The 54190-nt window shown below is 69.2% G+C and carries 65 protein-coding genes and 2 pseudogenes (1 of these 67 running past the window's edge); 13 read left to right on the top strand and 54 right to left on the bottom strand.

What is annotated here, in order from left to right; translation table 11 throughout:
• A protein-coding gene (locus ACZ7L9_RS11355) for a hypothetical protein (RefSeq protein WP_471414402.1) crosses the window boundary here: on the top strand, window positions 1-52 show its 3' portion. 515 nt of this gene lie to the left of the window's left edge; 52 of the gene's 567 nt are visible here — the last part of the coding sequence; the start codon falls outside the window, past its left edge; its stop codon occupies window positions 50-52.
• A 100-nt stretch (window positions 53-152) separates the two neighbouring features.
• Here the strand turns inward: ACZ7L9_RS11355 and ACZ7L9_RS11350 are convergent, their stop codons facing one another.
• The 9 genes from ACZ7L9_RS11350 to ACZ7L9_RS11310 all read right to left on the bottom strand — a co-directional run bounded on the left by ACZ7L9_RS11350 (window position 153) and on the right by ACZ7L9_RS11310 (window position 8846).
• Entirely contained in the window at window positions 153-350 is a 198-nt protein-coding gene (locus ACZ7L9_RS11350) for a hypothetical protein (protein WP_471414400.1), read from the bottom strand.
• 163 nt (window positions 351-513) lie between these two features.
• On the bottom strand, window positions 514-1062 hold the full coding sequence (tsaE, locus tag ACZ7L9_RS11345) for a tRNA (adenosine(37)-N6)-threonylcarbamoyltransferase complex ATPase subunit type 1 TsaE (RefSeq protein WP_471414399.1): 549 nt from the start codon (window positions 1060-1062) through the stop codon (window positions 514-516).
• The gene (locus ACZ7L9_RS11340) at window positions 1031-2329 is read right to left on the bottom strand and encodes an alpha/beta fold hydrolase (RefSeq protein WP_471414398.1); all 1299 of its coding nucleotides are present in this window, start codon (window positions 2327-2329) and stop codon (window positions 1031-1033) included. The genes tsaE and ACZ7L9_RS11340 overlap by 32 nt, the downstream gene beginning before the upstream one ends.
• 93 nt (window positions 2330-2422) lie before the next feature.
• Window positions 2423-3577 (bottom strand): alanine racemase, encoded by a 1155-nt coding sequence (gene alr, locus ACZ7L9_RS11335; RefSeq protein ID WP_471414397.1) that lies wholly within the window; start codon window positions 3575-3577, stop codon window positions 2423-2425.
• Between the two features lie 97 nt (window positions 3578-3674).
• A complete protein-coding gene (locus ACZ7L9_RS11330; RefSeq protein WP_471414395.1) occupies window positions 3675-4061 on the bottom strand; it encodes a DUF488 domain-containing protein in 387 nt (128 codons plus the stop codon).
• Between the two features lie 60 nt (window positions 4062-4121).
• Complete coding sequence (locus tag ACZ7L9_RS11325) at window positions 4122-5600, bottom strand: NAD(P)H-hydrate dehydratase (protein WP_471414394.1); 1479 nt, start codon at window positions 5598-5600, stop codon at window positions 4122-4124.
• Window positions 5601-5604: 4 nt separating this feature from the next.
• On the bottom strand, window positions 5605-5973 hold the full coding sequence (locus tag ACZ7L9_RS11320) for a holo-ACP synthase (protein ID WP_471414392.1): 369 nt from the start codon (window positions 5971-5973) through the stop codon (window positions 5605-5607).
• A 20-nt stretch (window positions 5974-5993) separates the two neighbouring features.
• Window positions 5994-7841: a glutamine--fructose-6-phosphate transaminase (isomerizing) gene (gene glmS, locus ACZ7L9_RS11315; RefSeq protein WP_471414391.1), complete on the bottom strand. Its 1848-nt coding sequence runs from the start codon at window positions 7839-7841 to the stop codon at window positions 5994-5996.
• 177 nt (window positions 7842-8018) lie between these two features.
• Window positions 8019-8846: an alpha/beta fold hydrolase gene (locus ACZ7L9_RS11310; RefSeq protein ID WP_471414390.1), complete on the bottom strand. Its 828-nt coding sequence runs from the start codon at window positions 8844-8846 to the stop codon at window positions 8019-8021.
• Between the two features lie 150 nt (window positions 8847-8996).
• On the opposite strand from ACZ7L9_RS11310, the gene ACZ7L9_RS11305 reads away from it, so the two are divergent.
• Entirely contained in the window at window positions 8997-10451 is a 1455-nt protein-coding gene (locus ACZ7L9_RS11305; protein ID WP_471414388.1) for an ATP-binding protein, read from the top strand.
• Between the two features lie 95 nt (window positions 10452-10546).
• On the opposite strand, the gene ACZ7L9_RS11300 is transcribed toward ACZ7L9_RS11305, so the two are convergent.
• Window positions 10547-10756 (bottom strand): DUF397 domain-containing protein, encoded by a 210-nt coding sequence (locus ACZ7L9_RS11300; RefSeq protein ID WP_471414387.1) that lies wholly within the window; start codon window positions 10754-10756, stop codon window positions 10547-10549.
• Window positions 10753-11625, bottom strand: coding sequence for a helix-turn-helix domain-containing protein (locus tag ACZ7L9_RS11295; RefSeq protein ID WP_471414385.1), 873 nt, complete (start codon window positions 11623-11625; stop codon window positions 10753-10755). The genes ACZ7L9_RS11300 and ACZ7L9_RS11295 overlap by 4 nt, the downstream gene beginning before the upstream one ends.
• Window positions 11626-11768: 143 nt before the next feature.
• Between ACZ7L9_RS11295 and ACZ7L9_RS11290 the strand changes: the two genes are divergently transcribed.
• Both ACZ7L9_RS11290 and ACZ7L9_RS11285 read left to right on the top strand, forming a co-directional pair.
• Window positions 11769-12188 carry an ATP-binding protein gene (locus tag ACZ7L9_RS11290; RefSeq protein WP_471414383.1) on the top strand — a complete coding sequence of 140 codons (420 nt, stop codon included), beginning with the start codon at window positions 11769-11771 and terminating at the stop codon, window positions 12186-12188.
• A 307-nt stretch (window positions 12189-12495) separates the two neighbouring features.
• Window positions 12496-13358 (top strand): annotated as a pseudogene (locus tag ACZ7L9_RS11285) (helix-turn-helix domain-containing protein).
• A gap of 78 nt (window positions 13359-13436) precedes the next feature.
• On the opposite strand, the gene ACZ7L9_RS11280 reads toward ACZ7L9_RS11285, so the two are convergent.
• The 5 genes from ACZ7L9_RS11280 to ACZ7L9_RS11260 all read right to left on the bottom strand — a co-directional run bounded on the left by ACZ7L9_RS11280 (window position 13437) and on the right by ACZ7L9_RS11260 (window position 19560).
• Window positions 13437-15998, bottom strand: coding sequence for an ABC transporter permease (locus tag ACZ7L9_RS11280; RefSeq protein WP_471414381.1), 2562 nt, complete (start codon window positions 15996-15998; stop codon window positions 13437-13439).
• A gap of 70 nt (window positions 15999-16068) precedes the next feature.
• Entirely contained in the window at window positions 16069-16818 is a 750-nt protein-coding gene (locus tag ACZ7L9_RS11275) for an ABC transporter ATP-binding protein (RefSeq protein ID WP_471414675.1), read from the bottom strand.
• A gap of 159 nt (window positions 16819-16977) precedes the next feature.
• Window positions 16978-18219 (bottom strand): sensor histidine kinase, encoded by a 1242-nt coding sequence (locus ACZ7L9_RS11270; RefSeq protein ID WP_471414674.1) that lies wholly within the window; start codon window positions 18217-18219, stop codon window positions 16978-16980.
• Window positions 18220-18230: 11 nt separating this feature from the next.
• Window positions 18231-18968 carry a two-component system response regulator CseB gene (gene cseB, locus ACZ7L9_RS11265; RefSeq protein ID WP_471414379.1) on the bottom strand — a complete coding sequence of 246 codons (738 nt, stop codon included), beginning with the start codon at window positions 18966-18968 and terminating at the stop codon, window positions 18231-18233.
• A gap of 361 nt (window positions 18969-19329) precedes the next feature.
• Entirely contained in the window at window positions 19330-19560 is a 231-nt protein-coding gene (locus ACZ7L9_RS11260) for a hypothetical protein (protein ID WP_471414377.1), read from the bottom strand.
• A 387-nt stretch (window positions 19561-19947) separates the two neighbouring features.
• Between ACZ7L9_RS11260 and ACZ7L9_RS11255 the strand changes: the two genes are divergently transcribed.
• The 6 genes from ACZ7L9_RS11255 to ACZ7L9_RS11230 all read left to right on the top strand — a co-directional run bounded on the left by ACZ7L9_RS11255 (window position 19948) and on the right by ACZ7L9_RS11230 (window position 26516).
• Window positions 19948-20895, top strand: a complete 948-nt coding sequence (locus tag ACZ7L9_RS11255; protein WP_471414376.1) for a hypothetical protein — start codon at window positions 19948-19950, stop codon at window positions 20893-20895.
• 4 nt (window positions 20896-20899) lie between these two features.
• A complete protein-coding gene (locus tag ACZ7L9_RS11250) occupies window positions 20900-22648 on the top strand; it encodes a M16 family metallopeptidase (RefSeq protein WP_471414374.1) in 1749 nt (582 codons plus the stop codon).
• Window positions 22649-22761: 113 nt separating this feature from the next.
• On the top strand, window positions 22762-23361 hold the full coding sequence (locus ACZ7L9_RS11245; protein WP_471414372.1) for an RNA polymerase sigma factor: 600 nt from the start codon (window positions 22762-22764) through the stop codon (window positions 23359-23361).
• On the top strand, window positions 23349-24323 hold the full coding sequence (locus ACZ7L9_RS11240) for a CU044_5270 family protein (RefSeq protein WP_471414370.1): 975 nt from the start codon (window positions 23349-23351) through the stop codon (window positions 24321-24323). The genes ACZ7L9_RS11245 and ACZ7L9_RS11240 overlap by 13 nt, the downstream gene beginning before the upstream one ends.
• A 178-nt stretch (window positions 24324-24501) precedes the next feature.
• Window positions 24502-25500, top strand: coding sequence for a type I pantothenate kinase (gene coaA / locus ACZ7L9_RS11235; RefSeq protein ID WP_471414369.1), 999 nt, complete (start codon window positions 24502-24504; stop codon window positions 25498-25500).
• 59 nt (window positions 25501-25559) lie between these two features.
• On the top strand, window positions 25560-26516 hold the full coding sequence (locus ACZ7L9_RS11230; RefSeq protein WP_471414367.1) for a DUF389 domain-containing protein: 957 nt from the start codon (window positions 25560-25562) through the stop codon (window positions 26514-26516).
• Between the two features lie 190 nt (window positions 26517-26706).
• On the opposite strand, the gene glmM is transcribed toward ACZ7L9_RS11230, so the two are convergent.
• The 4 genes from glmM to ACZ7L9_RS11210 all read right to left on the bottom strand — a co-directional run bounded on the left by glmM (window position 26707) and on the right by ACZ7L9_RS11210 (window position 31221).
• A complete protein-coding gene (gene glmM, locus ACZ7L9_RS11225) occupies window positions 26707-28065 on the bottom strand; it encodes a phosphoglucosamine mutase (protein ID WP_471414365.1) in 1359 nt (452 codons plus the stop codon).
• A gap of 231 nt (window positions 28066-28296) precedes the next feature.
• Window positions 28297-28824, bottom strand: a complete 528-nt coding sequence (rpsI, locus tag ACZ7L9_RS11220; RefSeq protein ID WP_266747971.1) for a 30S ribosomal protein S9 — start codon at window positions 28822-28824, stop codon at window positions 28297-28299.
• 44 nt (window positions 28825-28868) lie between these two features.
• Window positions 28869-29312 carry a 50S ribosomal protein L13 gene (gene rplM / locus ACZ7L9_RS11215; RefSeq protein ID WP_096625076.1) on the bottom strand — a complete coding sequence of 148 codons (444 nt, stop codon included), beginning with the start codon at window positions 29310-29312 and terminating at the stop codon, window positions 28869-28871.
• Window positions 29313-29601: 289 nt separating this feature from the next.
• On the bottom strand, window positions 29602-31221 hold the full coding sequence (locus tag ACZ7L9_RS11210; RefSeq protein ID WP_471414363.1) for an ABC-F family ATP-binding cassette domain-containing protein: 1620 nt from the start codon (window positions 31219-31221) through the stop codon (window positions 29602-29604).
• Window positions 31222-31288: 67 nt separating this feature from the next.
• Between ACZ7L9_RS11210 and ACZ7L9_RS11205 the strand changes: the two genes are divergently transcribed.
• Window positions 31289-32140, top strand: a complete 852-nt coding sequence (locus tag ACZ7L9_RS11205; protein ID WP_471414361.1) for a hypothetical protein — start codon at window positions 31289-31291, stop codon at window positions 32138-32140.
• A gap of 17 nt (window positions 32141-32157) precedes the next feature.
• Window positions 32158-33558 carry a hypothetical protein gene (locus ACZ7L9_RS11200; protein ID WP_471414359.1) on the top strand — a complete coding sequence of 467 codons (1401 nt, stop codon included), beginning with the start codon at window positions 32158-32160 and terminating at the stop codon, window positions 33556-33558.
• Window positions 33559-33580: 22 nt separating this feature from the next.
• Here ACZ7L9_RS11200 and truA read toward each other — a convergent pair whose 3' ends face one another.
• From truA to rpsJ, 32 genes are all read right to left on the bottom strand, one after another.
• Window positions 33581-34435: a tRNA pseudouridine(38-40) synthase TruA gene (gene truA / locus ACZ7L9_RS11195; RefSeq protein ID WP_471414357.1), complete on the bottom strand. Its 855-nt coding sequence runs from the start codon at window positions 34433-34435 to the stop codon at window positions 33581-33583.
• A gap of 87 nt (window positions 34436-34522) precedes the next feature.
• On the bottom strand, window positions 34523-35026 hold the full coding sequence (gene rplQ, locus ACZ7L9_RS11190) for a 50S ribosomal protein L17 (protein WP_471414355.1): 504 nt from the start codon (window positions 35024-35026) through the stop codon (window positions 34523-34525).
• A gap of 215 nt (window positions 35027-35241) precedes the next feature.
• Window positions 35242-36264, bottom strand: coding sequence for a DNA-directed RNA polymerase subunit alpha (locus ACZ7L9_RS11185; protein WP_003966937.1), 1023 nt, complete (start codon window positions 36262-36264; stop codon window positions 35242-35244).
• Window positions 36265-36370: 106 nt separating this feature from the next.
• Complete coding sequence (rpsD, locus tag ACZ7L9_RS11180) at window positions 36371-36997, bottom strand: 30S ribosomal protein S4 (protein ID WP_093897256.1); 627 nt, start codon at window positions 36995-36997, stop codon at window positions 36371-36373.
• A 30-nt stretch (window positions 36998-37027) separates the two neighbouring features.
• Window positions 37028-37432 (bottom strand): 30S ribosomal protein S11, encoded by a 405-nt coding sequence (gene rpsK, locus ACZ7L9_RS11175; protein WP_003956432.1) that lies wholly within the window; start codon window positions 37430-37432, stop codon window positions 37028-37030.
• A 105-nt stretch (window positions 37433-37537) separates the two neighbouring features.
• Window positions 37538-37918, bottom strand: coding sequence for a 30S ribosomal protein S13 (gene rpsM / locus ACZ7L9_RS11170; RefSeq protein ID WP_018519286.1), 381 nt, complete (start codon window positions 37916-37918; stop codon window positions 37538-37540).
• A 194-nt stretch (window positions 37919-38112) separates the two neighbouring features.
• A complete protein-coding gene (gene rpmJ / locus ACZ7L9_RS11165) occupies window positions 38113-38226 on the bottom strand; it encodes a 50S ribosomal protein L36 (RefSeq protein WP_003956441.1) in 114 nt (37 codons plus the stop codon).
• A 60-nt stretch (window positions 38227-38286) separates the two neighbouring features.
• Window positions 38287-38508 (bottom strand): translation initiation factor IF-1, encoded by a 222-nt coding sequence (gene infA, locus ACZ7L9_RS11160; RefSeq protein ID WP_003956442.1) that lies wholly within the window; start codon window positions 38506-38508, stop codon window positions 38287-38289.
• Between the two features lie 172 nt (window positions 38509-38680).
• Window positions 38681-39517 (bottom strand): type I methionyl aminopeptidase, encoded by an 837-nt coding sequence (gene map / locus ACZ7L9_RS11155; protein WP_471414352.1) that lies wholly within the window; start codon window positions 39515-39517, stop codon window positions 38681-38683.
• Window positions 39518-39647: 130 nt separating this feature from the next.
• A complete protein-coding gene (locus tag ACZ7L9_RS11150; protein ID WP_471414350.1) occupies window positions 39648-40304 on the bottom strand; it encodes an adenylate kinase in 657 nt (218 codons plus the stop codon).
• Entirely contained in the window at window positions 40304-41623 is a 1320-nt protein-coding gene (gene secY / locus ACZ7L9_RS11145) for a preprotein translocase subunit SecY (RefSeq protein WP_351078026.1), read from the bottom strand. The genes ACZ7L9_RS11150 and secY overlap by 1 nt, the downstream gene beginning before the upstream one ends.
• Window positions 41624-41838: 215 nt before the next feature.
• The gene (rplO, locus tag ACZ7L9_RS11140; RefSeq protein WP_037688017.1) at window positions 41839-42294 is read right to left on the bottom strand and encodes a 50S ribosomal protein L15; all 456 of its coding nucleotides are present in this window, start codon (window positions 42292-42294) and stop codon (window positions 41839-41841) included.
• Between the two features lies 1 nt (window position 42295).
• The gene (gene rpmD / locus ACZ7L9_RS11135; protein ID WP_030914154.1) at window positions 42296-42478 is read right to left on the bottom strand and encodes a 50S ribosomal protein L30; all 183 of its coding nucleotides are present in this window, start codon (window positions 42476-42478) and stop codon (window positions 42296-42298) included.
• Window positions 42478-43083, bottom strand: a complete 606-nt coding sequence (rpsE, locus tag ACZ7L9_RS11130) for a 30S ribosomal protein S5 (protein ID WP_030914151.1) — start codon at window positions 43081-43083, stop codon at window positions 42478-42480. Before rpsE ends, rpmD begins: the two co-directional genes overlap by 1 nt.
• Window positions 43084-43130: 47 nt before the next feature.
• On the bottom strand, window positions 43131-43514 hold the full coding sequence (gene rplR, locus ACZ7L9_RS11125) for a 50S ribosomal protein L18 (RefSeq protein ID WP_072485534.1): 384 nt from the start codon (window positions 43512-43514) through the stop codon (window positions 43131-43133).
• 2 nt (window positions 43515-43516) lie between these two features.
• The gene (gene rplF / locus ACZ7L9_RS11120; RefSeq protein WP_266747962.1) at window positions 43517-44056 is read right to left on the bottom strand and encodes a 50S ribosomal protein L6; all 540 of its coding nucleotides are present in this window, start codon (window positions 44054-44056) and stop codon (window positions 43517-43519) included.
• 21 nt (window positions 44057-44077) lie between these two features.
• Window positions 44078-44476, bottom strand: coding sequence for a 30S ribosomal protein S8 (gene rpsH / locus ACZ7L9_RS11115; protein ID WP_005313538.1), 399 nt, complete (start codon window positions 44474-44476; stop codon window positions 44078-44080).
• A gap of 224 nt (window positions 44477-44700) precedes the next feature.
• Window positions 44701-44886 carry a type Z 30S ribosomal protein S14 gene (locus tag ACZ7L9_RS11110; protein WP_003948630.1) on the bottom strand — a complete coding sequence of 62 codons (186 nt, stop codon included), beginning with the start codon at window positions 44884-44886 and terminating at the stop codon, window positions 44701-44703.
• Window positions 44887-44888: 2 nt separating this feature from the next.
• Window positions 44889-45446: a 50S ribosomal protein L5 gene (gene rplE, locus ACZ7L9_RS11105; RefSeq protein WP_189544134.1), complete on the bottom strand. Its 558-nt coding sequence runs from the start codon at window positions 45444-45446 to the stop codon at window positions 44889-44891.
• On the bottom strand, window positions 45446-45769 hold the full coding sequence (rplX, locus tag ACZ7L9_RS11100) for a 50S ribosomal protein L24 (protein ID WP_003966949.1): 324 nt from the start codon (window positions 45767-45769) through the stop codon (window positions 45446-45448). Before rplX ends, rplE begins: the two co-directional genes overlap by 1 nt.
• A 2-nt stretch (window positions 45770-45771) precedes the next feature.
• Entirely contained in the window at window positions 45772-46140 is a 369-nt protein-coding gene (gene rplN / locus ACZ7L9_RS11095; protein WP_003966950.1) for a 50S ribosomal protein L14, read from the bottom strand.
• Between the two features lie 107 nt (window positions 46141-46247).
• Complete coding sequence (rpsQ, locus tag ACZ7L9_RS11090) at window positions 46248-46556, bottom strand: 30S ribosomal protein S17 (protein ID WP_471414346.1); 309 nt, start codon at window positions 46554-46556, stop codon at window positions 46248-46250.
• On the bottom strand, window positions 46556-46780 hold the full coding sequence (gene rpmC / locus ACZ7L9_RS11085; RefSeq protein ID WP_014047786.1) for a 50S ribosomal protein L29: 225 nt from the start codon (window positions 46778-46780) through the stop codon (window positions 46556-46558). Before rpmC ends, rpsQ begins: the two co-directional genes overlap by 1 nt.
• Window positions 46780-47199 (bottom strand): 50S ribosomal protein L16, encoded by a 420-nt coding sequence (rplP, locus tag ACZ7L9_RS11080; RefSeq protein WP_072485538.1) that lies wholly within the window; start codon window positions 47197-47199, stop codon window positions 46780-46782. The genes rpmC and rplP overlap by 1 nt, the downstream gene beginning before the upstream one ends.
• 5 nt (window positions 47200-47204) lie before the next feature.
• A complete protein-coding gene (gene rpsC / locus ACZ7L9_RS11075) occupies window positions 47205-48047 on the bottom strand; it encodes a 30S ribosomal protein S3 (protein WP_093540760.1) in 843 nt (280 codons plus the stop codon).
• Window positions 48047-48394, bottom strand: a complete 348-nt coding sequence (gene rplV, locus ACZ7L9_RS11070; protein ID WP_004571827.1) for a 50S ribosomal protein L22 — start codon at window positions 48392-48394, stop codon at window positions 48047-48049. Before rplV ends, rpsC begins: the two co-directional genes overlap by 1 nt.
• 43 nt (window positions 48395-48437) lie before the next feature.
• Entirely contained in the window at window positions 48438-48719 is a 282-nt protein-coding gene (rpsS, locus tag ACZ7L9_RS11065) for a 30S ribosomal protein S19 (RefSeq protein ID WP_003966956.1), read from the bottom strand.
• A 12-nt stretch (window positions 48720-48731) separates the two neighbouring features.
• Window positions 48732-49568, bottom strand: coding sequence for a 50S ribosomal protein L2 (rplB, locus tag ACZ7L9_RS11060; RefSeq protein WP_093773282.1), 837 nt, complete (start codon window positions 49566-49568; stop codon window positions 48732-48734).
• A 40-nt stretch (window positions 49569-49608) separates the two neighbouring features.
• Window positions 49609-49932, bottom strand: a complete 324-nt coding sequence (gene rplW, locus ACZ7L9_RS11055) for a 50S ribosomal protein L23 (RefSeq protein WP_093897250.1) — start codon at window positions 49930-49932, stop codon at window positions 49609-49611.
• Window positions 49932-50582, bottom strand: a complete 651-nt coding sequence (rplD, locus tag ACZ7L9_RS11050) for a 50S ribosomal protein L4 (protein ID WP_072485541.1) — start codon at window positions 50580-50582, stop codon at window positions 49932-49934. The genes rplW and rplD overlap by 1 nt, the downstream gene beginning before the upstream one ends.
• Before the next feature lie 4 nt (window positions 50583-50586).
• On the bottom strand, window positions 50587-51231 hold the full coding sequence (rplC, locus tag ACZ7L9_RS11045; protein WP_266747960.1) for a 50S ribosomal protein L3: 645 nt from the start codon (window positions 51229-51231) through the stop codon (window positions 50587-50589).
• A 13-nt stretch (window positions 51232-51244) separates the two neighbouring features.
• Window positions 51245-51553 (bottom strand): 30S ribosomal protein S10, encoded by a 309-nt coding sequence (rpsJ, locus tag ACZ7L9_RS11040; RefSeq protein WP_003948644.1) that lies wholly within the window; start codon window positions 51551-51553, stop codon window positions 51245-51247.
• Window positions 51554-52081: 528 nt separating this feature from the next.
• Here rpsJ and ACZ7L9_RS11035 point away from each other — a divergent pair.
• A pseudogene (locus ACZ7L9_RS11035) lies at window positions 52082-52312 on the top strand (RNA ligase family protein); the annotation flags it as partial.
• Between the two features lie 273 nt (window positions 52313-52585).
• Here ACZ7L9_RS11035 and ACZ7L9_RS11030 read toward each other — a convergent pair.
• Together ACZ7L9_RS11030 and ACZ7L9_RS11025 are read right to left on the bottom strand one after the other, a co-directional pair.
• A complete protein-coding gene (locus tag ACZ7L9_RS11030; protein ID WP_471414344.1) occupies window positions 52586-52795 on the bottom strand; it encodes a DUF397 domain-containing protein in 210 nt (69 codons plus the stop codon).
• The gene (locus tag ACZ7L9_RS11025) at window positions 52792-53670 is read right to left on the bottom strand and encodes a helix-turn-helix domain-containing protein (protein ID WP_471414673.1); all 879 of its coding nucleotides are present in this window, start codon (window positions 53668-53670) and stop codon (window positions 52792-52794) included. The genes ACZ7L9_RS11030 and ACZ7L9_RS11025 overlap by 4 nt, the downstream gene beginning before the upstream one ends.
• Between the last annotated feature and the right edge of the window lie 520 nt (window positions 53671-54190).

Genomic DNA, 54190 nt, shown 5'->3' with positions numbered 1-54190 from the left:
CGCGGTGTGGGACTTCGCGACGGTACGCACGACGGTGGTCGTCGTCCCCTAGGACAGGACCTAGTGCCCCTCCCGGCAAGCTTTGCCCCGTCGCGCCGCCCAGCACGCACTGGACGACGCTCCTCACGGGGCAAACATTGCCGGTCACGGCACTAACCAGGCCCCCGGCGTTCGAGCCCCGCCTCAGCCCCCTCGGCGTCGGCGTCGGATTCCACGTCGGCGTCGGCGTCCGCGGGCGCCGGATCCGGGTCGGCGGACGGCGGCGTCGAGACCGCCGTGGCCGCGGCACAAGCCGCCAGCAGGTCACTCATCGATGGCGGCGGCACTTCACGTTCGGCGGACATCGTCATGGATGCCTCCTGAGGCTCCGGTGGAAGGCATGGTTAGGCAGACCTAACCCGCTCTCGCCATCCATGTGACCACGCCCGCCCCGCCCCGCGCAACAATTTGCCGACACAGTGTCGGCACACGGTCGGAAAGGTGAGGGAGAGCTCTCGGGAAGCGCCCTCGCGATCAGCCCTCCAGCACCCCGCGCGCCCCCCACAGCCCCGCCCAGCGCGCCCCGATCCCCACCAGCGTCACCGAGCGCCGTTCGTCGTCCGTATCGCCGACCGCGCGGTGGATCACCACGTGCAGCCGGTCCTCGGACAGCTCCTCGACCTTGCCGTCGCCCCACTCCACGACCACCACCGACTCCGGCAGCGACACGTCGAGGTCCAGGTCCTCCATCTCGTCGAGCCCGCCGCCCAGCCGGTACGCGTCGACGTGGACCAGTGCGGGGCCGCCGGTCAGCGAGGGGTGGACGCGGGCGATCACGAACGTGGGGGACGTGACGGCGCCGCGCACCCCGAGGCCCTCGCCGAGCCCCCGGGTCAGCGTCGTCTTGCCGGCGCCGAGCTCCCCGGAGAGCATCACGAGGTCGCCGGGGCGCAGGACAGCGGCGATCCGGCGGCCGAGGGCCTGCATCTGTTCGGGGGACTCGACGGCCAGGTTCACGGTGACGGTGCCCGGCGCGGCGGCCGCGTCGGCCTCAGCCGCCAGGCTGTTGTGCGGTGCTTCCATGTCCGCCAACGTTACTTCCATGCCCGCCGACGTCGGCCGCGGCGGGCACCGCCCCGATACGCACCAGCAGGTCCGCCAGCCGGTCGGTCACCGTCTCCGGGTGTTCCAGCATCACCAGATGACCGGCGTCCGGGACGATGACCAGTTCCGCGTCCGGGAGCTGGTCCGCGATGGCCTCGCTGTGCGAACTGGGCGTCACCAGGTCCTTGTCGCCTGCCAGGATCAGCACCGGGACGTCACGGAACGCGGGCAGGACGTGGCTCTTGTCGTGTTCGGTGAACGCCGGGTAGAACTCGGCGACCACATCGATCGGGGTGGATTCGATGAGCCGCTCGGCGAACCGCTCGACCGCCGGGTCGACGTCCCGCGAACCGAACGAGTACCGCTTGATCAGCCCGGCGAAGAGATCGGCGGTCGCCCGCCGGCCCCGTTCCACCAGTTCGGCCTGGGAGCCGAGCGCCCTGAGCACCCCGGGCAGCACCCGCCGCACCGCGTTCACCCCCGCGACGGGCAACCCGAAACTGACCTCGCCGAGCTTCCCGCTCGATGTGCCGACGAGGGCGATGGCGGCGACCCGGTCCCGGATGAGCTGGGGGTACTGCTCGGCGAGCGCCATCATCGTCATGCCGCCCATCGAGTGCCCGACCAGCACCAGCCTGCCCTCGGGGGCGGCCGCGTCGATGACCGCCTTCAGGTCGCGGCCGAGCTGGTCGATGCCGACCGTCACCCCGTCCGCCTGGGCCCGGCCCCGCTCGGAGCGGCCGTGGCTGCGCTGGTCCCAGTGGACGGTGCGGACCAGACCGCGCAGCGCCGCCCGCTGGAAGTGCCAGGAGTCCTGGCTGAGGCAGTAGCCGTGACTGAAGACGACGGTGACGGGCGCGGGCGCCTTGCGGCCGAAGAGCCTGCGGCGGCGCGTGCCGGCGGCCCCCGTGGCGGTACCTGGAGCGGTCGCACCGCTCTCACCGCTCCCGGCGGCCCCCGTACCGCCGTCGGGGTCGACCTCGTCGACCTCGTAGTACAGCTCCGTGCCGTCGTCGGCGTTCGCCCGGCCCGGCAGCCCGCGCAGCGAGCCGTACGGTCCCGAGGCGTCCAGCGCCAGCCTGGCCCGCCTGCGCATGCCCCGGCCCACGGTCAGCCGCTCGACGGCGACACCGGCGGCCGCGCCTGCCGCGATCACGCCTATGGCGGCTCCGGCGATCCCCGCCCGGCGCCAGCCGACCGCCGTGGCGGCGTCCGTCACCGCGTCCCCCGCGCTGATCTCGCTCACCGTGCCGCGCTCCTCGTCGGTCGTATCCGTCAGGTCAGGGCCGGTCTGTTCCGGTCGTGCTCAGATCGTGCCTGGTCAGGGGCGCTTGTTCGGTCAGGACTCGGCCGGGGTTGCATGCAGATGGACGCGGGGCACACGGCTGCCGATCCGGGTGACGATCTCGTACGCGATCGTGCCGGCGGCCTGCGCCCAGTCCTCGGCGCTCGGCTCGCCCCGGTCCCCCGGGCCGAAGAGCACCGCCTCGCTGCCCACCTCGATCTCGTCCCCGTGGAGGTCGACGACGAACTGGTCCATGGCCACGCGGCCCGCTATCCGCCGCCAGACGCCGCCGACGAGGACGGGGGCCCGGCCGGAGGCATGGCGCGGGATACCGTCCGCGTAGCCGACCGGCACCAGGCCGAGGGTGGTCCCGGCGGAGGTCGTGTAGTGGTGTCCGTAGCTGATCCCGTGACCGGCCGGCACCTGCTTGACCAGGGCGATCGACGCGATGAGCGTCATGACGGGGCGCAGCCCGAAGTCGGCCGGGGTGCCCAGCTCGGGGCTGGGCGAGATGCCGTACATCGCGATCCCGGGCCGCACGAGATCGAAGTGCGCCTCGGGGATCGTCAGCGTCGCCGGGGAATTCGCCATGTGGCGCACCTCGGGGTCGACGCCCTCCTTCTCCGCGTACCCGACCATGTCGCGGAAGACGTTCAGCTGGGCGGCGATGGAGGGGTGACCCGGTTCGTCGGCGCAGGCGAAGTGGGACCAGAGGCCGGTGATCCTGACGGTGCCCGCCTCCTCGGCGGTGCGGGCGGCGGCGACGAGCTCGGGCCAGTCGGCGGGCTGGCAGCCGTTGCGCCCGAGGCCGGTGTCGGCCTTGAGCTGGATACGGGCCGGAATTCCGGCCTCCGTGGCCGCGGCGACGACCTCGCGCAGGGCCCACATCCCGCTGACCGACACATCGATGTCGGCCTCGATCGCCTCGCGCCAGGGCCCGCCCGGCGTCCACAGCCAGCACATCACCCGGCCGCCGAGCCCGGCCGCCCGCAGGGCGAGCGCCTCCTGCGGCGTCGCGGTGCCCAGCCAGGTGGCCCCGGCCTCCAGGGCGGCGCGGGCGCAGGGCACCGCTCCGTGCCCGTACGCATCGCCTTTGACGACGGCCATGAATTGCGCGCCGTCCGCCCGCGCGCGCAGTACACGCACGTTGGCGCGCAATGCAGCGAGGTCGATCTCGGCACGGGCTCTCAAGGGCGCTGTCTCGTTCATCGCGCCCAGTCTCTCAGAGGCGTACGGCAAAGCCTTCGGGCGGCGGGTCGGCAGAGGCCGGTCGCCGAGGGGGCCCGCCGGCCCACGCGCGTCCACCTCAGTGGTGACGCAGCTCGTGTTCCAGATGGTCGACGAGGACCGGGACGTGGCTGTGCGGTACGTCCTTGACCGCCGTGACCAGCGTGACCGGGCCGCCCTCGCGGACCAGTTCCACCAGTTCGTCGACGGCCGCGGCGTGGACGGGGTCGGCCAGTTCGGCGCGGTAGCGGTCGACGAAGTCGTCGTAGCGGGCGCCGGTGCGGTCCTCGTGGTACCAGTCGCGGAGCTCGTTCGACGGGGTGATGTCCTTGAGCCACTTGTCGATCGCGGCCCGCTCCTTGGACTCGCCGCGCGGCCAGAGCCGGTCGACGAGGACGCGGGTGCCGTCGTCGTCCTCCTTCGGCTCGTACACCCGGCGTACGCGTACATCGCTGCTGCTGCCCACGGTCGGCCCTCCTGTCGGCGTCCTTCGGACCCGGTCGGCGTCCGCTGCGCCCAGGATCACTCAGGCCCGTACGTCCCGCCACGCCGCCGGGATCGCCTCCGCGACGTCCTGCGCGGCGACGGGCGCGCCGTCCGAGGCGTGCCGGGCGGCCAGGCCGTGCAGATACGCACCGGCCGACGCGGCGTCGCGAGGGGCGAGGCCCGCCGCCAGCAGGGAGCCGGTCAGGCCGGAGAGGACGTCGCCGCTGCCGGCCGTGGCCAGCCAGGAGGTGCCGGTCGGATTGACCCGAACGGGGGTGGGTCCGGCGTCGGTGGCGACCAGCGTCGTCGACCCCTTGAGCAGGACCGTGGCGCGGAAGCGGGCGGCCAGTTCCCGTACGGCGGCGAGCCGCCCCGCCTCGACCTCCTCGCGTGGGACGCCGAGCAGGGCGGCGGCCTCACCGGCGTGCGGGGTGAGGAGGGTCGGGGCGGTGCGCGCGCGTACGGCGGTGGCGTCGAGCAGCCGCAGCCCGTCGGCGTCGACGAGCACCGGAACGTCCGCCTCCAGCACGTCACGGACCGCCTCCACGGCCTCCGTACCGTCACCGAGCCCCGGTCCCACGACCCAGGCCTGGACCCGCCCCGCCTTCGACGGCGGCCCCGCATGGACCAGCGTCTCCGGATGGCGGGCGATCACCGCGCCGGCGCCCGGGCCGACGTACCGCACCGCTCCGGCACCGCCCCGCAGCGCCCCGGAGACGGCCAGCACCGCCGCTCCCGGATAACGCGCCGACCCGGCGACGATGCCGACGACACCGCGCCGGTACTTGTCGCTCTCGCTGCCGGGAACCGGCAGGAGCGCGGCCAGGTCCGCGTACTGCAAGGCCTCCAGGCCGGGCACGTCGGGCAACTCCGGGCCGAGCCCGATGTCGACGAGGTGCAGCGCGCCCGCCAGGCCGGCGGCCGGGTCGATGAGCAGTCCGGGCTTGTACGTGCCGAAGGTGACGGTCGCGTCGGCCCGCACCGCGTCGCCGAGCACCTCGCCGGTGTCCGCCTCGATGCCGCTGGGCAGATCGACGGCGACGAAGGCCGCGCCGGTCGCCTCGAAGGCCCTGACCAGCGCGGCGGCCTCCGGGCGCAGCCCGCCGCGCCCGCCGATGCCGGTGATCCCGTCCACGACGAGATCGACGTGCCCGCCCCAGGAGGCCGCGAACGGGTCCCCGGCTGTGTCTTTGTCCCCGCCCGCCACGCGCCCGCCCGCCGCGAGCAGCGCCGCGAGCCCGCCCTCGTGGGCGCGGCCGGGCGAGGTGAGCACGGCGCGCACGCCCGCGCCGCGGCGGGCCAGCCGGGCGCCCGCGTACAGCGCGTCGCCCCCGTTGTCGCCGCTGCCGACGAGCAGGACGACCCGGGCCCCGTACACCCGGCCGCGCCGCCGCAGCACATCGGCGCACGCCGCCGCGAGTCCCGCCGCGGCGCGCTGCATCAGGGCGCCGTCCGGCAGCCGGGCCATCAGGGCTCGCTCGGCGGCCCGTACGGTCTGAACGCTGTACGCGGTACGCATGTGGTCAACCCTCCGCGATCACCACGGCCGACGCCACCCCCGCGTCGTGGCTGAGCGATACGTGCCAGTGCCGTACGCCCAGTTCGGCCGCGCGCGCGGCGACCGTGCCGCGGACCCGCAACCGGGGCTGCCCGCTGTCCTCGACGTACACCTCGGCATCCGTCCACAGCAGGCCGCCCGGCGCGCCGAGCGCCTTCGCGAGGGCCTCCTTGGCGGCGAACCGCACGGCGAGCGAGGCGACACCGCGCCGCTCGCCGCTGGGCAGCAGCAACTCCTTCTCCAGGAAGAGCCGGTCGGCCAGGTGCGGCGTACGCTTCAGCGCCGCGTCGAACCGTTCGATCTCGGCCACATCGATCCCGACCCCGATGATCACGCGTGTTCCCTCAACTCTCGCTACTCCACGGTCACGGACTTCGCCAGATTGCGCGGCTGGTCCACGTCGTTGCCGCGGGCCGTCGCCAGTTCGCAGGCGAACACCTGCAACGGCACGGTCGACACCAGCGGCTGAAGCAGCGTAGGCGTAACGGGGATCCGGATCAGATGGTCGGCGTACGGGACGACCGCCTCGTCGCCCTCCTCGGCGATGACGATGGTGCGCGCGCCGCGGGCCCTGATCTCCTGGATGTTCGACACGATCTTGTCGTGCAGCACCGACCGGCCGCGCGGCGAGGGCACGACCACGACGACGGGCAGACCGTCCTCGATGAGCGCGATCGGCCCGTGCTTGAGCTCACCGGCGGCAAAGCCCTCGGCGTGCATGTACGCGAGTTCCTTGAGCTTCAACGCGCCTTCCAGGGCCACGGGGTAGCCGACGTGGCGGCCCAGGAAGAGCACCGTGTCGTGGTCGGCAAGGGAGCGGGCGAGCGCGCGCACGGGCTCCATGGTCTGAAGGACCCGTTCGACCGCGCCGGAGATCTCGGAGAGCTGGCGGATGACGGTCCGGATCTCGTCGCCCCACTTCGTACCGCGGATCTGTCCGAGATACAGGGCGACGAGGTAGCAGGCGACGAGCTGGGTGAGGAACGCCTTGGTGGAGGCGACGGCGACCTCGGGCCCGGCGTGCGTGTAGAGCACGGCGTCGGACTCGCGGGGAATGGTGGAGCCGTTGGTGTTGCAGATGGCGAGGACCTTCGCGCCCTGTTCGCGGGCGTGCCGCAGGGCCATCAGGGTGTCCATCGTCTCGCCGGACTGCGAGATCGCGACGACGAGGGTGCGGTGGTCGAGGATCGGGTCGCGGTAACGGAACTCGCTGGCCAGCTCGGTCTCGCAGACAAGCCGGGTCCAGTGCTCGATGGCGTACTTGGCGATCATCCCGGCGTGGAACGCGGTGCCGCAGGCGACGATGACGACCTTGTCGATGTCGCGGAGCTCGTGGGGCGGGATCCGTACCTCGTCGAGGTGGAGGGTGCCCGCGCCGTCGATCCGCCCGAGGAGGGTGTCGGCGACGGCCTTGGGCTGGTCCTCGATCTCCTTGAGCATGAAGGAGTCGTGGCCGCCCTTCTCCGCGGCGGAGACGTCCCAGTCCACGTGGTACTCACGGACGTCGGCGGGCCGCCCGTCGAAGTCGGTGACGGTGACGCCCTCCCGGCGCAGCTCCACCACCTGGTCCTGGCCCAGCTCGATCGCGGAGCGGGTGTGCGCGATGAACGCGGCCACATCGGAGGCGAGGAACGACTCGCCCTCCCCCACCCCCAGCACGAGCGGTGAGTTGCGCCGGGCCCCGACGACCGTGCCGGGCGCGTCCGCGTGCAGGGCGACGAGGGTGAAGGCCCCCTCCAGGCGCCTGCAGATCTGCCGCATCGCCTCCGCCAGGTCGGCGCAGGACGAGAACGCCTCGGCGAGGAGATGGGCGACGACCTCGGTGTCGGTCTCGGAGGCCAGATCGTGGCCGCGCTCGGCGAGTTCGGCGCGCAGCACGGCGAAGTTCTCGATGATCCCGTTGTGCACGACGGCGACACGGCCTGCGTTGTCGAGGTGCGGGTGGGCGTTGGTGTCGGTGGGGGCGCCGTGGGTGGCCCAGCGGGTGTGCCCGATCCCGGTGGTCCCGGCCGGGAGCGGGGCCTCGGCCAGTGCCTTCTCCAGATTGACGAGCTTGCCCGCCTTCTTCGCGGCGGCGAGACCGCCGTCCGCCAGGACGGCGATGCCCGCCGAGTCGTAGCCCCGGTATTCGAGGCGCTTGAGGCCCGCGACGACGACGTCCTGCGCCGACTGCCCACCGACGTATCCGACGATTCCGCACATACCGTTCCCTTCCTGGTCGCTCTCCCCTGGTCTTCGCATCGTCGCAGAAGGCGAACGGGGCGGCAGAAATCAGGTGTGGTGCGCCGGCCCGGCCGGAGCGGGAGGAAGCCGGGGCGTGGCCCTGAAGCCGCGTCGTCGCCCCGAACACGGCCCGACTCTTCCCGGCGAACCGGTGGTTCAGCGCTTGAGGAACTCCAGGAGGTCCTTGTTGAACCTCTCCTTGTAGCCCGGCACAACGGCGATGCCGTGGGGGCCGCCTTCGTAGACCTTGAGGGTCGCGTCCCGGACGAGTTGGGCGGTCTTGCGGCCCGTGGCGTCGATGGGGACGATCTGGTCGTCATCACCGTGCACGACGAGCGTGGGGATGTCGAACTTCTTCAGGTCCTCGTGGAAGTCCGTGGCCGCGAAGGCGTCGACGCAGGCGACGCCGCCCTCGATGGTCTCGGCCATGGCCATGGCCCAGAAGGCGTCCTGGTTGCCCTGGGTGACCTTGTTGCCGTCGCGGTTGGCGCCGAAGAAGGCGACCGCGGTGTCCTTCCAGAACTGCGAACGCTCGGCGAGGATGCCGTTCTTGATGCCGTCGAAGGCCGACTGCGGTACGCCCTCGGGGTTGTCTGGGCCCTGGAGCATCAGCGGACAGATCGCCGAGAGCAGCACCGCGGACCTGATCCGGTCCGTTCCGTGACGGCCGATGTAGCGGGCGAGTTCGCCGCCGCCCATCGAGTGCGCGACCAGCGTGACGTCCCGCAGGTCCAGTTGGGTGATCAGGTCGTCGAGGTCGTCCGCGAAGGTGTCGAAGTCGTAGCCGTCCCAGACCGGGGTGGAAGCGCCGTGACCGCGCCGGTCGTGGGCGATGCCGCGGAACCCGTTGTCCGCGACCGCCTTGAGCTGGTCCTGCCAGGCGTCCCCGCTCAGGGGCCAGCCGTGAATGAAGACGACGGGGCGACCCCGACCCCAGTCCTTGTAGAAGATGTCGACACCGTCACGCGTGATCACTGTGGGCATACGTGCTGTCCTCTCGGGTGTGCTGCCGGGCCCCCCGATCCAGCGTGCGGCCGGACGTCCGGGCCGCAAGTCCGGATGCGGGGGACCCGAAGCCGAGTCGTAAAGTAGGAACGACACATACTTTGAACCGCTCCTACTTCAGGGATGCTGATGGCCTTCACCGGACGCAGTCGCGAGTTGCGCATCCTCGAATCCTGGCTGGACAAAGTCAGGGCGGCTTCGGGCGGCAGTGCGGGGCAGGCTCTGGTGATCAAGGGTCGGCGACGGATCGGCAAGACCCGGCTGGTGCAGGAGTTCTGTGCACGGTCGGGACTGCCGTACGTGTTCTTCCAGGCAACCCGCGGCCAGCCCGCGCCACTGGCCCGGCGGGCGCTCTTCGACGCGGTCGCCGGGGGGCACGGGATGAGGGAACACGGGGCCACCCTGGGGCAGGCCGCCGCTCCCGATGACTGGGTCCGGACGCTCGCCGCGGTGGCCGCGGCGCTACCCGCGGACGAGCCGGTCGTTCTCGTGCTGGACGAGGTCCCCTGGCTGGCAGAGGCCGACGCCGGATTCGACGCGGCGCTCAAAACCGCCTGGGACATGCACTTGTCCGCGAAGCCCGTGCTCCTGCTGCTCCTCGGCTCCGATCTCGCGATGATGGACCGGCTGACGTCGTACGAGCATCCCTTCCACGGGCGTGCGGGCCAGTACACCGTGGGGCCGCTCAACCCTGTGGACGTACAGGATTCCACCGCGCTCGATGCCGCGGACGCGCTGGACGCGTACCTGGTCACCGGAGGCTTCCCCGAGGTCGTGACCGACTGGCGGACCGGTGAGTCGGTGGCCGACTATCTGACACGCCAGGTGGAGGACCCATCGTCGGTGCTGCTGACGACGGGCGAGCGTTCCCTCGCGGCCGAGTTTCCCGCACGGTTGCAGGCCGGCAGGGTGCTGCGTGCGATCGGTTCCGGCGAGCGGACCTTCTCCGGCATCGCCGCAAGTACGGGAGGACCCGATGGACGTCCACTGGCGCACGGCACGCTCGCCCCGATACTGACCGAACTCATCGAGGCGAAGAAGATCGTGGCCGCGGAGCTTCCGTTGGCCACCCGGCCCGCCCCGAAACTCAAGCGCTACCGGATCGCCGACACCTACCTGCGCTTCTGGCTGGCACATCTGGAGAACGCCGTCGCGCAGGCGGAGAGAGGCAGAGGGGACGTATCGGCCGCCCGGATCCATCGGTCGTGGCCGTCCTGGCGAGGCCGTGCGGTGGAGCCGGTGATCAGGGAGGCACTGGCCCGCAGAGTGCCGGACGGTCTGTTCCCCGAGGCGACCGAGGTGGGCGGCTGGTGGAACCGCCGGAACAACCCGGAGATCGACCTCGTCGGCGCGGACGCGCAGCCCGTGGCGCGTCGCGTCTTCTTCGTCGGATCGGTGAAGTGGCGCGACGAGACACCCTTCGGGGCAAGGGATCTGACGGAGCTCGCGTCAGCGGCACAGCAGGTGCCGGGCGCGGAAGGCGCGGCCCTGATCGCGGTCAGCCGCCGGCCGCCGACGGGTGCGGCAGCGGAGGGCTTGGCCGCGCACTGGGGGCCCGAAGACGTGCTCGCGGCGTGGCGGTGACGGCGGCGGCAGTCACGTCGGAGGCGCTGTCAGCACCGTTACCGCCCCGCCCCCAGGGCGACCGGGAACGAGGCGGGCGCCGGTGGGCGCGGTGGTCAGTTGCCGGAGGCGTACGTGACGAACTCCGCCCAGGCGCGCGGCCCGAAGCCGAGCCGGGGGCCGCCCGGCAGGTTCTTGGAGTCGCGTACGTGGATCGTGCTTGCGGTCTCCGCGACCTCCACGCAGTCAGGACCGTCATTGCTGCTGTAGCTGCTCTTGAACCACGTCAGCCCGGAAGTACTTCCGGCCGAGGGCTTGGCACTCATGTCTCTCCCAGCAATTCCGTGATGAAGGTCCGTGACAACCGAGGCGTGAGTGCCTGGGACCGAATCAGGCCGTACCGCATCTCAAGGATTTGTACCTCCTTGGGATCGGTAATCAGGCGGCTGGTGAGCTGGACCTCGTTGTGCCCCACAGCCATGCCGTCACTCAACTTAAGCACCCGGTGCGAACCGGCCAGCCCCGCATGCTCCTCCGTGTCCATCGGCATGATCTGGATCTCGACATGCCTCAACGCACTCAGTTCTAGCAGGTGTTCGAGCTGCCTGCGCAACACCATTTTGCCTCCGATCGGCCGCCTCAGCGACGCCTCTTCCTGAACGAATGTCAGCAGAGGGGCAGGGCATCGCGCGAAGACCGACTGGCGGGCCATGCGCGCGGCCACCAAGCGCTCCACCTGGTCCTCGGTGTACGCCGGGCGCCGTTCCTTGTACAGGGCTCGGGCGTACTCCTCGGTCTGGAGCAAACCGTGCACGACATCACCGGCGTACGCGCCCATCTCGACCGCATTCGCCTCCAGCTTCGCCAGATCACGGACCTTCTTCGGGTACCGCGCCTCCGCCACGTCCTGCTTCATCGCGGCGATCTTGCCGCCCGCGCCCAGGACTTCGTCCGCCTTGTCCAGGAACTCCGGCTTGGGAATGCGCTTCCCGACCTCCACCTTGTAGACCAGGTTCTCCCCGTAGCCGATCGCAGCACCCAGCTCCGCCGCACGCAGCCCGGCCGCCTCGCGCCAGAGCCGGATCTGGCGGCCGACCGCCGCGATCACCGCGCCCGAGTCGTCCTCGACGTCGAACTCCCAGTCAGGGCCGTCCGCCGCGTTGTCTCCGTTGCCCCGGTTGTCCTCGCTCGCCATACGACACCCGCTTCCACCCGTGCCCGCACCGTTTCGCGTCGACGCCGTACCGGATGGACAGACCCGTACAACCGTTGGACAGTCACTGTCCGTACGCACGTCATTGCTGTTCAGAGTAGGCACCTGCGGCCACGCTGAGTGACGTGAACCGAGAAATCACCCAACCGCGTGCCCGCAGCGGGCAGTTCGCCGTGCAGCTCTCCGCCACCCGTCGGGGTGCCCGACTCGCCAGGCTCCTCGCGACCGAGCAACTCCGTTCCTGGGGGCTGCCGCTGGAGGACGCCGGGCATGTCATCGCCGAGCTGGCGTCCAACGCCGCGCTGCACGGGTGCGTGCCGGGGCGGGACTTCCGCATCGCGCTGACCGTCACCGGGGACACGCTCCGTATCGAGGTCGCCGACGCTCGCGGGGACGTACTGCCCCGCCTCTCTGAACGGAACGACGACTCCGAGGCGGGGCGCGGGCTGTTGCTCGTCGAGGCGGTCGCCATCCGGTGGGGCGTGGAGGTCGGCCCGTTCCCGCGCAAAACCGTCTGGGCGGAGGTAGCCCTCACCGGATCGTGACAGTCGCGACCCGGTGTGTCACGTCCCGGTGAACCGCGACCCGGCGCGCCCCGACGTAAAAGGCTTTCAAGGCTTTGGAGAGAAGAAACTTCCCAACCCAACCAACCCCAACCCCTACCCCGGCCTCACGCAGGGGCACACACAGGGCCCCGTCACTCACACGAGTGAGGATCACCAACTCGACTGGATTTCCGCTCGGTTGGCAGGCATATGCTCGCCCTCACAACCCCAGACATGCGTCGGCCCCCGGCCGGGACTCGCAATCCCGATCGAGGGCCTGACCACCGAGGAAGAAGAGACCTTCCCGATGGATACCCAGCAGGTTAGCGCGCCCTCGCGCGCCCCGTCTCCCGTTCCCAGAGACGCCACGCCCTCGTCCGGCGTCATGCACATCAACACCCGCCACACCACCCGCTTCACCGTGGTCGGCAATCACCTCGCCCAGCACCGCGAGCTCTCCCTCCTCGCGATCGGCCTCGCCACCCACATCCAGTCGCTCCCCACCGGGGCGAAGGTCGGCATCAAAACCCTCACCGAGCGCTTCCCGGAAAGCGAAGCCCGCATCGCTGCCGCACTGCGCGAACTGGAAGCCCACGGCTACCTCAAACGCACCCGCGAACGCCTCCCCAACGGCCGCGTCATCACCCGCACCTGCTCCTACAACCAACCGGGCTCCCACAACGCCCACCCCGTCCCCGCACCCGAACGACGCCACAAGCCCACCCGCCCGGCCCCGGCACCCGTACCCCCGTCACCGCCCCACGTCCCCGCCCCCACCGCACCCAGGACCCCGCCCGCACCACTCCCCCAACCCCACACCCCCCTCCCTCAACGCCACCACGCCGCCGTCGCCCTCCTCACCGACCTCCACCGCAACACACCTCAACTCACCCTCACCGAACGCGACATCCACCACCTCGCCCCCGCCGTCGTCGCCTGGTACGAACGCGGCGCCACACCCACCGCCATCCGCCACACCCTCACCAACGACCTCCCCCACCCCCTCAAACATCCCGCCAAACTCCTCCGACACCGCCTCACCCACCTCCTCCCACCCCCACCCACCAGCCCACCCCGCTCCAGAACTGCGACCACTGCGACCGCGCCTTCCGCTCCCCCACCCCCGGCAACTGCCGCGACTGCGAGAGCGGGATGTCGCTCACGGAGTAGCCATGGGCAATCCGGTCCCGGCCCACGGAAGTCGATGTCTCGCTGTCAGTACGGACTGCGCGGAGTTCGACCCGTGCGTCACGCCTCCGCGACGGCTTCCAGCGGGCTCAGGGCGGCTGCCCGGCGGGCCGGGACGGCGGCCGCGACCGCGCCGATCGCGAGGGACAGCAGGCATACGAGGAGCAGTGTCTGCCAGGGCAGTGCCAGGGAGTACTGCTCCATCGCGCCGTTGGCCAGCGGTCCGACCGCCCAGGCACCGAACAGGCCGCCCGCCAGGCCAAGGAGGGTGCCGAACGCGGCGACGGTCACCGACTCCAGGCGGATCATCCGACGGATGCCGGCGCGGTCCATGCCGATGGCGCGCAATGCGCCGATCTCGCGGGTGCGTTCGGCGACCGACATGGCGAGGGTGTTCACGATGCCGAGCGCGCCGATCACGGCGCCGATGCCGAGCATCCCGTACATCACGTTCAGCAGGTCGGCCATGGTGCCGGCGGCCTCGTGGACGAGTTGCTCCCGGTCCTGCACCTTCAGCAGCGGGCTGTTGCCCACGGCGGTGCGCAGCTGCCGCTCTGTGGTCTTCGAGACCGCGCCGTCGGCGGTGCGGACGAGGATGCGCTGGATGGAGTCGGGCATGAAGCTGTTCTGTGCCACCTCGGTACGGGCGCCCAGCGCGTCGCGGGCGATGGGGCTGTCCTTGTAGACACCCACGACGGTGTACTGCTTGAGGTCCTGGTTCCGGCCGATGCTGGCGCTCAGTCGGCTGCCCGTGGTCAAGCCGTGTTCCCGTGCGATGGTGCTGGAAACGGCGATCCGGCCCGGCCCCAGGTCCTTGACGGAGCCGCTGACGAAGTCGAGTTTCATGACGGCGTTCACGGTGTCGGGGTCGACGCCGGAGATCTCCCGGACACTGCCGCCTGTGACCAGGGTGGAGTCCGTGACGGCGCTCGCGGTCCGCACCCCGGAGGTGTCGGCCACCCGCCGTGCGGCGGCAGGGTCGATACCGGACATGGTGCTGCGGGTACTGATCACGTAGTCGGCGCCGAGCCCGGCCGCGGCCTGGCGGTCGAGGGCCTGCCCGGTGGAGTTTCCGATGACGGCGAGCCCGGTGACCAGCGCGGTGCTGATCAGCAGGGTGGCGGCGGTGGCCGCGGTGCGCCGTGGGTCGCGCAGCGCGTTCTCCCGTGCGAGATGGCCGGTGATCCCGAAGCAGCTGGTCAGCCGTCCGATCAGCCGGATCACCGGGACGGCCAACAGCGGCGCGAGCACGATCAAGGAGGCGACGAGGAGGGCGCAGCCGGCCATCGCGTTCCGCAGGTTCTCCTCCGAGGCGTCCTTCGCCCCCGTGAGCGACACCAGCCAACCGGCGCCGAGGACGAGGAGGGCAAGACCCGCCATGCCGCGGATCCGGGACCGGGTGGCGGAGGGCAGCTGTCCAGCCGCGCGCATTGCCTCGATGGGTGCGACCTTCGCCGCCCTGCGGGACGGCAGCCACGCGGCGAGGACGGTGACGCCCACACCCACGCCGAGCGCTGCCAAGACAGAGCGCGGGCCGATCACCAGGGGGCCGTGGGGCAGTGTTTTTCCGCCGGTGCTCAGGACGTAGGGCAGCACCGAGGCGATGCCGAGGCCGAGCAGGAAACCGGCCGCCGATGCGACGAGGCCGACCAGGAGGGCCTCCACGAGGACGGAGCGGGCGACTTGGCGGCGCGAGGCGCCGATCGCCCGCAGCAGCGCGATCTCACGGGTGCGCCGCGCCACGAGCATGGTGAAGGTGTTGACGATGAGGAACGAGCCGATGAACAGCGACACCCCGGCGAAGACCATCGGCAGCTTCTGGTAGCCCCGGGTCAGGGTGTCTACGAGGATGGCCTGCTGGTCGGCCTGGGCGGCGCCGGTGGTGGCCTCGGCCCGGTCGGCCGGGAGCACGTCGGTGACCCGGCGGGCGAGTTCGAACTGGTCGGTGCCGGGCGCGGCGGACAGATCGATCCCGGTGTAGTGGCCCGGAGACACGAACAGCTTCTGGGCGGTCGCCTTGTCGAACAGGGCGAGGGTGCCGCCGGCGGTCACGCGGGTGTCGGTGGTGGTGACGATGCCGACGAGTCGCTTGGTCATGACCGGGCCGTCGGTGGCCAGCGTGACCGTGTCGCCGATACGGAAGTGGCCTGCGGCGGCGGTGCCGCTGTCCACGGCGAGTTCACCGCCGTTCCTCGGGGCCCGGCCCTCGACCAGGGGGTAGCGGCTGTCCTTGCCGTCCGGGCCGGGTACGTAGGCGGCGGCCGGGTTCGCCCCCGGCCTGACCCGCAGCGGAGTGCCGTCCGCCGCGTTCAGGGCGGCCGAGCCGTCGACGGAGGGGCGCACGGCGGCGGCACCGGGCACGTCGGCCAGCTTCCGCGCGAGCGCATCGTCGAGCACGTCGGCCTGCTGGTCCGCGGGGGCCTCGGGCGAGGGCGCCTTCGCGGTCACGGTGACCGCGATGTCGGCAAAGTTCTTCGACGCGGCGGCACGGTGGGCCTCGGCGGTGGTATCGGCGAAGACAAGGGTGCCGCTGACGAACGCGACCCCCAGGCAGACCGCGAGGACGGTCATGATCAGACGGGCCTTGTGCGCCAGGGTGTTGCGCAGAGCTGTTCTCAGCATGGGTGGCTTCCGGGGACGTGGGCTCGGCGGATGCGAGCTGTTGGCGGGTTCGGTCCTGGGGTGAGGCGGGTCACTTGGTGTGTGAGCGGTCGAAGTTCTTCATCTGGTCCAGCACCCGGTCCGGGGTGGGACGTGTCATGTCGTCGACCAGGCGGCCGTCGGCGAGGAAGACCACGCGGTCGGCGTATCCGGCGGCGACGGGGTCGTGGGTGACCATGACCACGGTCTGGCCCAGCTCGCGTACCGAGTCGCGCAGGAAGCCGAGGACCTCGGCTCCGGCGCGCGAGTCGAGGTTGCCGGTGGGCTCGTCACCGAAGACGATTGCGGGCTGTGAGGCCAGGGCGCGGGCGACCGCGACGCGCTGCTGCTGCCCGCCGGACAGCTGTGCGGGCCTGTGGTCGAGGCGCTGGGAAAGGCCGACCATGGAGACCACACGATCCAGCCACTGCGGGTCGGGCCGACGTCCGGCGAGGGACAGCGGCAGAGTGATGTTCTCCAGCGCGGTCAGCGTCGGCAGCAGGTTGAACGCCTGGAAGATGAAGCCGATCCGGTCACGGCGCAGCTGGGTGAGCTGCCGGTCGTCGAGCGTGCTCAGTTCGGTGGTGCCGATGCGTACGGAGCCGGAGCTGGGCGAGTCGAGCCCGGCGGCGCAGTGCATCAGGGTGGACTTGCCGCAGCCGGAGGGGCCCATGATCGCGGTGAACTCGCCCTCACGGAAGCCGATACTGACCCGGTCCAGGGCTACGACCCGGGTGTCGCCGCTGCCGTAGACCTTTGACAGGTCGGTGGTGGCGGCCGCGCTCCCGGGGATCGTGTGCAGCGCGTGCGGGGAATGGGGGGTGGTGGTCACGGGGGACTCCTCTTCGGTGCGGAAGGGTGCACTTCGAAGGGTGTCCGGGGAACGTATCGGGGCCTGAGCCACCGTGTATCGGCGTCCGCGCCGGTTCGTAGCAGTTCTGTAGGGGGTGGGGTCGGCCGGTCAGTCCGGCAGGCGCAGGGTGGCGACGGCGCCGCCGTCCGGGGCGTTGTCCAGGCGCAGTTCGGCGCCGAGAAGCCGGGCCTGTCCCAGGGCGATGGTCAGGCCCAGGCCGTGGCCCGAGCCGCGCTCGGCGGCGCCCGTGTGGAAGCGGCGCGGGCCGTGGAGCAGCAGGTCCGCGGGGAAGCCGGGCCCGTGGTCGCGCACGACGACCGTACGCCCCTCGACAGTGACCCCCACCGGGGTGTCCCCGTGCCGGTGGGCGTTGACGACGAGGTTGCTGACGATCCGCTCCAGGCGGCGAGGGTCGGTCTCCACGCTCCCGGCGGCCCCGGCAACGGTGACCTCGGTGTCGAAGCCGGTGCGCGCCACGGCCTCGGAGACGACTGCGCCGAGCGGCACCCGGGCGTGGCTGGGCTGTTCGGCGCCGGCGTCCAGGCGGGAGATCTCAAGGAGGTCCTCGACCAGGGCGCGCAGATCGCGCACCCGGGCGCGGAGCAGGTCCTCCGTCTCACCGGGCGGCAGCAGGTCGGCGGCGGCCAGCAGACCGCCGACGGGGGTGCGCAGCTCGTGGGCCACGTCCGCGGTGAACTGCCGCTCGATGCGCAGCCGTTGGCCGAGGCTGTCGGCCATGAGGTCGACGGTGGCGGCGATGTCGGCCACCTCGTCGCGCCCGTTGGTGGGGCCGGTCCGGGCGTCGAGGTCTCCGGCGGAGATCCGGCTCGCAATCTCGGAGACCCGCCGCAGCCTGCGGGCGAGCAGCCCGGCCCCGTAGACGGCCAGGGGCGTGGCCGCCGCAATTGCGACCAGCGAGGCCAACGTCATGGTCACGTCGAGCCGGCGCAGTCCGTAGAGCTTCGGGCTCATGTTGACCTGGACGGCAAGGACCGGGCTGCCCGGTCCGGCGGTCCGCTGGGCGGCCCAGACGCTCGGCCCCAGACTTCCCTCGACGCGCCCGTCGTAGGCCGCATGCCGGCTGTTGTCGGCCGGGTGTCGCAGTGCGGCGGGCAACTCGGCCGGGTCGAGCTCGGCACCGTCCGCCAAAGTGCCGGTACGCCGGTAGACGTCCATGGCCGAGTACACGGAGTTGAGTGCCTGCCCCTCAGACCGGTCGCGGATGTCCTGCGCGGTCCACACGTGCACCAGCACACCCACCGCCGCTACGACCAGGCAGGCGGTGGCCGCTGCCAGCGCGGCGATCTTCCAGCGCAAGGACGCGCGGGCCGGCCGCAACCGGCGGAACAGGCCCACCGCTCTCAGCGCCTGAGCTTGTAGCCGAAGCCGCGGACCGTCTCGATCCTGTCCCGGCCCACCTTCCTGCGCAGCCGCTGCACACACAGGTCCACGACCCGGCTGTCGCCGTCCCAGCCGTAGTCCCACACGTCACGCAGCAGGGTGTGCCGCTCCAGCACGACGCCCGGACTGGCGGCGAACTCAAGGAGCAGCTTCAGTTCTGTCGGGGTCAGCGCCACCGGACTTCCGGAGACGAACACCTCCATGCCGGCGGTATCGATGGTCAGGTCCCCGAAGACCAGCACCTCCGTCTCGGACGGCGGCCTCCCGCCCGCGGCCTGTTCGGGCCCCGGAGTGGGCGCGTAGGTCGCCCGCCTCAGCAGCGAGCGGATGCGTGCCACCAGCACGTACGTGTCCACGGGCTTGACCACGTAGTCGTCCGCTCCAGCTTCCAGACCGGCGACGACATCGAGCCCGTCGCCGCGTGCGGACATCATCAGAACGGGCACCAGGCTGGTCTCCCGGACTCTGCGGCACAGGCCGATCCCGTCCAGAGCGGGCAGCATCACATCCAGAATCAGCAGGTCGAACTCCTCGTCCCGGAAGAGCTCAAGACCCGCAAGACCGTCGGCCGCGGCCTTCATCTCGTAGCCGTAGCGCTCCAGGGCGACGGTGAAGGACCGGCGCATCAGCTCGTCGTCCTCCACCAGCAACACACGAACAGAGCGCGAGGAGCCCCCGGCCGGGGCGGACGAGGACACGGGTGGATGACTCCTGTTCGGACGGTCCGGACATCAGCCGGCTGCACGCACAGCCGGCGACCTGAAAGGAACGATACGGCAGACACCGGACACGGCGACCGCGTCGCACAGCGGGACACGCAGCACCTCCCTGCAGCCTCTCCTATCCGCAAATCGCCAGGTCGGACCGGACGACACCGGCCAGGACACCTGGCGAAACCACGGCATTCCAGCTTCCTGCGGGCCCGTGAGTCATGGACCGGCGCACCGATTCGATGGGCAACCAAGCGCTCTCTGATACCCACCGGATACAAAACCCGCCCGGACAGGACCGGCAGGACCGGCCGCGGGACGTGCCCCCTCGCGCCACCCGGCGGATGCGTCAGCCGCGACGTCGCCGGTTTCTCGGATGGTTGCGGGCGGTGCGTTCGTTGCCGAACTTGTAGGCGCCGGTCCAGCGGGCCATGACGGCCTGGGCGTCGCCGGAGGTCACCTCGGCGGCGAACCGTGCGGCGCGGTCGCCGCGCAGAGTGGTGGCCTTGCGGCCGCGGTGTGTGATGACGACTGTGCCGTCGGTGTGGGTCTCGCAACTGAATCCGGAAGGCGCGGGCATGTCCGGACTGTGCCGCATCCCTGTCGGCGCCGCCACGTAAAAACCGGTGACCACGCGCCGGTTGGCATGGACGGTGGCGCCGTGGGCCGGGGCGGTCGGCACGCGTACATCGCCGGCAACGGGTCAGACCGACTGCGGTACGCCCTCGGGGTTGTCGGGGCCCTGGAGCGGGATGTCGCTCACGGAGTAGCCATGGGCGGTCCCGTCCCGGCCCACGGAAGTCGATGTCTCGCTGTCAGTACGGACTGCTAATCTGCGTTCTCTTCGCGTGCACCCCACGCACACACATCCGCCTGACCGCTTTCTTTCCGTCCCACCTGCACGCCCACGCTCACTCGGAACACCGAGCCCGTACGGCAGCCGGTCACGTCCGCTCCGAGGACTGTCATGTCTCCCACCGCTCCCCCGATACGCGCGGAATTCGACCCGTGCGTCAACATCCCCTCGCTCGCGGATCTCCGGACCGCCGTACGCAACGATGACTGGGCGGCCACCGAGGCGTACTTCGACTTCCTCGACCACGAGGACGACCGGGCGATCGCCGCAGGCCTCTTCTACGAACTCAGCTCCTCCGAACGTTTTCTGGAGCGGGCCGTCGCCGAGCTCCCCGGTTCCGCCCTCGCCCGAACTCTGCTGGCCATCCGGTACATCAGTGTCGGCTGGGAGATCCGCAGCTCCTACCGCGCCGAACACGTCTCGCGCGACCAGTTCCGGCAGTTCCACGAATGGCTGCGGCGCGCCGAGAAGCTGCTCATCGAGGTGTGCGCCGAGCACCCCACGTACGCACTGGCCTGGGCGACCCGGCTGACCACCGCACGAGGGCTCGAACTCGGACAGAGCGAGGCGCGGCGGCGATACGACCGGCTGGCCGAGCACCACCCGCACCACATCCACGGGCAGACCCTCCTGCTTCAGCAGCTGTGCCCCAAGTGGGGCGGCAGCTGGGAGGAGGCGCACGGATTCGCCCGCGCCTGTCTGGAAGCGGCGCCCCCGGGCAGCCACGCGGGTCGGCTCGTCGCCGAACTGCACCTGGAACGCTGGCTGGACACTGCCGGGGACGGCCACAGCGACCATCTGCGCTCGACGGAGGTCCGGGACGAGATCCTGGCCGCCGCTGCCCTCTCCGTACAGCACCCCGACTACCGGCCCGGTTTCCACTGGGTCGGCGACCACAACGACTTCGCCGGGGCGCTGAGCCTGGGCGGCCACCACCGCGAGGCCGCGCCGTTCTTCCGCACCCTCGGCAACAAGGCCACCGCTTCGCCCTGGGATTACACCGGTGACAAAGAGGTCCAGTTCCTCAAGCACCGCAAGACCGCACTGTCGAAGGGCTGAGCCGATGTCCCAGGAAATCTCCGAGCACAGACCCGCCACGGCCCCCGGCCCGGACATCCGCGAGACCGCGGTCGACGGCATCCGTACGGTGCTCGCCGCGGCCCCCGGCCCGGTCACCGCAGGCCTCTTCTTCCGCGTCGGAGCCGCCGACGAGACCCTCGCCACCTCCGGCATCACACACCTCGTCGAACATCTCGCGCTGCACCGCCACGGGCTGTCCGACCTGCACTACAACGGCGCCACCGCCGCCACGTACACGCTCTTCCACGTCACCGGCACGCCGGAGGAGGTCACCACCTACCTCAACGGTGTCTGCGCGGCCCTGCGCGATCTGCCGATGGAGCGGCTGGAGACCGAGCGCGAGATCCTGCGCACCGAGGCGGCGGGCCGCCGCGTCGGCCCCAACCACCAGCTGCCGCTGTGGCGTTACGGCGCCCAGGGCTACGGGCTCAGCAGTTACGCCGAACTCGGCACCTGGCATCTGACCGCCGATTCCGTACGCGACTGGGCGCGCACCCGCTTCACCCGTGACAACGCCGTGCTGTGGATCACCGCCGACACCGTGCCGGAGGGCCTCGACCTCGCCCTGCCGGCAGGCACGCCGCAGCCGCTGCCCGCCGCGACATCTGCGCTGCCCGTCACGCCCGCGTACATCACGGGCGACAGCGGCGGCGTCGTCCTGGACGGCATCGTCCGGCGCTCGACGGCGGCGACGCTCTTCGCGGAGGTGCTCAGCCGCGCGCTCTTCACGGACCTGCGCCAGAAGGGCGGCTACTCGTACACCGCCGACGCCGGATACAGCCCCCGCGACAACGACGTCGCGACCATCACCGCCTTCGCCGACGCGCTCCCGAAGAAGCACGGCGCGGTGGTCGGCGGCTTCGTCGACGCGCTGGCCCGCCTGCGGGCCGGCAGCATCGAACAGTCCGAACTCGACTCGGCCCGCGCCAAGTTCCTCAAGCAGTTCGACGCTCCGGACGCCGGCGCGTCCCGGCTGCCCTCGTACGCCCTGAACCTGTTGACCGGGCATCGCAACCTCACTCCGGACGAGCACCGGGCCGAACTCGCCGCCGTCACCCTCGACGACCTGCGCGAGGTCGCCCGAGAGCTGCACGCCACGGCACTGCTCCAGGTCCCCGGCCGGGGCGCCGACTGGGCCGGGTTCACCGAGGCCCCCCAATGGTCCTCCTGGACCGCGACGAGCGCGGGCACCCGGCACCGTTCGCTGGAGGACGACTCCGTCCTGCTGACGGTGTCCCCCGAGGCCGTGTCCCTGGCCACCGCCTCCGGCACGGTCGTCATCCGGTACGACGCGTGCGCGGCCCTGCTCGTCCACCCGGACGGCGGCCGCCACCTCACGGGCCTCGACGGCTTCCAGATCCGCGTCGAGCCCACGCTCTTCAAGGACCTCACGCCGAGCCGCCTGGCCTTGATCGACGCGGGCGTACCGTCCTCGGCGGTGATCCCCATGCCGCCCCGCGCCCCGGACCGCATCCCCCGCCCCGAGCGGCACGGCGGCCGCCCGGGCGGCACACCGCAGACCAAGGGCGCACGGCTGGCCCGGACCGTCCTCATCTGGCTGTCCGGCATCGCGACGGCGATCTGGGGGCTGATCGCCACCGTGGCCATGTTCATGGAGCTGGACGAACCGAACCCGGACCCGGGCACGATCGTCATCATCTGGCTGCTGATCGTTCCACCGCTGGCCCTGCTCATCGCCCTGCGCAGGGGCCGCCGCAAGCGGGGCGGCTGACGGTGCCGCGGCGGATTCCGGGCCACGGCCCTCCGTATCCGGGTCCGTGAACCTTTCCGGGCCCTGCGGGCAACACGGGGTGACACACTCACACCCGAGCCCCAGGAGCCGATGTGACCGGACCGCCGGCCAGCCCCGACGACGATGCCGAGGTCGTCGCGCAGTCGCTGGAGCACCCCGAGATCTTCGCCGGCCTCTACGACCGCCATGCCCCGGACATCCACCGCTATGCCGCCCGCCGCCTCGGGGAGGGAGCGGCGGACGACATCACGGCGGAGACCTTTCTCATCGCCTTCCGCTCCCGGCACCGCTACGACCGCGCGCATCGCAACGCCCGCCCCTGGCTGTACGGCATCGCCGCGAATCTCATCGGCAAGCAGCGGCGCAGTGAGGTGAGGGGGCTGCGGGCCCTGGCACGTACCGGTCAGGACCCGGTGGCCGCGTCCTGGAGCGACCGCTGCGACGACCGGATCGCCGCCCAGGCGCCGCTGGCCGGGGCGCTCGCCTCGCTCTCGCCCGGCGACCGCCATGTGCTGCTGCTCGTCGCCTGGGCCGACCTCGGATACCAGGAGGTCGCCGAGGCGCTCGGCATCCCTCTCGGCACCGTGCGGTCCCGGCTCAATCGCGCCCGCCGCAAGGTACGTGAAGCGCTCAGCCTGGACCCCTCGTTCACACCTGACGCCATGGAGCTGACCCCGTCATGGACGAAATGACCACGCTGCGCGAACTGCGCGCCGACGCACCCGTCCCGGACCGCTCCGCACTCGCCGCGGGCCGGCAACGGCTCACCGAGGCCGCAGCCGCGCGACGCGGTGTCCGCCGGCTGCGGGCGGACTGGCGTCTCACCGCGTTCGGTGCCGCCGCGGCGATCACCGTGGCGGCCGTGCTCGGCGCCCAGCTCGTCGACGCCGCCGCCCCCGACCGCTCCGGCCCCGCCTCGACGACCGGCACCCTGCGGCTGGACAGCCCCGCCGAAGTGCTGAACCGGGCCGCCGACGCGTTGGAGAAGCAGCGGGCCGCCCCGGAGCCGCGCGACGACCAGTGGATCTTCACGAAGACGGTGATGGCCCAGCCGGAGGGCTCAGGATTCGGCCGCTTCTCCTACGCCCCCGACAACTGGGTCCCGTACGACAACTCCGCCGCGGCCAAAAACGGGAAGGACGACGACTACCGCACGGCCCGCCAGGTCTACCGGGCCGCCAATGAGCTGCCCGCCGATCCGGCGCGGCTGCTGGCGGAGGTCCGTTCGTTCTATCCGACGGGCCACACCGCCGAAAGCCTGCCCGAGCCCGAGGCCGTGCACAGCTTCCGCGCGATGGGGCTGATGGTCGAGGCCTATCCGATCGCACCGGCCGCCCTCGCCCGGATCTACCGGGCCCTGGCCACCGTCCCCGGTGTCCATGTCACCGACCACCTGGTGAAGGACGCGGCCGGGCGCGAGGTCATCGCCATCACCCGGAAGGAGGACGGCACGCACCAGCAACGCGAGATCCTCATCGACCCGACCACCTTCGGCTACGCCGGACAGCGGTTCGTGGTCACCGAGGACTACACGCTCCAGCTCTCCTCCGGCAAGACGAAACTACCGCCGGAGAAGTTCAAGGCCGGTCAGATCACGCTGAGCGAAGCCCGGGTCGAGGCCGCCGTCGTCGACGCCAAGGGCGAGAAACCCTGACACGACCGGGAGCCCGGACCCGGCAGCCGGGCACGGGCTCGTGTGGGCGCGGCCGGGAACCGGGTCCGGTGTCCGCCACAGGGGTGCGGACACCGGACCCCTGCCTGCCACCGCCCGCCGGACCCCACGTGACCCACCCCACCCCCCGCTCCGTCAGAACTCCCGCAACAATGAACATGTGATCACTTCGCCGCCACGAAGCAGCACCCCCCGACGCGCGGAACACGCGGCGACGCCGTACGTCGATCTGTCGCGCGCCGAATGGAGCGCCCTGCGCGACAAGACGCCGTTGCCGCTGACCGCCGACGAGGTGGAGCAGCTGCGCGGGCTCGGGGACGTCATCGACCTCGACGAAGTACGGGACGTCTACCTGCCGCTCTCCCGGCTCCTCAACCTCTACGTCCAGGCCACCTCGGGCCTGCGCGGCGCCCTGAACACCTTCCTCGGGGACGCGGGCAACGGGCACGGCGCGCAGCGCGGCACCCCGTTCGTCATCGGGGTCGCGGGCAGTGTCGCGGTCGGCAAGTCCACCAGTGCCCGCATCCTCCAGGCGCTGCTGGCCCGCTGGCCCGAGCACCCCCGCGTCGAACTCGTCACCACCGACGGGTTCCTGCTGCCGATGAAGGAGCTCCAGGCGCGCGGGCTGATGTCGCGCAAGGGGTTCCCCGAGTCGTACGACCGGCGGGCCCTGACCCGTTTCGTCGCCGACATCAAGGCCGGCAAGGACGAGGTGACGGCGCCCGTCTACTCACACCTGATCTACGACATCGTGCCGGGCGAGCGGCTCACTGTACGGCGCCCCGACATCCTGATCGTCGAGGGGCTGAACGTGCTGCAGCCCGCGATGCCCGGCAAGGACGGGCGGACCAGGGTCGGGCTCGCCGACTACTTCGACTTCAGCGTGTACGTGGACGCACGGACCGAGGACATCGAGACCTGGTATCTCAACCGGTTCCGGAAGCTGCGCGAGACGGCGTTCCAGAACCCGTTCTCGTACTTCCGCAAGTACACCCAGGTCTCCGAGGAGGAGGCCATGGAGTACGCAGCGACGATGTGGCGGACGATCAACAAGCCCAATCTGGTGGAGAACGTCGCGCCCACCCGGGGGCGTGCCACTCTGGTGCTGCGCAAGGGGCCGGACCACAAGGTCCAGCGGTTGTCCCTGCGCAAGCTCTGAAACACCCTGCTGATCACCCCTCACCCCTCCGATCATCCCGACCACGAGGAGCCCGTCGCGTGCTGCATCTGCGCCTGATCGTCCCCGCCGACCGTACGGACGAGGTGGTGCACGTGCTGGAGAGCACCGTCGGTACGACGCATCTCGTGGTGATGCCCGGGGTCGCCCGCGACCCGGCGGGTGACGTGGTGATGTGCGACGTGGCGCGCGAGGCGGGCGACGAGGTGATCTCGGTGCTGCGCGGGCTCGGCATCGACAAGTCCGGTTCGATCACTGTCGAGAACCTGGACCTGACGCTCTCCGCGCACGCCGACAAGGCCGAGGAGGAGGCGCCGGGCGAGGGCGCGGACGCGGTGCTGTGGGAGGAGCTGACGGAGGCGACCCACGAGGAGTCGACGTTCAGCGTCACCTATGTGGCGTTCCTCGCGGTCGCTACGATGCTCGCCGCCTGCGGTGTGATGCTCGACAACGCGATCCTGATCGTGGGCGCGATGGCGGTCGGCCCGGAGTTCGGGCCGCTGGCCGGGATCTCCACGGCCCTGGTGCAGCGGGCCCCGCGGCTGGTGTGGCGGTCGCTGGTGGCGCTGATCGGCGGCTTCGCCGTCGCGATGGTGCTGACCGCCGGGTTCGCCTGGCTGATGGACGCCGTCGGGCTGTTCACCCGCTCGATGATCGAGGCGGACCGGCCCAATACGTCGTTCATCTGGAAGCCGGACCCGCTGTCGTTCGTGGTGGCGTTCCTGGCCGGGATCGCCGGGACGCTCTCGCTCACGTCGGCGAAGTCCGGGGCTTTGATCGGGGTCGCCATCTCGGTGACCACCGTGCCGGCCGCGGCCAATGCGGCGGTGGCGTTCAGCTACAGCGACTACGGCCAGATGTGGGGCTCCACGGCCCAGTTGCTGGCGAACCTCGGCGGAATCGTGGCCGCGGGAACGCTGACGCTCCTGGTCCAGAAGGCCCTCTGGGCGAACCACCGCCGCCGGACGGGCCCCGCAGCAAGCCCGTCCGGCAAATAACGCGAGCCCGCCCGGCGAACAACGGAGCGTCCCCGACCAGGGCCTGTCGGTCGATCAGAGTCGGGACACGGCCTGTCGGCGGATCAGGGCCGGACATGGCCCAGGCCGCTCCGGCGCCGCGCGATGCACCACGCCGGACGTCCCGCCCTGTCCGTCCGGCCCTGATCCCGCCTGATCCAAACGAAAAACCCTAGCCCAGTGCCGACTTCACCACGTCGGCCAGCCGCTCGGCGACCGTCCGTGCCTGCTCGATGTCGGCCGCCTCGACCATGACCCGTACCAGCGGCTCCGTGCCCGACTGGCGCAGCAGTACGCGTCCGGTGGAGCCCAGCTCGCGCTCGGCCTCCGCGACCGCCGCGGACAGCTCCGGGGAGGTGTCGACCCGGGACTTGTCGACGTCGCGGACGTTGATCAGCAGCTGCGGCAGCCGCTGCATGACCCCGGCCAGCTCGGCGAGCGTACGGCCGGTGGCGGCGACGCGGGCCGCCAGCAGCAGGCCGGTCAGCGTGCCGTCACCGGTCGTGGCGTGGTCCAGGACGATGACATGGCCGGACTGCTCGCCGCCCAGGGCGTACCCCTCGGCCTTCATCGACTCCAGTACGTAACGGTCGCCGACGGCGGTCTGGACGAGCTGGATGCCCTCCCGCTCCATCGCCATCTTGAAGCCGAGATTGGACATGACCGTACCGACCACGGTGTCCTTGCGCAGCTTCCCGGCCTCGCGCATGGCGAGGGCGAGCACGGCGAGGATCTGGTCGCCGTCGACCTCCTCGCCGGTGGCGTCCACGGCGAGGCAGCGGTCGGCGTCGCCGTCGTGCGCGATGCCGAGGTCGGCGCCGTGCTCGACGACGGCGGCCTTCAGCAGCTCCAGGTGGGTGGAGCCGCAGCCGTCGTTGATGTTCAGACCGTCCGGCGCGGCGCCGATCGTGATCACCTCGGCACCGGCCCGCGCGAAGGCCTCGGGCGAGACCCGGGAGGCCGCGCCGTGCGCCTCGTCGAGAACGACCTTCAGTCCGTCGAGCCGGTTCGGGAGGACGGTGATCAGGTGGGAGACGTACCGGTCGAAGCCCTCGGCGTAGTCGGTGACCCGGCCCACGCCGGCGCCCGTGGGCCGCGCCCAGGGCTCGCCGGTGCGGTGCTGCTCGTAGACCGTCTCGATCCGGTCCTCCAGCTCGTCGGCGAGCTTGTGGCCGCCACGGGCGAAGAACTTGACACCGTTGTCCGGCATGGCGTTGTGGCTGGCGGAGAGCATCACACCGAGGTCGGCGCCCAACGCGCCGGTGAGGTGCGCCACCGCGGGGGTGGGCAGCACACCGACCCGCAGGACGTCCACGCCCGCGCTGGCGAGGCCTGCCACGACCGCGGCCTCCAGGAACTCTCCGGACGCACGGGGGTCACGTCCCACCACCGCTGTCGGCCGATGCCCCTCGAAGGTGCCCGCCTCGGCAAGCACATGCGCCGCAGCGACCGACAGACCGAGCGCCAGCTCAGCCGTCAGATCCGCGTTGGCGACACCGCGCACACCGTCCGTGCCGAAGAGTCGTCCCACTGGTGTCCTCCGAAGATGCTCCGAAACCGCAAAACAAAACAAACAAGCCAAAGCCAAGCAAAATGGAAGCAAGGCAGACCAGCACCGCAGCGCTACGTGAGTACGCACGCGAGCAAGTAGGCGTATGAACGTCTTATGTCGTTATACGCCCGAGGGTGCCGATAGACGAACGCCCCGGCAAGCACGAGATGTGCCGCCGGGGCGAACGTGTAACGCAGATGAGCAGGCGGTTTAGCGCTTGCTGTACTGCGGGGCCTTACGGGCCTTCTTGAGACCGGCCTTCTTGCGCTCGACCGCACGGTCGTCGCGGGAGAGGAAGCCGGCCTTCTTCAGCGGGGCGCGGTTGTTGTCCACGTCCGCCTCGTTCAGCGCACGGGCCACGCCGAGGCGCAGGGCGCCGGCCTGACCGGAGACGCCGCCACCCGAGATGCGGGCGATGACGTCGTAGCGGTTGTCGAGCTCGAGCACCTTGAAGGGCTCGTTGACTTCCTGCTGGTGCACCTTGTTGGGGAAGTAGTCCTCAAGGGTGCGACCGTTGATCTTCCACTTGCCGGTGCCCGGAACGATCCGGACGCGGGCAATGGCGTTCTTCCGACGGCCAAGGCCGGCGGCAGGCTGCGGCTCGCCGAAGCGCGACGCCAGCGACTCGCTGGTGTACTCGCCCTCGACGGGAACCTCGGACTCGAAGGTGGTCACCTCGGCGAAAACCTCTTCGCCCTCGACGCCCTCGACGGGGTTCTCAACAGTGGTCTCGGCCACGATTCTCCTCAGATCTTTCTTTTGGTCTTAGGGGGAGGCCGGAACTACTGCGCGACCTGGGTGATCTCGAACGGGACCGGCTGCTGAGCAGCGTGCGGGTGCTGGTCGCCCGCGTAGACCTTGAGCTTCGAGAGCATCTGACGGCCCAGGCTGTTCTTGGGGATCATGCCCTTGATGGCCTTCTCGACAGCCTTCTCGGGGTTCTTCGAGAGCAGCTCGTCGTAACGGACGGAGCGGAGACCACCCGGGAACCCGGAGTGGCGGTACGCCATCTTCTGGGTCTTCTTGTTGCCGGAGAGGTGAACCTTCTCGGCGTTGATGATGATGACGAAGTCGCCCATGTCCATGTGGGGGGCGTAGATCGCCTTGTGCTTGCCGCGGAGGAGGTTCGCAGCCGTGGTGGCGAGACGACCCAGGACGATGTCCTGCGCGTCAATGATGTGCCACTGGCGCGTCACATCGCCGGGCTTGGGGCTGTACGTACGCACTTCGTAGCCTTCGCTTCTTCAGTGGATGGGGTCCAGACACATGGCACCTCTGAAGCGATCATGCAGCTGGGGCTCACAGTGCCGGGGACGCTGCCCGTATGCGAACCACTGGTAACTGCTCCAGAGAACCTACGTAAGGGCCCTACGCGTGAGAACGACGAAGCCAATACGCATAACAATCAACGAGACTACCCGCCCCGCCCCGGACGGGTCAAAACGCGTGGCCCTCGGGCGGGCACCACCCCCACCCACCCGGACAAGGCGCACCCCGCACCGTGGCGCAACCGCGTCACCGCGCCCGCTCCACCCGCCGCTCGTCCCACACCGGCTCCGCCGTCTCCCGTACGACACCGTCCGAGCCGAACACCAGGTACCGGTCGAAGGACTTCGCGAACCAGCGGTCGTGCGTGACGGCCAGCACCGTCCCGTCGTACGCCTCAAGACCGTCCTGCAGGGCCTCCGCCGACTCCAGGTCCAGGTTGTCCGTCGGCTCGTCCAGCAGCAGCGCGGTCGTGCCCGCCAGCTCCAGAAGCAGGATCTGGAACCGCGCCTGCTGCCCGCCGGACAGCTTCTCGAACGGCTGGTCGCCCTGCCGCTCCAGCTCGTACCGGCGCAGTACGGACATCGCCCCGCCCCGGTCCTTGGCGTGCTCGGTCCACAGGATCTCGACGAGCGTGTGACCCAGCAGCTCCGGATGGGCGTGCGTCTGCGCGAAGTGTCCCGGTACGACGCGCGCCCCGAGCTTCCACTCCCCCGCGTGCGCCACCGGCTCGCCCGCGAGCAGCCGCAGGAAGTGGGACTTCCCCGAGCCGTTCGAGCCGAGGACGGCTACCCGTTCCCCGTAGAAGATCTCCAGGTCGAACGGTTTCATCAGCCCGGTCAGTTCCAGGCCCTTGCAGGTCACCGCCCGCACGCCGGTACGGCCGCCGCGCAGCCGCATCCTGATGTCCTGCTCACGCGGCGGCTCCGGCGGAGGTCCGGCGTCCTCGAACTTCTTGAAGCGGGTCTGCATCGCCCGGTAGCGGGACGCCATGTCGGGGCTGATCGCCGCCTGCTGCCGCAGCCGGTGGACCAGCGCCTTCAGCCGGGCGTGCTCCTCCTCCCAGCGCCGCAGCAGCTCCTCGAACCGGGCGAACCGGTCCTTGCGGGCCTGGTGGTACGTATCGAAGCCGGCGCCGTGCACCCACACGTCGCTGCCCGCCGGACTCGGCTCGACACTGACGATCTTCTCGGCGGCCCTGGACAGCAGCTCCCGGTCGTGGGAGACGAAGAGGACCGTCTTACGGGTCTCCTTCAGCTTCTCCTCCAGCCACCGCTTCCCGGGGACGTCGAGATAGTTGTCCGGCTCGTCGAGCAGCAGCACCTCGTCCGGCCCGCGCAGCAGCGCCTCCAGCACCAGCCGCTTCTGCTCACCACCGGACAGCGTGCGCACGTCGCGCCACTGCGCCTTCTCGTACGGGACGCCGAGCGCGGCCGTGGTGCACATGTCCCACACCGTCTCGGCCTCGTACCCGCGGGCCTCCGCCCAGTCGCTCAAGGCCTGCGCGTACGTCATCTGCGCGGCCTCGTCGTCGACCGTGAGGATCAGCTCCTCGGCCTTGTCGACGGCCAGCGCCGCCTCCCGGATCCGGGGCTGGGCGACGGAGACCAGCAGATCCCGGACCGTACGCTCGTCCCGCACGGAGCCCACGAACTGCCGCATCACCCCTAGCCCGCCGCTCACCGACACCGAACCGCCGTGCGGCTGGAGCTCCCCGGCGAGCAGCCTCAGCAACGTGGTCTTTCCGGCGCCGTTCGCCCCCACGAGGGCGACCACGGCCCCGTCCGCGACCCGGAACGAAGCATCGCCGAGCAGCACCCGCCCGTCCGGTAGGTAGTACTCCAGATGGCCCGCTTCAAGATGTCCCATGCCCAGCATTGTCACTGGCCGCGAAGCCCTGGCCCAACCGGTTTGTGTTCCGTCTAGGATTCGCCGCATGAGCTTTGGGCAAGGGGGGCCCTCCTGGGGGCCCGGGGGCACACAGACTCCGGACTGGGCAGCGCTGGCCGACGAGTCCGCCGCGCGCAACCGCCGCAAGAAATGGCTGCTGATCGGCGGCGGCGTGCTCGCCACCGCGGTGGTCGGCGCGATCGTGGCGACGGCGGTCGTCTCGACCAGCAACCACGGCTCCACGGGCACCGCCAAGAACGCGAGCGAGCTCCCGGCACCGACCGACCTGCCGAGCAGCACCGCCGAGCCGGAGCCGTCCTTCTCCTCGGTGGCACCGCCGCCCCCGCCGGACCCGAAGGACTACATATCCGACGTCAAGAAGGACCGGGCGCCGATCACCGTCGACGAGTTCTTCCCCGGCAAGAAGCTGACGATGGGCGACCGCGTCTACGTCAAGGGCGCGACCCAGCAGACGAAGAGCTGCGCTGCGACCACCAAGGGCGCACTCGGCTCGGTCCTCGTCAACAACGGCTGCGACCAGGTCATCCGGGCCACGTACAGCAGGGACGGCGTCGCCGTCACCGTCGGCCTCGCGGTCTTCGGGACGGAGGCGCAGGCCAAGAGGGCGGCCCAGCAGGCCGGCGGCAGCATCACCCCCCTGAGCGGCGCGGGTGTCCCGGCCTTCTGTCCCCCCGGATCGGTGTGCCGCCGTACCGCCAACTCCTACGGTCGCTACGCGTACTTCGCCATCACCGGGTACACCAGCGGCAAGAACGTCACCACGGCCGACAAGAACGCCTACGCCACCGGGGACGATCTGACGAACTTCACGTTCCGTCAGATCCGCCACCGCGGCGAACTCCAGGCCTCGGCGGCGGCCACCGCACCCGTCGGCTGATCCGCCCGGGGGATCTCGTGCGTCTTCCGTTCCTGCTCGCCCTGCCCCGGGTGCTGCGCCACAGCGCGGCCATCGGGGCCGACCTGCCGCCGGACGAGGCCGTCGTCCTCGACGCCCCGGACGCCGCCCTCCGCACCGCCCTGACCTCGGCCGCCGAGGGCGACCACGGCCCCGCCCGCGAGCTGCTCGCCGCGACCCGTGAGCACACCCAGTGGGAGCTGCGGGACGGTTACGTGTCCCGGCTCGCCGAGGCCGCACTGCACAACCCCGGCTGGCTGGACGCCTGGCTGGCCGAATCCCCCGAGGACCCGGACGCGGCCCTGGTCCGGGCGGACCTCTGTATCGGCCGGGCCTGGGAGAACCGTACGGCGGAACGCGCCGGGCATGTCTCGCGCGACCGGTTCCAGGCCTTCTTCGCGCTGCTGGAGGACGCGGCACCGGTGATCGGGAGAGCGGCCGAACTCAACCCCGCCGACCCGGTGCCGTGGCGCATCGCCCTGATCCACGCGGTCGGCGGCCAGGCCCCGCGCGAGGTCTTCGACGGCTACTGGGCGCAGGCTCTGGCGCGCGACCCGCACCACTACGGATGCCATGCCGCGGCCCTGCAGTACCTGTGCGCCAAGTGGCACGGCTCGCACGAGGAGATGTTCGGCTTCGCCGAGAGCGCGGCCGATACGGCCCCGCCCGGTTCGAAACTGCACGCGCTGCCCCTGTTCGCGGCGCTGGAGTACGCCGTCCTGTCCCCCTCCCCCGGCGCACCGGCCGGCCCCGACCCGTACGCGCCCCGCGTCGCGGCGGCGGTCACCCGCGCCCTGGACCTCTCGGGCGCGTACGAACCGGGCAGCCACGAGGCGGCGGGCTTCCGCAACCACCTGGCCCTGATGCTGCTGCGTGCGGAGCGCTGGGACGAAGGGCTGGAAGCCTTCCGCACCATCGGCGTCCATGCAACGAAGTACCCCTGGGCGTATTTCGGCGACGACCCGCGCCAGGAGTTCCTGGAGACCCGTTCGGGCGTCCGTGTCCACGTGGCGACCCGGACCCCGTTCTTCGGCCGCCCCCCGCAGCCCCGCACGACCCCCGCCTGGGCACCGGGCGCCCCGTGCGCGGTCGCGATAGCAGCGGCCCGTCCGGCGGACGTGGCGCAGGCAGCACTGATGTGCGGTGTCTCGCTCCGCACCGCCCCGGCGACCGCCACGCACACCTACGTCGAGGCCGTCCCGGAGGCCCGGCCCGCCAAACGCCCGGTCCTGTCCACGGAGGACCCGCTGACCACGGCGGCGGACAACTTCACCACGGGCGAGAAGTGGCCCACGCTGGTCCTGCGCCGTACGCCCGAACGCTGTGGGTTCACCCTGTTCCTCAAGGGCAGACCGCTGGCCACCCACGAGTGGAACGCCACGTCCCCGGCCCCCGAGTGAACGGGAATCCCGCCCGCGGCTCTCAGCAGCAGCCGCCCCCGGGAAGGGTGCGCATGTTGCGCGCCTCCTTGGAGCGTGCGGCCAGCAACTCGTCGGCGGGGTAGGCCACTTCCTCCAGCGTCAGCCCGTGCGGACGCACCACGTGCACGCCGGGATCCCGCACCTGTGCCGCCAGCACCTGCGCGGGCCACTCGGCCGGACGGCGCCCGTCGCCGACGAACAGCGCCGCTCCGATCAGTGCCCGCACCATGTTGTGGCAGAACGCATCGGCCTGCACGGTCGCCGTCAGGATCCCTGACGCCTCGTCCCGTACCCAGCTCAGCTTCTGCAGCGTACGGATGGTCGTCGCGCCCTCGCGCTTCTTGCAGTACGCGGCGAAGTCGTGCTCCCCGACCATCCGGGCCGCCGCCTCGTTCATCGCGTCGACGTCCAACGGCCGGTCGTGCCACAGCACATGACCGCGCAACAGCGGATCCACCCCACCGGGACGGTCGGCGACGCGGTACGCGTAACGGCGCCACAGCGCCGAGAACCGGGCATTGAACCCGGCCGGCGCCTCGGCGATCCGCCAGATCCGCACATCGGGCGCCATCCGCCCGGCCATCCGCCGCAGCAGCTTGTCCGCGTGCTCCGCCCACACCTCGTCCGGCAGATCGACATGGGCGACCTGTCCCCTGGCGTGCACCCCGGCGTCGGTACGCCCGGCGACGGTCAGGTCGTACGTCCGCGACGACCGCGTCACGGTCCGCAGCGCATCCTCGATCTCCCCCTGGACGGTCCGCCTGGAGGTCTGCTTGGCCCAGCCGGAGAAGTCCTTGCCGTCGTACGCCAGGTCCAGCCGCAGCCGCACGGAGCCGGGCTCCACTTCGTCACTCACCGAAGGATCCTTTTCTGCCAGTACATACGGAACGGGCCCGCACCGCCCCGAAGGGTGATGCGGGCCCGTCCAGTGGTCTCAGAACGCTCAGGCGTCCTTGGACTCCACGTCGGCCTCGGCCGGCTTGGCGTCCTCGACGACCTCGGCCGGAGCCTCGTCCTTCTTGAGGGCGTCTTCCTTGACCGCACGCTTCGTGGCGGCCTCGGCCTCACCGGTGGCCTGCTGGGCCACGGTCAGCGCCTCGACCAGCTCGATGACCGCCATCGGGGCGTTGTCGCCACGACGGTTGCCGATCTTGGTGATGCGGGTGTAACCACCGGGGCGGTTCTCGTACCGCGGGGCGATCTCGGTGAAGAGCGTGTGGACGACGCTCTTGTCCGTGATCGACTGCAGCACCAGGCGACGGTTGTGGATGTCGCCCTTCTTCGCCTTGGTGATGAAACGCTCGGCAACCGGACGCAGGCGGCGGGCCTTGGCCTCGGTCGTGGTGATGCGGCCGTGCTCGAACAGCGACTTCGCGAGGTTGTTCAGAAGCAGCTTCTCGTGCGCGGCGCTGCCGCCCAGACGGGCACCCTTGGCGGGCTTCGGCATGGTTTTTCTCCTTGTGTGCTGCACCGGCCGTATCAGGTACCGGTGTCAGTTCCCATGCGGCGGACGCCACATGGAAGATCAAGAGGCGAGCAGGAAATCAATCCGGCAGATGAAGCCAGCCATCGGCCAAATCAAGCCCGCCCGACGTTCGAGGGCAAAGCCTCACCCCGGCCCGGGGCACCCGACAAAACCCGGACACCCCGGCCGGAGGCGTTTCAGTACTGCTCGGTCTCCACGAAACCGGCGTCCGCGTCGTCGTCGGCGCCGAAGGCGTCGGCCGCGGCCGTCGGGTCGAATCCGGGCGGGCTGTCCTTGAGCGCGAGGCCCATACCGGCCAGCTTCGCCTTGACCTCGTCGATCGACTTCGCACCGAAGTTGCGGATGTCGAGCAGGTCTGCCTCGGAACGAGCCACGAGCTCACCCACGGAGTGGATGCCCTCACGCTTGAGGCAGTTGTAGGAACGGACCGTGAGCTCCAGCTCCTCGATCGGCAGCGCCAGATCGGCGGCGAGCGCGGCGTCCGTCGGGGACGGGCCCATGTCGATGCCCTCGGCGTCGATGTTGAGCTCGCGCGCCAGACCGAACAGCTCGACCAGGGTCTTACCGGCCGAAGCCATGGCGTCACGGGGACGCATGGCCTGCTTGGTCTCGACGTCGACGATCAGCTTGTCGAAGTCGGTGCGCTGCTCGACACGGGTCGCCTCGACCTTGTACGTGACCTTGAGCACCGGCGAGTAGATGGAGTCGACCGGGATACGGCCGATCTCCTGGCCCACCTGCTTGTTCTGGACGGCGGAGACGTAGCCGCGACCGCGCTCGACGGTCAGCTCCATCTCCAGCTTGCCCTTGCCGTTCAGCGTGGCCAGGACCAGGTCCGGGTTGTGGACCTCGACACCGGCCGGCGGGGCGATGTCAGCAGCGGTGACCAGGCCGGGGCCCTGCTTGCGCAGGTACATCACGACCGGCTCGTCGTGCTCCGAGGAGACGACCAGCTGCTTGATGTTGAGGATGAGGTCGGTGACGTCCTCCTTGACGCCCGGCACGGTGGTGAACTCGTGCAGGACACCGTCGATCCGGATGCTGGTGACAGCGGCACCGGGGATCGAGGAGAGGAGCGTACGGCGGAGAGAGTTGCCGAGGGTGTAGCCGAAGCCCGGCTCCAGCGGCTCGATGACGAACCGGGAGCGGAACTCGTCAACGACCTCTTCGGTCAGCGACGGACGCTGAGCGATAAGCATGTTGGTTCCTTCAGTCGTGGGCGCCCACTATTTGACGCCCCCAGATACTGACAAGGGTACGGGCGGCACGACCCTAAAGAGCCGTACCGCCCGGACCCACGAGCTCCTACTTGGAGTAGAGCTCGACGATCAGCTGCTCCTGCACCTGGGTGTCGATCACCTGGCGCTCGGGCAGCGAGTGCACGAGGATCCGCATCGTCGACGGCACGGCTTCGAGCCACGCCGGTACGGTGCGCTCGCCGGCCTCGGCCTGGGCCACCTGGAAGGGGGTCAGGGCCTTGGACTTCTGGCGAACCTCGATCACGTCGTTCACGGCGACGCGGGCCGACGGAATGTCGGTCTTCGTGCCGTTCACGGCAATGTGTCCGTGACGCACCAGCTGACGGGCGTGATCGCGGGACTTGGCGAAGCCTGCCCGGTAGACCACGTTGTCGAGGCGGGTCTCAAGGATGCGCAGAAGGTTCTCACCGGTCTTGCCGGTCTTCTGGTTCGCTTCCTTGTAGTAGTTCACGAACTGCCGCTCAAGAACACCGTAGATCCGCGAGCACTTCTGCTTCTCACGAAGCTGAAGAAGGTACTCGCTGTCCTTGGTGCGCCCGCGTCCGTGCTCACCCGGGGGGTAAGGACGGATCTCGATCGGGCACTTCGCGCTCTCGCACTTGCTGCCCTTGAGGAACAGCTTCTGCTTCTCCCGACGGCAACGCTTGCAGTCGGCCCCGGTGTATCGCGCCATTTTCCAGTTGTCTCCGTTGCTTCAGACGGATCAGACGCGACGGCGCTTGGGCGGCCGGCATCCGTTGTGCGGAGTGGGGGTGACGTCCTGGATCGAGCCGACCTCCAGGCCGGTGGCCTGGAGCGAACGGATCGCGGTCTCGCGGCCGGAGCCCGGACCCTTGACGAAGACGTCAACCTTGCGCATGCCGTGCTCCTGCGCGCGGCGGGCGGCCGACTCGGCGGCCATCTGCGCGGCGAAGGGGGTGGACTTGCGCGAGCCCTTGAAGCCGACGTGGCCGGCGGAGGCCCAGGAGATCACGTTGCCCGAGGGGTCCGTGATCGAGACGATCGTGTTGTTGAACGTGCTCTTGATGTGCGCGTGGCCGTGAGCGACGTTCTTCTTTTCCTTGCGACGCACCTTCTTGGCTGCGCCCTGACGACCCTTGGGGGGCATGTCTTGACTCCAGATGGAGAGGGGAGGTGATCGGTCCTACAGCGAAGACCGCTGGTTGCTGCGGATGACCGGTGGGCCGGCCGGCCGCAGTGCGTCCGCTGAGGACTACTTCTTGCCCGGCTTCTTCTTACCGGCGATCGCGCGACGCGGGCCCTTGCGGGTACGAGCGTTCGTGCTGGTGCGCTGGCCGTGGACCGGCAGACCGCGGCGGTGACGCAGGCCCTGGTAGCAGCCGATCTCGACCTTGCGGCGGATGTCGGCCTGGATCTCGCGACGGAGGTCACCCTCGGTGCGGAGGTTGGCGTCCACGTACTCGCGGATCTTGACCAGGTCCTCTTCGGCCAGGTCGCGAACGCGGGTGTTCGGGTTCACGCCCGTGGTGGCGAGAATCTCCTTGGACCGGGTGCGCCCGATACCGAAGACGTAGGTGAGGGCAACCTCCACGCGCTTTTCGCGCGGGATGTCAACACCTGAAACGCGTGCCATTCAATGGCTCCAGTTGTTATTTCGGGGGTCTTCCACAGTGCCGCTCCCGATCGCCGACCTCTCGTTACGAGAGGTGGTACGCCCGGGTCCCCGGCCCCCGCCGGAGGTGTCGTCAGCCGAAGCTTGGACGGACTCTGCGTATGTACGTTTTACGTGCGTCGCGCGAAGTACTGCGAGATGCAGGTGGTCGTGCGTCAGCCCTGGCGCTGCTTGTGGCGCAGGTTGTCGCAGATGACCATGACCCGACCGTGACGACGGATCACCTTGCACTTGTCGCAGATCTTCTTGACGCTCGGCTTGACCTTCATGGGATGTCAGGTTCTCCGGGTCAGTGCCGTCACCGCGCCGAAGCGGGGTGCAGGCAAGATCTACTTGTAGCGGTAGACGATCCGGCCACGCGTCAGGTCGTACGGAGAGAGCTCCACGACGACCCGGTCATCCGGAAGGATTCGGATGTAGTGCATCCGCATCTTGCCGCTGATGTGCGCGAGGACCTTGTGACCGTTCTGGAGTTCCACCTTGAACATGGCGTTCGGGAGGGACTCGATCACGGTGCCCTCAATTTCGATGGCACCTTGCTTCTTGGCCACGCTTCGCCTTTCGAATCGGCTACCTTGATCGCCTCTCCGCATCACATGTGGACATGTGGACACACTGATGCACGAGAGCCGACGAGTCAGTCTACGTCAGCGGACCCCAAAAGACGAATCCGTCAAGTTTGCCCACCCGGGGAGATCCTTAGACCTCCACAAGGGGGTCATATCAGCCGAGGGGGTCCGGCGCCGCCTCGATTCCGTACTGGGCCAGCTTCGCCTTGCCGCAGTCGGGGGCGGTCAGGACCAGGGGGCCCTGCTCGGTGAGGGCGATCGAGTGCTCCCAGTGGGAGGACCAGGTGCCGTCCGTCGTGATCACGGTCCAGTCGTCCTGGAGCACCTCGGTCTGCGGCGTACCGAGGGAGACCATCGGCTCGATCGCCAGGCAGACACCGGGTACGAGCTTGATGCCCTTGCCGCGCTTGCGCGCGACGTAGTTCAGCAGATGCGGGTCCATGTGCATCTCCGTACCGATGCCGTGGCCGCCGTAGTCCTCGATGATCCCGTACTTGCCGGTGGCGGGGCGGGGCTGGCGTCGGATGTAGGACTCGATCGCCTTCGAGATGTCGACGAGGCGGTTGTTCACCTTCATCGCGGCGATACCGGCCCACATGGACTCCTCCGTCACCCGCGACAGCTCGATCAGCTCCGGAGCGTGACCGGTGCCCACGAAGGCCGTGTACGCGGCGTCGCCGTGCCAGCCGTCGACGATCGCGCCGGCGTCGATGGAGATGATGTCGCCGTCCTTGAGGACGGTCTTGTCGTCCGGGATGCCGTGGACGACGATCTCGTTGACCGAGGTGCAGATGGTCGCGGGGAACCCGCCGTAACCGAGGAAGTTCGACTTCGCACCGTGGTCGGCGATCACCTTGCGGGCGACCCGGTCCAGGTCCAGCGTCGTGGCGCCGGGCACCGCCGCCTCGCGGGTGGCCGCGTGAATGGCAGCGACCACCAGCCCCGCCTCACGCATCTTCGCGATCTGCTCGGGGGTCTTGATCTGCACCATTGCACGGCGCCTCTCTGCATCGGACTGCATCGAACGGTGACTGCGGCGTACCCAACGATACGGCGCAAACAGTCGGCCGCGGCGCCCATGGGCGCCGCGGCCGACTGCACAAGTACTGCGGGTGTCGCGCTCAGCCCTTGTCGGACTTGAGAGCCTCCATCGCCCGCTCGGTCACATCGGTGACCTTGCCGAGCGCGGAGATGGTGACCACCAGGTTCTGGGCCCGGTAGTAGTCGATGATCGGCTCGGTCTGCGTGTGGTAGACCTCCAGCCGAGTACGAACCGTCTCCTCGCTGTCGTCGTCGCGCTGGAACAGCTCGCCGCCGCAGGTGTCGCAGACACCCTCGGTCTTCGGCGGGTTGTACGTCACGTGGAAGACGTGCGAGCCGTCGTTCCGGCAGATCCGGCGGCCGGCGATGCGCTTGACCACCTCGTCCTCGGGGACCTCCAGGTCCAGGACCGCGTCCAGCTTGGTGCCCTCGTCCTTGAGCATGACGTCAAGGGCCTCGGCCTGACCCACGTTGCGCGGGAAGCCGTCCAGCAGGAAGCCGTTCTCGGCGTCGGGCTGGGACATGCGGTCCTTGGCCATTCCGATGGTGACCTCGTCCGGTACCAACTGCCCCGCGTCCATGTAGGCGCGGGCCTGCTTGCCAAGGTCGGTGCCCTGGCTGATGTTGGCGCGGAAGAGATCGCCCGTGGAGATCTGCGGAATCGACAGGTTCTTGGCAAGGTACGCAGCCTGCGTTCCCTTGCCGGCACCGGGCGGCCCGACGAGGACGATTCGCATCAGCGGAGGAACCCTTCGTAATTGCGCTGCTGGAGCTGACTCTCGATCTGCTTCACGGTCTCCAGACCCACACCCACGATGATGAGGATGCTTGTCCCGCCGAAGGGGAAGTTCTGGTTAGCGCCGCCGAAGCCTGCCAACGCCATCGTCGGCACAAGAGCGATCAGACCCAGATACAGCGAGCCCGGCCAAGTGATCCTGTTGAGCACGTAGCTCAGATACTCGGCAGTAGGTCGACCAGCCCGGATACCCGGGATGAAGCCACCATACTTCTTCATGTTGTCGGCGACTTCCTCGGGGTTGAACGAGATCGCCACATAGAAGAAGGCGAAGAAGACGATCAACAGGAAGTACGCCGTGATGTAGTACGGATGGTCGCCCTTGACGAAGTTGTCCTTGATCCAGGTGGCCCAGCCCGCGGTGGAGTTGGAGAACTGCACGATCAGGGCAGGGATGTAGAGCAGCGAAGAAGCGAAGATGACGGGAATCACACCCGCCTGATTCACCTTCAGCGGAATGTACGTCGACGTCCCGCCGTACGACCGACGGCCGATCATGCGCTTCGCGTACTGCACCGGGATACGGCGCTGGGCCTGCTCGACGAAGACGACGAGGCCCACCATCACGAAGCCGATCAGGATGACGGTGCCGAACTCGATCCAGCCATCGGCCAGCTTGCCGCTGGTCTTGATGGCCCACAGGGCGCCGGGGAAGCTGGCGGCGATCGAGATGAACATCAGGATCGACATGCCGTTGCCGATGCCGCGGTCGGTGATGAGCTCACCGAGCCACATGACGGCCGCGGTGCCCGCGGTCATGGTGATCACCATGACGATGGTCGTGAAGATCGACTGGTTCGGCACGATCTGGTCGGCGACCGGGCAGCCGCTGAACAGTGCGCCACTGGTGGCGGTGGCCACCAGGCCGGTGCCCTGGAGGATGGCGAGCGCGACGGTCAGATAACGCGTGTACTGCGTGATCTTGGCCTGGCCGGACTGCCCCTCCTTCTTGAGCGCCTCGAGTCGGGGAATCACCACGGTCAGCAGCTGAAGAATGATGCTGGCCGTGATGTACGGCATGATGCCGAGCGCGAAGATCGTGATCTGCAGCAGTGCACCACCGCTGAACATGTTCACCAGGCCGAAGAGGCTGTTGTTGCCCTTGCTGGCCTGATCAACACAGGTCTGGACGTTCTCGTAGCTCACTCCCGGTACGGGGATGTGTGCCCCGAGCCGGTAGATCACGATGATGCCGAGCGTGAAGAGCAGCTTCTTGCGCAGGTCGGGCGTCTTGAACGCCCGGGCGAACGCGGTGAGCACGGTGCCTCCTGCGACCCCCGCGCAATGCGAAGAGGTGACGGTCTTGAGGATCGACGAATACGTAACAGTCAAAAGTACCCGGACGGGAGCCCGAGCGGTTACCACACAACAACGCACGCCACCTTACCGGCGACCATGCCCACCTAGGAACGACCAACCGGGGATGCCTCACATGAGAGGCATCCCCGGTCGGATGTTCAGGCCATCGAGTTGTCTCAGACGAGCTCGGTGACGGTGCCGCCGGCGGCGGCAATCTTCTCCTTGGCGGAGCCGGAGACGGCGTCAACCGAAACCTGCAGCGCCACGGAGATCTCGCCCTGTCCGAGGACCTTGACGAGGTGGTTGTTGCGCACCGCACCCTTGGCGACCAGGTCGGCCACGGTGACCTCTCCACCCTCGGGGTAGAGCGTCGCGAGCTTGTCCAGGTTCACGACCTGGTACTCGGTGCGGAACGGGTTCTTGAAGCCCTTGAGCTTCGGGAGACGCATGTGGAGGGGCATCTGGCCACCCTCGAAGCGCTCCGGAACCTGGTAGCGGGCCTTGGTGCCCTTGGTGCCACGACCGGCGGTCTTACCCTTGGACGCCTCACCACGACCCACACGGGTCTTGGCGGTCTTGGCGCCCGGGGCAGGCCGGAGGTCGTGGGCCTTCAGCGGGTTGTTCTCCGCCATGTCAGTCGACCTCCTCAACCGTCACGAGGTGGCGGACGGTGTGAGCCATGCCGCGGAACTCGGGACGGTCCTCCTTGACGACCACGTCGTTCAGGCGCTTGAGCCCGAGCGAGCGCAGGGTGTCGCGGTGGTTCTGCTTGCTGCCGATGTACGACTTCGTCTGCGTGATCTTGAGGCGAGCCATTACGCACCCGCTCCCGCACGCGCACGAAGCAGAGCCGCAGGGGCGACGTCCTCGAGCGGCAGACCACGGCGAGCCGCGATCTCCTCGGGACGCTGCAGGCCCTTGAGGGCCGCCACGGTCGCGTGCACGATGTTGATCGCGTTGTCGGAGCCGAGCGACTTCGACAGGATGTCGTGAACGCCGGCGCACTCCAGAACGGCGCGCACCGGGCCACCGGCGATAACACCGGTACCGGGGGAAGCAGGCTTCAGCAGGACGACGCCCGCAGCCTTCTCGCCCTGGATCGGGTGAGGAATGGTGCCCTGGATACGCGGAACCTTGAAGAAGTTCTTCTTGGCTTCTTCCACGCCCTTGGCAATGGCCGCGGGAACTTCCTTGGCCTTGCCGTAACCGACACCGACGGTGCCGTCACCATCGCCCACCACGACCAGCGCGGTGAAGCTGAAGCGACGACCACCCTTCACAACCTTGGCGACGCGGTTGATCGCGACAACGCGCTCAACGTACGCGGTCTTCTCGGCGGCAGCTGCGCCGCCGTCACGGCCCTTCCGGTCCCGCCGCTCGCCGCCACCGGCACCGCTTCCGCGGCGCTGGGGTCCAGCCATTGGATTTACCTCTCTCTGTTACGTCCGCTGTGCGTAGGAACCGGGGCTTAGAACTTCAGCCCGGCTTCACGGGCGGCGTCAGCCAGAGCGGCAATCCGCCCGGCGTACTGGTTACCACCGCGGTCAAACACGACGGCCTCGACGCCTGCGGCCTTGGCACGCTCAGCGACCAGGGCGCCGACCTGCTTGGCCTGGGTGCTCTTGTCGCCCTCGCCACCACGGATGGAAGCGTCCAGGGTCGACGCCGACGCGAGCGTGTGGCCCGCGATGTCGTCGATGACCTGAGCGACCATGTGGCGGTTGGACCGCGTCACGACCAAGCGCGGACGCTCCGGCGAACCGGAGATGTGCTTGCGGACGCGGATGTGGCGACGCTTGAGGGCGGCACGCTTGTAGGCGTCGCCCTTGGCGATCTTCACGCCGTATGCCATGGCTACTTACCAGCCTTTCCGACCTTGCGGCGGATGACCTCGCCGGCGTACTTGACGCCCTTGGCCTTGTACGGGTCAGGCTTCCGCAGCTTGCGGATCTTGGCCGCGGTCTCGCCGACCTTCTGCTTGTCGATGCCCTCGACGGAGAACTTCGTGGGGGACTCCACCTTGAAGGTGATGCCCTCCGGGGCCTCGATCAGGATCGGGTGGCTGTAGCCCAGGGCGAACTCCAGGTTGGAGCCCTTCGCCTGGACGCGGTAACCGACACCACTGATCTCGAGCGCCTTGGTGTATCCCTGGGTCACACCGGTGATCATGTTCGCCACCAGCGTGCGGGACAGGCCGTGGAGGGCCTTGTTCTGACGCTCGTCGTTCGGGCGGGTGACGCTGAGGAAGCCGTCCTCACCCTTGGTGACCTCGATCGGCGACGCGACGGTGTGCGTGAGGGTTCCCTTGGGGCCCTTCACCGCGACCGTGCGGCCATCGATGGTGACGTCCACACCGGCGGGAACCTGGATGGGGAGCTTGCCGATTCGCGACATGAGCTATTCCTCCGTTCCCGACTACCAGACGTAGGCGAGGACTTCCCCACCTACGCCCTTCTTCTGAGCCTGCTGGCCGGTCAGGAGACCGTGGGACGTGGAGATGATCGCCACGCCCAGGCCGCCGAGGACCTTCGGCAGGTTGGTGGACTTTGCGTATACACGCAGACCCGGCTTCGAGATTCGCTTGATGCCGGCGATCGAGCGCTCGCGGTTCGGGCCGAACTTCAGCTCGAGGACGAGGTTCTTGCCGACCTCGGCGTCCTCGACCTTCCAGCCGGTGATGAAGCCCTCCTGCTGGAGGATCTCCGCGATGTGCGACTTGATCTTGCTGTGCGGCATCACGACGGAGTCGTGGTATGCCGAGTTCGCGTTACGCAGACGCGTGAGCATGTCTGCGATGGGATCAGTCATGGTCATGAATTGGCCTTCGGCCTCTCTCGCCGGGGTTTCCTGTATGCGCCATCCCTCTCCCCACTCAGAGGCAGGACGGGTGCGGTGCGGGGACCTACGGCGTAGTAAGTCGGTCTTGGGCGGCAGGCGCCCAACCCCACAAGCCTACGGCATGTGAGGGCGGGCTCCTGCCGACCAGATGCTTACCGAGAGCTTCCGTCAATTCCCAACGCCCGGAGGGCGAAGGAGAATTACCAGGAGCTCTTGGTCACGCCCGGCAGCTCGCCACGGTGAGCCATCTCACGAAGGCACACGCGGCACAGGCCGAACTTGCGGTAGACGGAGTGGGGCCGGCCGCAGCGCTGGCAGCGGGTGTACCCGCGAACGCCGAACTTCGGCTTACGGGCGGCCTTAGCGATCAGAGCCTTCTTCGCCACGGTCAGTTCTCCTTGAACGGGAAGCCGAGGTGACGAAGGAGGGCACGACCCTCGTCGTCATTGGTCGCCGTGGTGACCACGGTGATGTCCATGCCCCGGACCCGGTCGATCTTGTCCTGGTCGATCTCGTGGAACATGACCTGCTCCGTGAGACCGAAGGTGTAGTTGCCACGGCCGTCGAACTGCTTCGGCGACAGGCCACGGAAGTCACGGATACGCGGCAGCGCGAGCGACAGCGTACGGTCCAGGAACTCCCACATCCGGTCACCACGGAGGGTGACGTGGCAGCCGATCGGCTGGCCCTCACGCAGCTTGAACTGCGCGATGGACTTGCGGGCCTTGGTGACGGCCGGCTTCTGGCCGGTGATCGTGGTGAGGTCGCGCACGGCGCCGTCGATCAGCTTGGAGTCGCGGGCGGCGTCGCCCACACCCATGTTGACCACGATCTTGACCAGGCCGGGGATCTGCATGACGTTCTCGTACGAGAACTCCTCACGCAGCTTGCCGGCGATTTCCTCGCGGTACTTCGTCTTCAGACGCGGAGTGGTGGTGGTAGCCATCAGATGTCCTCACCCGTCCGCTTGGCAACGCGGATCTTGTTGCCTTCGTCGTCGAAGCGGTAACCGACGCGCGTGACGACCTTGTTGCCGTCCTTCTCCACGACGAGCTGAACGTTGCTCACGTGGATGGGGGCCTCGGTCGTGACGATGCCACCGGTCTGCGAACCGCGAGCGGTCTGACCGGCCTTGGTGTGCTTCTTGACCCGGTTGACACCCTCGACGAGGACGCGGTCCTGAGCCGGGTAGGCCACGATGACCTTGCCCTGCTTGCCCTTGTCCTTACCGGTGATGACCTGAACCAGGTCGCCCTTCTTGATCTTCATGCTTACAGCACCTCCGGCGCGAGCGAGATGATCTTCATGAACTTCTTCTCGCGCAGTTCCCGGCCCACCGGGCCGAAGATGCGGGTGCCGCGGGGGTCACCGTCGTTCTTCAGAATGACGGCGGCGTTCTCGTCGAAGCGGATGTACGAGCCATCCTGACGGCGACGCTCCTTGACGGTGCGAACGATGACGGCCTTGACGACGTCACCCTTCTTCACGTTGCCACCGGGGATCGCGTCCTTGACGGTGGCGACGATGACGTCACCGATGCCCGCGTAGCGGCGACCCGAACCACCGAGAACACGGATGGTGAGGATTTCCTTCGCACCCGTGTTGTCGGCGACGCGAAGTCGCGACTCCTGCTGGATCACGTCTATCTCCTGATCGTCTGCCGGTTCCCGGCGGGGGCCACTCCGTCACCGGAGCGGGCCCCCACCGAGCCTGGCGGAACTTGCCTGAGGGGAGTGCCCCTCAGGAATTACTTGGCCTTCTCGAGGATCTCGACGATGCGCCACCGCTTCGTGGCGGACAGCGGCCGGGTCTCCATCAGGAGGACGCGGTCGCCGACGCCTGCGGCGTTCTGCTCGTCGTGCGCCTTGAGCTTGTTCGTACGGCGGATGACCTTGCCGTACAGCGCGTGCTTGACCCGGTCCTCGACAGCGACGACGACGGTCTTGTCCATCTTGTCGCTGACGACCAGGCCCTCACGGGTCTTGCGGAAACCGCGGTCGCCCGCGGCCGAGCCGCTCTTGTTCTCAGTCGTCTCAGTCACAGTCTTCTCGCTCATCAGACGCTCTCCACCGTCTCGATGCCCAGCTCGCGCTCGCGCATCAGGGTGTAGATCCGGGCGATGTCCTTACGGACGGACTTGAGCCGACCGTGGTTCTCGAGCTGCCCGGTCGCCGCCTGGAAGCGGAGGTTGAACAGCTCTTCCTTGGCCTCGCGGAGCTTGTTGAGCAGCTCCTCGTTGCCCAGCTCGCGCAGCTCGGACGCCTTGGTTCCGGCCGACATCACGCCTCACCTGCCTCGCGCCGAACGATGCGGCACTTCATCGGAAGCTTGTGAGCAGCGCGGGTAAGCGCCTCACGAGCAATCTTCTCGTTCGGGTAGGACAGCTCGAACATCACCCGACCCGGCTTGACGTTCGCGATCCACCACTCGGGAGAACCCTTACCGGAACCCATGCGGGTCTCGGCCGGCTTCTTCGTCAGGGGACGGTCCGGGTAGATGTTGATCCAGACCTTGCCGCCACGCTTGATGTGGCGGGTCATCGCGATACGAGCTGCCTCGATCTGGCGGTTCGTCACGTACGCCGGGGTCAGCGCCTGGATGCCGTACTCGCCGAACGCAACCTGCGTGCCACCCTTGGACATACCGCTGCGCTTCGGGTGGTGCTGCTTGCGGTGCTTGACCCTACGGGGGATCAGCATTTCGGTCAGGCCTCCGTTCCGGTGCTCTCGGCAGCCGGAGCGGCAGCGGCGGGAGCCTCGGCCTTGGGGGCCTCGGCAGCCGGAGCCGACTGCTGCTGCGGCTTGCGACCGCGACCGCCACGCTCGCCACCGCGGCCACCGCGGCCGGCCGGGCGGTCAGCGCCGCCACGGGCCGGGCGGTTGCCTGCGCGGGCAGCGGCGTTCTCGGCGCGGACCTCGGCGATGTTCTTGACGTCGCCCTTGTAGATCCAGACCTTCACACCGATGCGGCCGAAGGTCGTCTTGGCCTCGAAGAAGCCGTAGTCGACGTTCGCGCGGAGCGTGTGCAGGGGCACACGGCCCTCGCGGTAGAACTCCGAGCGGGACATCTCGGCGCCGCCGAGGCGGCCACCGCACTGGATCTTGATGCCCTTGGCGCCGGCCTTCATCGAGCTCTGCATGCTCTTACGCATGGCACGACGGAAGGAGACGCGGGAGGAGAGCTGCTCGGCGACGGCCTGGGCCACCAGCTGAGCGTCCACCTCGGGGTTCTTGACCTCGAGGATGTTCAGCTGGACCTGCTTGCCGGTCAGCTTCTCCAGCTCGCCACGGATGCGGTCGGCCTCGGCGCCGCGGCGGCCGATGACGATGCCCGGGCGGGCGGTGTGGATGTCAACGCGGACGCGGTCGCGGGTGCGCTCGATCTCGACCTTCGAGATGCCGGCCCGCTCCATGCCCTTCGTCATCATGCGACGAATGGCGACGTCTTCCTTGACGTAGTCCTTGTACAGCTTGTCGGCGTACCAACGGGACTTGAAGTCCGTGGTGATGCCGAGCCGGAACCCGTGCGGGTTTACCTTCTGGCCCATTACCGGGTTCCTTCCTTGCTGCTGACGACCACGGTGATGTGGCTGGTCCGCTTACGGATCCGGTAGGCACGGCCCTGAGCACGCGGACGGAACCGCTTCAGGGTCGGGCCCTCGTCCACGTACGCCTCGCTGATGACCAGCGAAGAGGCGTCGGTGTGGTCGTAGTTGTGTGCGGCGTTGGCAATGGCGCTGTCCAGCACCTTGCCAACCGGCACGCTCGCGGCCTGCGGGGCGAAACGCAGGACCGCCTGAGCCTCCGTGGCGTCCATGCCACGGATGAGGTCCACCACGCGGCGGGCCTTCATGGGCGTGACGCGGATGTACCGCGCCTGGGCCCTGGCTTCCATGGTTGTCCCTTCGGTGTAAGTCATAGTCGTTTCCACCCCGCGGTTAGCGGCGCTTCGACTTCCGGTCGTCCTTGACGTGGCCGCGGAAGGTGCGAGTCGGCGAGAACTCGCCGAGCTTGTGGCCGACCATCGACTCGGTGACGAACACCGGGACGTGGATCTTGCCGTTGTGCACCGCGATGGTGTGACCCAGCATGGCCGGGACGATCATCGAGCGACGGGACCAGGTCTTGATGACGTTCTTGGTGCCTGCCTCGTTCTGTACGTCCACCTTCTTGATGAGGTGGCCGTCGACGAAGGGCCCCTTCTTGAGACTGCGCGGCATCTAAACCCGCTCCTAGCGCTTCTTGTTCGTCTTGCGGCGGCGGACGATGTACTTGCTCGATGCCTTCTTCGGCGAGCGAGTACGACCCTCCTTCTGACCCCACGGCGAGACCGGGTGGCGACCACCGGAGGTCTTGCCCTCACCACCACCGTGCGGGTGGTCAACCGGGTTCATCGCGACACCGCGGACGGTCGGGCGGACGCCCTTCCAGCGCATGCGGCCGGCCTTGCCCCAGTTGATGTTCGACTGCTCGGCATTGCCGACCTCGCCGATGGTGGCGCGGCAGCGGGCGTCGACCAGGCGGATTTCACCCGACGGCATACGAAGGTGGGCCATGGTGCCCTCCTTCGCCAGCAGCTGCACGGAGGCACCCGCGGAACGGGCGAACTTCGCGCCGCCGCCGGGCCGCAGCTCGATGGCGTGGATGGTCGTACCGACCGGGATGTTGCGCAGCGCCAGGTTGTTGCCGGGCTTGATGTCGGCGGCCGGGCCGTTCTCGACACGGTCGCCCTGCGTCAGGCCACGCGGCGCGATGATGTAGCGCTTCTCGCCGTCCGCGTAGTGCAGGAGCGCGATGCGCGCGGTGCGGTTGGGGTCGTACTCGATGTGCGCGACCTTGGCCGGCACGCCGTCCTTGTCGTGACGACGGAAGTCGATCACTCGGTAGGCGCGCTTGTGGCCACCGCCCTGGTGGCGAACGGTCACACGACCGGCGTTGTTACGGCCGCCCTTGCTGTGCAGGGGGCGGACCAGCGACTTCTCCGGCGTGGACCGCGTGATCTCGACAAAGTCGGCGACGCTGGAGCCACGACGGCCCGGGGTCGTCGGCTTGTACTTGCGGATACCCATTTCTCAGTCCTCGTCCGATTCCGGACGATCCAGACCGCCCTCAGGCGGTCGGACCGCCGAAGATGTCGATACGGTCGCCCTCGGCGAGGGTCACGATGGCGCGCTTGGTGTCGGCGCGCTTGCCGAAACCGGTCTTGGTGCGCTTGCGCTTACCCTGCCGGTTGATCGTGTTGACCCCGGTGACCTTGACCGAGAAGACCGCTTCCACGGCCTGCTTGATCTGGGTCTTGTTGGAGCCGGGCGCGACGATGAACGTGTACTTGTTCTCGTCGAGCAGCGCGTAGCTCTTCTCGGAAACAACCGGCTTGACGAGAACGTCGCGCGGGTCCGAGTAGGTCTTGCTGGTAACGGTCGCCTCGCTCATCAGGCGTCGCTCCCTTCGGTCTCAGCGGTCTGGGGGCCAGACACGAAGGACTCGAGGGCGGCCTGGGTGAAGACCACGTCGTCAGAGACGATCACGTCGTACGTGTTCAGCTGGCCCGGCTCCAGGATGTGCACCTGGGGCAGGTTGCGGGCGGACAGCCACGCGGCCTCGTCGGCGCGGTCGACGACCAGGAGCAGGTTCTTGCGCTCCGAGATCTTGCCGAACAGCGTCTTGGCGGCCTTCGTGGACACTGCACCGTCGACCACGCCGGTGACGACGTGGATGCGGGAGTGACGGGCCCGGTCCGAGAGGGCACCGCGCAGGGCGGCGGCCTTCATCTTCTTCGGGGTCCGCTGCGAGTAGTCACGCGGCTGCGGGCCGTGGACGACGCCACCGCCGGCGAACTGCGGCGCACGGGTCGAACCCTGGCGCGCGCGGCCGGTGCCCTTCTGGCGGTACGGCTTGCGGCCACCGCCACGGACTTCGCCGCGGGTCTTGGTCTTGTGCGTGCCCTGACGGGCAGCTGCCAGCTGCGCGACAACGACCTGGTGGATCAGCGGAACGCTGGTCTTGGCGTCGAAGATCTCCGCGGGGAGCTCGACGGTACCGGCCTTGTCGCCTGCCGGCGAAAGGATGTCAATGGTGCTCATTACCTCAAGCCCCCTTGGCCGCGGTACGGACCAGGACGAGGCCGCCGTTCGGACCGGGGACCGCGCCCTTGATGAGGAGCAGACCCTTCTCCGCGTCAACCGCGTGGATGGTCAGGTTCTGGGTGGTGACACGCTCGTTGCCCATGCGACCCGCCATGCGCATGCCCTTGAAGACACGGCCGGGGGTGGCACAGCCACCGATGGAGCCGGGCATGCGGTGCACACGGTGGGCACCGTGGGACGCCTTGCCGCCCTTGAAGTTGTGACGCTTCATGACACCGGCGAAGCCCTTGCCCTTGCTCTTGCCCGTGACGTCAACCTTGACGCCGGACTCGAACACCTCGGCGGTGACCTCCTGGCCCAGCGTGTACTCGCCGGCGTCAGGGGTGCGGAGCTCCACCAGGTGGCGGCGCGGGGTCACGTCGGCCTTGGCGAAGTGGCCCTTGAGGGGCTTGTTCACCTTGCGCGGGTCGATCTCGCCGAAGGCGAGCTGAACCGACTCGTAGCCGTCGCGGTCGTTGGTGCGGACCTGGGTGACGACACAGGGCCCGGCCTTGACGACGGTCACCGGGACGACCCGGTTGTTCTCGTCCCAGACCTGGGTCATGCCGAGCTTCTCGCCCAGGACGCCCTTAATGTTCTTAGCCATCTCGCGCGTCACCTCAGAGCTTGATCTCGATGTCGACGCCCGCCGGCAGGTCGAGACGCATCAGCGAGTCAACCGTCTTCGGCGTGGGGTCGAGGATGTCGATGAGGCGCTTGTGCGTGCGCATCTCGAAGTGCTCGCGCGAGTCCTTGTACTTGTGCGGCGACTTGATGACGCAGTACACGTTCTTCTCAGTGGGCAGCGGCACCGGGCCCGCGACCGACGCACCAGTGCGGGTCACCGTCTCGACGATCTTCTTCGCCGAGGAGTCGATGACCTCGTGGTCGTAGGCCTTGAGCCGGATGCGGATCTTCTGTCCCGCCATGGCTACTAGTAGTCCTGTCTCTCGTAACGCTCTGGAACCCGAGGGCTCTGGTAACCCCGCCTCCGACCCACGCGGTCGGGCGTGTCGCATCCCCTCTACGTAGATCTCCCGAAGGATTTCCCAACCAAGGGGGTGCGGGCCCGAGGACCGCGCTGTGCTCGATGAAGAGCGTCGGGGGCGAAACACCCACCGGGTGCCTGGCCGGCGCCCCACTGACGCTTCCCGGAAGATTCCCGTACGTCCGACCCGCAGGGGTCGACGAGTACTGTGGGACTCGCTTCCGGTCCTCCCGGCGGGAGGCGCGCAGCATTGACACTCAACCGAGCAACCTGAGCAGTGTGCCATACGGGGCGCGAGCCTGGCCAATCGGGTGGAGGATCTTACCCCGCGCGTTCCGGTGGTCAAACGCGGGCGCGCGGCCGGAGCCGTGCCGGGCGCCGCCCTCCCCCGTAATTCGTTCGAGCGTCCCGCACCCCCGCTCCTCCGGTGACCGGCCGGACACGCCGTCGTCATCCGAGGCTTCACATCATGCGTACGCACTGTCCGCGCACCGCGCATCTGCCCTGGTCCCCGGGGGCCACCTCGGACGACGTGCGGATCGCGGATCTCGCCGGGCCGGCCGGCCGCGAGGTCGTCGTCACCGAGAAGCTGGACGGCGAGAACACCACGCTCTACGCCGACGGCCTCCACGCCCGCTCGCTCGATTCCGCCCACCACCCCTCGCGGGGCTGGGTGAAGGCGCTCCAGGGCCGGATCGGGGCCCTGCTCGCCGCTCTCGCGGAAGCAGGCTCGCCGGACGCCCCCGCCTGGCCCCGACCGTTCGGCGCCGACGCGTCCCACATCCAGTACGCCATCGGCCTGGGACGGACCCCGCCCGACGAGGCCCGGCTCGCGGAGATCGGCGCCCGGCTGCTGCGCGGCATCCCGGAGGCGGGGGTGCGGCGGGCGGTCGCGAGCGAGATGCCGACGGTGCGGTGAGGAGCAGGCCGTCGGGCGGAGCTCCGGGGCTGTCCGGCGGCGGCCGTCGGACGGTCAGTTGCCGGACGCGTAGGAGACGAAGCCGGCCCATACGCTCGGCGGGAAGGCCAACTGGGGCCCCAGTGCCACCTTGGAATCGCGGATACGTACGGCACCGGAAGTGGTCGCCACCTCGACACAAGAGTCACCTTCGCTACTACTGCTGTAGCTGCTCTTGAACCACTCCAGCTCGGAAGCATCCCCGGCAGAGGGCTTGCGAATCATGTCTCTCCCAGCACTTGCTCGATGAAAGCCAGCGACTCCCGAGGCGGGAGAGCCTGCGCCCGGATCATCCCATAGCACAGTTCAAGGATCCTGAGCTGCTTGGGATCGGAGACCGGACGGCCGGCGAAAGCACCGTCTGAACGTCCTACTGCCGTGCCGTCCTCAAACTTCAATACCTCGATCGCGCCGCCCATCCCTGCGTGGTCTTCACGGTTGGTCGGCATCACCTGGATTTCGACATTCCGCAACTGCCCTACCTCCAGAAGACGTTCGAGCTGTCGACGCAGCACCATTCTGCCTCCGATCGGACGACTCAGGGTCACCTCTTCCTGGACGAAACTGAGCGCGGGGGCAGATGACCTTTCAAAGATGGACTGCCTGGCCATGCGTGCGGCCAGCACTCTTTCCACCTCGTCCTCCGAGTAGGAGGGCCTCCTCATCTCGAACAAGGCGCGCGCATACTCGGGCGTCTGTAGAAGGCCATGGATGTTGTGGTTGCCGTACAACCCGAGCTCCACCGCCCGGGACTCCAACTTGGCCAGTTCCCGAACCTTCTTCGGGTACCGGACCTCCGCCACATCCCGTTTCATCGCGACGAGCTTCCCGCCCGCGCCCAGCACCTCGTCGGCCCTGTCCAGGAACTCCGGCCGGGGGATCCGCCGACCGCCCTCCACCTTGTAGACCAGGTCCTCCCCGTACCCGATCGCCATACCGAACTCGCCGGCCCGCAGCCCCGCCGACTCCCGCCACACCTTGATCTGGCGGCCCACGGCGGCGACCACGGCCACGCCCGACTCGTCATCGGGATCGACTTCCCAGCCGGGCTCGTCCGCCCCGCCGTCAGTACGTCCCGTACCGGCCCCATCCACGCTCATCCGTGCCCCGCTTCCACCGTGCGTGCCGTTCTTCCTCAACCCCTTCTGCCCCCGGCCCGTCACCCCGGACAGCCAGGACAACGCTGGACAACCACGGGACAGTTGCCGTACGCAAGGGCTTCATCACTCTTCACGGTATGCAGGCCCGGCCACGCCGAGTGGCGTGAACCGAGAAATCACTCATCCTCAACTCACAGCCTCCAGCCGCGCGTTTACCGTGCTGCTCGCTACGGTGACCCGCTCCACCGGGTCGCGACAGCCACGACCCGGCTGGCCGTGACGCGGCGAGCCGCGCACCCGTCGGCCGTGACGCGGTCATGCGCGACATCAAAGATCCAAGAACCGGGTAAAGAACCTTCCCCACCCCACCCCACCCCACCTCAAGTCACCCACACGGGTGAGGTTGGCCAACTCGGCTGGATTTCGGGCTGGTTGGCTGGCATATGCTCGCCGCGACAAACAACCCCAGACATGCGTCGGCCCCCGGCCGGGACTCGCAATCCCGATCGAGGGCCTGACC

The organism is Streptomyces sp. NPDC111516 (assembly GCF_055635345.1).
Note: the sequence above shows the minus strand (reverse complement) of the source record. Positions and strands in the feature narration are given on the sequence as shown.

Excerpts from the sequence above, each read along its gene's own strand:
- ACZ7L9_RS11295 (WP_471414385.1), bottom strand. The coding sequence starts at position 11,625 with ATGGCGAGCGAGGACAACCGGGGCAACGGAGACAACGCGGCGGACGGC.
- rpsM (WP_018519286.1), bottom strand. The coding sequence starts at position 37,918 with ATGGCACGCGTTTCAGGTGTTGACATCCCGCGCGAAAAGCGCGTGGAG.
- rplO (WP_037688017.1), bottom strand. The coding sequence starts at position 42,294 with ATGGCGGAGAACAACCCGCTGAAGGCCCACGACCTCCGGCCTGCCCCG.
- rpsE (WP_030914151.1), bottom strand. The coding sequence starts at position 43,083 with ATGGCTGGACCCCAGCGCCGCGGAAGCGGTGCCGGTGGCGGCGAGCGG.
- alr (WP_471414397.1), bottom strand. The coding sequence starts at position 3,577 with ATGAACGAGACAGCGCCCTTGAGAGCCCGTGCCGAGATCGACCTCGCT.
- rpsK (WP_003956432.1), bottom strand. The coding sequence starts at position 37,432 with ATGCCCCCCAAGGGTCGTCAGGGCGCAGCCAAGAAGGTGCGTCGCAAG.
- ACZ7L9_RS11150 (WP_471414350.1), bottom strand. The coding sequence starts at position 40,304 with ATGCGAATCGTCCTCGTCGGGCCGCCCGGTGCCGGCAAGGGAACGCAG.
- rplC (WP_266747960.1), bottom strand. The coding sequence starts at position 51,231 with ATGGCTAAGAACATTAAGGGCGTCCTGGGCGAGAAGCTCGGCATGACC.
- map (WP_471414352.1), bottom strand. The coding sequence starts at position 39,517 with ATGGTGCAGATCAAGACCCCCGAGCAGATCGCGAAGATGCGTGAGGCG.
- rpsQ (WP_471414346.1), bottom strand. The coding sequence starts at position 46,556 with ATGAGCGAGAAGACTGTGACTGAGACGACTGAGAACAAGAGCGGCTCG.
- rpmC (WP_014047786.1), bottom strand. The coding sequence starts at position 46,780 with ATGTCGGCCGGAACCAAGGCGTCCGAGCTGCGCGAGCTGGGCAACGAG.
- ACZ7L9_RS11210 (WP_471414363.1), bottom strand. The coding sequence starts at position 31,221 with ATGGGACATCTTGAAGCGGGCCATCTGGAGTACTACCTACCGGACGGG.
- rplF (WP_266747962.1), bottom strand. The coding sequence starts at position 44,056 with ATGTCGCGAATCGGCAAGCTCCCCATCCAGGTTCCCGCCGGTGTGGAC.
- rpsD (WP_093897256.1), bottom strand. The coding sequence starts at position 36,997 with ATGGCGCGATACACCGGGGCCGACTGCAAGCGTTGCCGTCGGGAGAAG.
- ACZ7L9_RS11310 (WP_471414390.1), bottom strand. The coding sequence starts at position 8,846 with ATGCCCACAGTGATCACGCGTGACGGTGTCGACATCTTCTACAAGGAC.
- ACZ7L9_RS11240 (WP_471414370.1), top strand. The coding sequence starts at position 23,349 with ATGGACGAAATGACCACGCTGCGCGAACTGCGCGCCGACGCACCCGTC.
- glmS (WP_471414391.1), bottom strand. The coding sequence starts at position 7,841 with ATGTGCGGAATCGTCGGATACGTCGGTGGGCAGTCGGCGCAGGACGTC.
- rplR (WP_072485534.1), bottom strand. The coding sequence starts at position 43,514 with ATGGCATACGGCGTGAAGATCGCCAAGGGCGACGCCTACAAGCGTGCC.
- ACZ7L9_RS11185 (WP_003966937.1), bottom strand. The coding sequence starts at position 36,264 with ATGCTTATCGCTCAGCGTCCGTCGCTGACCGAAGAGGTCGTTGACGAG.
- ACZ7L9_RS11025 (WP_471414673.1), bottom strand. The coding sequence starts at position 53,670 with ATGAGCGTGGATGGGGCCGGTACGGGACGTACTGACGGCGGGGCGGAC.
- rpmJ (WP_003956441.1), bottom strand. The coding sequence starts at position 38,226 with ATGAAGGTCAAGCCGAGCGTCAAGAAGATCTGCGACAAGTGCAAGGTG.
- rpsJ (WP_003948644.1), bottom strand. The coding sequence starts at position 51,553 with ATGGCGGGACAGAAGATCCGCATCCGGCTCAAGGCCTACGACCACGAG.
- ACZ7L9_RS11350 (WP_471414400.1), bottom strand. The coding sequence starts at position 350 with ATGACGATGTCCGCCGAACGTGAAGTGCCGCCGCCATCGATGAGTGAC.
- ACZ7L9_RS11255 (WP_471414376.1), top strand. The coding sequence starts at position 19,948 with ATGTCTCCCACCGCTCCCCCGATACGCGCGGAATTCGACCCGTGCGTC.
- ACZ7L9_RS11305 (WP_471414388.1), top strand. The coding sequence starts at position 8,997 with ATGGCCTTCACCGGACGCAGTCGCGAGTTGCGCATCCTCGAATCCTGG.
- rplV (WP_004571827.1), bottom strand. The coding sequence starts at position 48,394 with ATGGAAGCCAGGGCCCAGGCGCGGTACATCCGCGTCACGCCCATGAAG.
- rplQ (WP_471414355.1), bottom strand. The coding sequence starts at position 35,026 with ATGCCGAAGCCCGCCAAGGGTGCCCGTCTGGGCGGCAGCGCCGCGCAC.
- ACZ7L9_RS11300 (WP_471414387.1), bottom strand. The coding sequence starts at position 10,756 with ATGAGTGCCAAGCCCTCGGCCGGAAGTACTTCCGGGCTGACGTGGTTC.
- ACZ7L9_RS11280 (WP_471414381.1), bottom strand. The coding sequence starts at position 15,998 with ATGCTGAGAACAGCTCTGCGCAACACCCTGGCGCACAAGGCCCGTCTG.
- ACZ7L9_RS11325 (WP_471414394.1), bottom strand. The coding sequence starts at position 5,600 with ATGCGTACCGCGTACAGCGTTCAGACCGTACGGGCCGCCGAGCGAGCC.
- ACZ7L9_RS11260 (WP_471414377.1), bottom strand. The coding sequence starts at position 19,560 with ATGCCCGCGCCTTCCGGATTCAGTTGCGAGACCCACACCGACGGCACA.
- rpsH (WP_005313538.1), bottom strand. The coding sequence starts at position 44,476 with ATGACCATGACTGATCCCATCGCAGACATGCTCACGCGTCTGCGTAAC.
- ACZ7L9_RS11250 (WP_471414374.1), top strand. The coding sequence starts at position 20,900 with ATGTCCCAGGAAATCTCCGAGCACAGACCCGCCACGGCCCCCGGCCCG.
- rpsC (WP_093540760.1), bottom strand. The coding sequence starts at position 48,047 with ATGGGCCAGAAGGTAAACCCGCACGGGTTCCGGCTCGGCATCACCACG.
- ACZ7L9_RS11205 (WP_471414361.1), top strand. The coding sequence starts at position 31,289 with ATGAGCTTTGGGCAAGGGGGGCCCTCCTGGGGGCCCGGGGGCACACAG.
- rplB (WP_093773282.1), bottom strand. The coding sequence starts at position 49,568 with ATGGGTATCCGCAAGTACAAGCCGACGACCCCGGGCCGTCGTGGCTCC.
- rplX (WP_003966949.1), bottom strand. The coding sequence starts at position 45,769 with ATGAAGATCAAGAAGGGCGACCTGGTTCAGGTCATCACCGGTAAGGAC.
- rpmD (WP_030914154.1), bottom strand. The coding sequence starts at position 42,478 with ATGGCTCGCCTCAAGATCACGCAGACGAAGTCGTACATCGGCAGCAAG.
- rplD (WP_072485541.1), bottom strand. The coding sequence starts at position 50,582 with ATGAGCACCATTGACATCCTTTCGCCGGCAGGCGACAAGGCCGGTACC.
- rplW (WP_093897250.1), bottom strand. The coding sequence starts at position 49,932 with ATGAGCGAGGCGACCGTTACCAGCAAGACCTACTCGGACCCGCGCGAC.
- rpsS (WP_003966956.1), bottom strand. The coding sequence starts at position 48,719 with ATGCCGCGCAGTCTCAAGAAGGGGCCCTTCGTCGACGGCCACCTCATC.
- rplP (WP_072485538.1), bottom strand. The coding sequence starts at position 47,199 with ATGCTGATCCCCCGTAGGGTCAAGCACCGCAAGCAGCACCACCCGAAG.
- rplE (WP_189544134.1), bottom strand. The coding sequence starts at position 45,446 with ATGGCTACCACCACCACTCCGCGTCTGAAGACGAAGTACCGCGAGGAA.
- tsaE (WP_471414399.1), bottom strand. The coding sequence starts at position 1,062 with ATGGAAGCACCGCACAACAGCCTGGCGGCTGAGGCCGACGCGGCCGCC.
- ACZ7L9_RS11030 (WP_471414344.1), bottom strand. The coding sequence starts at position 52,795 with ATGATTCGCAAGCCCTCTGCCGGGGATGCTTCCGAGCTGGAGTGGTTC.